The organism is Nocardioides flavescens, from assembly GCF_009823805.1.
GTDB lineage: Bacteria > Actinomycetota > Actinomycetes > Propionibacteriales > Nocardioidaceae > Nocardioides > Nocardioides flavescens.
The window spans coordinates 1-55608 of sequence record NZ_WUEK01000001.1 but is presented as its reverse complement, the minus strand read 5'-3'; the positions used below and the strand labels follow the sequence as shown (position 1 = coordinate 55608).

The 55608-nt window shown below is 72.8% G+C and carries 56 protein-coding genes and 1 pseudogene (1 of these 57 only partly in view); 13 read left to right on the top strand and 44 right to left on the bottom strand.

Annotated features, from left to right (window positions below; genetic code table 11):
- Nucleotides 1-1084: the 5' portion of a sensor domain-containing protein gene (locus GRQ65_RS00285; RefSeq protein WP_202387019.1), read on the bottom strand. 107 nt of this gene lie to the left of the window's left edge; 1084 of the gene's 1191 nt are visible here — the first part of the coding sequence; its start codon is at nt 1082-1084; the stop codon falls past the left edge of the window.
- A gap of 133 nt (nt 1085-1217) precedes the next feature.
- On the opposite strand from GRQ65_RS00285, the gene GRQ65_RS00280 reads away from it, so the two are divergent.
- Nucleotides 1218-3371, top strand: coding sequence for an MMPL family transporter (locus GRQ65_RS00280; protein WP_160874009.1), 2154 nt, complete (start codon nt 1218-1220; stop codon nt 3369-3371).
- Nucleotides 3372-3392: 21 nt separating this feature from the next.
- On the opposite strand, the gene GRQ65_RS00275 is transcribed toward GRQ65_RS00280, so the two are convergent.
- The 3 genes from GRQ65_RS00275 to GRQ65_RS00265 form a co-directional block, all read right to left on the bottom strand.
- Nucleotides 3393-3638 carry an HPr family phosphocarrier protein gene (locus GRQ65_RS00275; protein ID WP_160874007.1) on the bottom strand — a complete coding sequence of 82 codons (246 nt, stop codon included), beginning with the start codon at nt 3636-3638 and terminating at the stop codon, nt 3393-3395.
- A 75-nt stretch (nt 3639-3713) separates the two neighbouring features.
- Nucleotides 3714-4682: a 1-phosphofructokinase family hexose kinase gene (locus GRQ65_RS00270; RefSeq protein WP_160874005.1), complete on the bottom strand. Its 969-nt coding sequence runs from the start codon at nt 4680-4682 to the stop codon at nt 3714-3716.
- 62 nt (nt 4683-4744) lie between these two features.
- Nucleotides 4745-5512 (bottom strand): DeoR/GlpR family DNA-binding transcription regulator, encoded by a 768-nt coding sequence (locus GRQ65_RS00265; protein WP_160874003.1) that lies wholly within the window; start codon nt 5510-5512, stop codon nt 4745-4747.
- Between the two features lie 130 nt (nt 5513-5642).
- On the opposite strand from GRQ65_RS00265, the gene GRQ65_RS00260 reads away from it, so the two are divergent.
- Nucleotides 5643-7346 (top strand): phosphoenolpyruvate--protein phosphotransferase, encoded by a 1704-nt coding sequence (locus GRQ65_RS00260; protein ID WP_160874001.1) that lies wholly within the window; start codon nt 5643-5645, stop codon nt 7344-7346.
- 165 nt (nt 7347-7511) lie between these two features.
- Here GRQ65_RS00260 and GRQ65_RS00255 read toward each other — a convergent pair whose 3' ends face one another.
- On the bottom strand, nt 7512-8570 hold the full coding sequence (locus tag GRQ65_RS00255) for a zinc-dependent dehydrogenase (RefSeq protein ID WP_160873999.1): 1059 nt from the start codon (nt 8568-8570) through the stop codon (nt 7512-7514).
- 208 nt (nt 8571-8778) lie between these two features.
- On the opposite strand from GRQ65_RS00255, the gene GRQ65_RS00250 reads away from it, so the two are divergent.
- Nucleotides 8779-10788, top strand: a complete 2010-nt coding sequence (locus GRQ65_RS00250; RefSeq protein ID WP_160873997.1) for a PTS mannitol transporter subunit IICBA — start codon at nt 8779-8781, stop codon at nt 10786-10788.
- Nucleotides 10789-11173: 385 nt separating this feature from the next.
- Here the strand turns inward: GRQ65_RS00250 and GRQ65_RS23660 are convergent, their stop codons facing one another.
- Nucleotides 11174-13003 carry a VanW family protein gene (locus GRQ65_RS23660; RefSeq protein ID WP_160873995.1) on the bottom strand — a complete coding sequence of 610 codons (1830 nt, stop codon included), beginning with the start codon at nt 13001-13003 and terminating at the stop codon, nt 11174-11176.
- A gap of 91 nt (nt 13004-13094) precedes the next feature.
- Here GRQ65_RS23660 and GRQ65_RS00240 point away from each other — a divergent pair, with 91 nt between their 5' ends.
- The 5 genes from GRQ65_RS00240 (at nt 13095) to GRQ65_RS00220 (ending at nt 19738) form a co-directional block, all read left to right on the top strand.
- Nucleotides 13095-14318, top strand: coding sequence for a molybdopterin-dependent oxidoreductase (locus GRQ65_RS00240; protein ID WP_160873993.1), 1224 nt, complete (start codon nt 13095-13097; stop codon nt 14316-14318).
- A 158-nt stretch (nt 14319-14476) separates the two neighbouring features.
- On the top strand, nt 14477-14752 hold the full coding sequence (gene rpsO / locus GRQ65_RS00235) for a 30S ribosomal protein S15 (RefSeq protein WP_160873991.1): 276 nt from the start codon (nt 14477-14479) through the stop codon (nt 14750-14752).
- Nucleotides 14753-14992: 240 nt separating this feature from the next.
- Complete coding sequence (locus GRQ65_RS00230) at nt 14993-17269, top strand: polyribonucleotide nucleotidyltransferase (protein WP_237447506.1); 2277 nt, start codon at nt 14993-14995, stop codon at nt 17267-17269.
- 77 nt (nt 17270-17346) lie between these two features.
- Complete coding sequence (locus tag GRQ65_RS00225) at nt 17347-18597, top strand: M16 family metallopeptidase (protein ID WP_337191391.1); 1251 nt, start codon at nt 17347-17349, stop codon at nt 18595-18597.
- A 97-nt stretch (nt 18598-18694) separates the two neighbouring features.
- On the top strand, nt 18695-19738 hold the full coding sequence (locus tag GRQ65_RS00220; protein WP_160873987.1) for a sensor histidine kinase: 1044 nt from the start codon (nt 18695-18697) through the stop codon (nt 19736-19738).
- 155 nt (nt 19739-19893) lie between these two features.
- Here the strand turns inward: GRQ65_RS00220 and GRQ65_RS00215 are convergent, their stop codons facing one another.
- The 34 genes from GRQ65_RS00215 to GRQ65_RS00050 form a co-directional block, all read right to left on the bottom strand.
- The gene (locus GRQ65_RS00215; protein WP_160873985.1) at nt 19894-20145 is read right to left on the bottom strand and encodes a hypothetical protein; all 252 of its coding nucleotides are present in this window, start codon (nt 20143-20145) and stop codon (nt 19894-19896) included.
- Nucleotides 20142-22196 (bottom strand): flagellar biosynthesis protein FlhA, encoded by a 2055-nt coding sequence (gene flhA, locus GRQ65_RS00210; RefSeq protein WP_160873983.1) that lies wholly within the window; start codon nt 22194-22196, stop codon nt 20142-20144. Before flhA ends, GRQ65_RS00215 begins: the two co-directional genes overlap by 4 nt.
- 72 nt (nt 22197-22268) lie before the next feature.
- Nucleotides 22269-23480 (bottom strand): EscU/YscU/HrcU family type III secretion system export apparatus switch protein, encoded by a 1212-nt coding sequence (locus GRQ65_RS00205; RefSeq protein WP_160873981.1) that lies wholly within the window; start codon nt 23478-23480, stop codon nt 22269-22271.
- Nucleotides 23481-23487: 7 nt separating this feature from the next.
- Entirely contained in the window at nt 23488-24258 is a 771-nt protein-coding gene (locus tag GRQ65_RS00200) for a flagellar biosynthetic protein FliR (protein ID WP_160873979.1), read from the bottom strand.
- Nucleotides 24259-24295: 37 nt separating this feature from the next.
- Nucleotides 24296-24598: a flagellar biosynthetic protein FliQ gene (locus GRQ65_RS00195; protein WP_202387018.1), complete on the bottom strand. Its 303-nt coding sequence runs from the start codon at nt 24596-24598 to the stop codon at nt 24296-24298.
- Entirely contained in the window at nt 24595-25560 is a 966-nt protein-coding gene (gene fliP, locus GRQ65_RS00190) for a flagellar type III secretion system pore protein FliP (RefSeq protein ID WP_160873977.1), read from the bottom strand. The genes GRQ65_RS00195 and fliP overlap by 4 nt, the downstream gene beginning before the upstream one ends.
- Entirely contained in the window at nt 25557-26168 is a 612-nt protein-coding gene (locus GRQ65_RS00185; protein ID WP_160873975.1) for a flagellar biosynthetic protein FliO, read from the bottom strand. Before GRQ65_RS00185 ends, fliP begins: the two co-directional genes overlap by 4 nt.
- A 4-nt stretch (nt 26169-26172) precedes the next feature.
- Nucleotides 26173-27018, bottom strand: a complete 846-nt coding sequence (fliN, locus tag GRQ65_RS23655; RefSeq protein WP_337191390.1) for a flagellar motor switch protein FliN — start codon at nt 27016-27018, stop codon at nt 26173-26175.
- Nucleotides 27015-27998 carry a flagellar motor switch protein FliM gene (locus GRQ65_RS00175; RefSeq protein ID WP_337191389.1) on the bottom strand — a complete coding sequence of 328 codons (984 nt, stop codon included), beginning with the start codon at nt 27996-27998 and terminating at the stop codon, nt 27015-27017. Before GRQ65_RS00175 ends, fliN begins: the two co-directional genes overlap by 4 nt.
- 217 nt (nt 27999-28215) lie before the next feature.
- Complete coding sequence (locus GRQ65_RS22285) at nt 28216-28656, bottom strand: flagellar basal body-associated FliL family protein (protein WP_160873973.1); 441 nt, start codon at nt 28654-28656, stop codon at nt 28216-28218.
- A 58-nt stretch (nt 28657-28714) separates the two neighbouring features.
- A complete protein-coding gene (locus GRQ65_RS00165) occupies nt 28715-29797 on the bottom strand; it encodes an OmpA/MotB family protein (protein ID WP_160873971.1) in 1083 nt (360 codons plus the stop codon).
- Nucleotides 29797-30567 (bottom strand): motility protein A, encoded by a 771-nt coding sequence (locus GRQ65_RS00160; protein ID WP_160873969.1) that lies wholly within the window; start codon nt 30565-30567, stop codon nt 29797-29799. The genes GRQ65_RS00165 and GRQ65_RS00160 overlap by 1 nt, the downstream gene beginning before the upstream one ends.
- Nucleotides 30567-30863 carry a flagellar FlbD family protein gene (locus tag GRQ65_RS00155; RefSeq protein WP_160873967.1) on the bottom strand — a complete coding sequence of 99 codons (297 nt, stop codon included), beginning with the start codon at nt 30861-30863 and terminating at the stop codon, nt 30567-30569. Before GRQ65_RS00155 ends, GRQ65_RS00160 begins: the two co-directional genes overlap by 1 nt.
- Nucleotides 30864-31370: 507 nt before the next feature.
- Nucleotides 31371-32225, bottom strand: coding sequence for a flagellar hook protein FlgE (locus GRQ65_RS00150; protein ID WP_160873965.1), 855 nt, complete (start codon nt 32223-32225; stop codon nt 31371-31373).
- Between the two features lie 39 nt (nt 32226-32264).
- On the bottom strand, nt 32265-32765 hold the full coding sequence (locus tag GRQ65_RS00145; protein ID WP_160873963.1) for a flagellar hook capping FlgD N-terminal domain-containing protein: 501 nt from the start codon (nt 32763-32765) through the stop codon (nt 32265-32267).
- A 9-nt stretch (nt 32766-32774) separates the two neighbouring features.
- A complete protein-coding gene (locus tag GRQ65_RS00140) occupies nt 32775-34433 on the bottom strand; it encodes a flagellar hook-length control protein FliK (protein WP_160873961.1) in 1659 nt (552 codons plus the stop codon).
- Nucleotides 34433-35488, bottom strand: a complete 1056-nt coding sequence (locus GRQ65_RS00135; protein WP_337191388.1) for a transglycosylase SLT domain-containing protein — start codon at nt 35486-35488, stop codon at nt 34433-34435. The genes GRQ65_RS00140 and GRQ65_RS00135 overlap by 1 nt, the downstream gene beginning before the upstream one ends.
- Nucleotides 35485-35949 (bottom strand): flagellar FliJ family protein, encoded by a 465-nt coding sequence (locus GRQ65_RS00130; RefSeq protein ID WP_160873959.1) that lies wholly within the window; start codon nt 35947-35949, stop codon nt 35485-35487. The genes GRQ65_RS00135 and GRQ65_RS00130 overlap by 4 nt, the downstream gene beginning before the upstream one ends.
- Nucleotides 35946-37268, bottom strand: coding sequence for a FliI/YscN family ATPase (locus tag GRQ65_RS00125; protein WP_337191387.1), 1323 nt, complete (start codon nt 37266-37268; stop codon nt 35946-35948). Before GRQ65_RS00125 ends, GRQ65_RS00130 begins: the two co-directional genes overlap by 4 nt.
- Nucleotides 37265-37939 carry a FliH/SctL family protein gene (locus GRQ65_RS00120; RefSeq protein ID WP_160873957.1) on the bottom strand — a complete coding sequence of 225 codons (675 nt, stop codon included), beginning with the start codon at nt 37937-37939 and terminating at the stop codon, nt 37265-37267. Before GRQ65_RS00120 ends, GRQ65_RS00125 begins: the two co-directional genes overlap by 4 nt.
- Nucleotides 37923-38930 (bottom strand): flagellar motor switch protein FliG, encoded by a 1008-nt coding sequence (gene fliG, locus GRQ65_RS00115; RefSeq protein ID WP_160874856.1) that lies wholly within the window; start codon nt 38928-38930, stop codon nt 37923-37925. The genes GRQ65_RS00120 and fliG overlap by 17 nt, the downstream gene beginning before the upstream one ends.
- 5 nt (nt 38931-38935) lie before the next feature.
- Nucleotides 38936-40540, bottom strand: a complete 1605-nt coding sequence (gene fliF, locus GRQ65_RS00110) for a flagellar basal-body MS-ring/collar protein FliF (RefSeq protein ID WP_160873955.1) — start codon at nt 40538-40540, stop codon at nt 38936-38938.
- Nucleotides 40540-40884 carry a flagellar hook-basal body complex protein FliE gene (gene fliE / locus GRQ65_RS00105; protein ID WP_160873953.1) on the bottom strand — a complete coding sequence of 115 codons (345 nt, stop codon included), beginning with the start codon at nt 40882-40884 and terminating at the stop codon, nt 40540-40542. The genes fliF and fliE overlap by 1 nt, the downstream gene beginning before the upstream one ends.
- Nucleotides 40884-41276, bottom strand: coding sequence for a flagellar basal body rod protein FlgC (locus GRQ65_RS00100; RefSeq protein ID WP_160873951.1), 393 nt, complete (start codon nt 41274-41276; stop codon nt 40884-40886). Before GRQ65_RS00100 ends, fliE begins: the two co-directional genes overlap by 1 nt.
- Nucleotides 41276-41632, bottom strand: a complete 357-nt coding sequence (locus GRQ65_RS00095; RefSeq protein ID WP_337191386.1) for a flagellar basal body rod protein FlgB — start codon at nt 41630-41632, stop codon at nt 41276-41278. Before GRQ65_RS00095 ends, GRQ65_RS00100 begins: the two co-directional genes overlap by 1 nt.
- A 166-nt stretch (nt 41633-41798) precedes the next feature.
- Nucleotides 41799-42314, bottom strand: coding sequence for a hypothetical protein (locus tag GRQ65_RS00090; RefSeq protein WP_160873947.1), 516 nt, complete (start codon nt 42312-42314; stop codon nt 41799-41801).
- A gap of 6 nt (nt 42315-42320) precedes the next feature.
- Entirely contained in the window at nt 42321-42692 is a 372-nt protein-coding gene (locus GRQ65_RS00085; RefSeq protein WP_160873945.1) for a response regulator, read from the bottom strand.
- Nucleotides 42689-43195 carry a chemotaxis protein CheX gene (locus GRQ65_RS00080; RefSeq protein ID WP_160873943.1) on the bottom strand — a complete coding sequence of 169 codons (507 nt, stop codon included), beginning with the start codon at nt 43193-43195 and terminating at the stop codon, nt 42689-42691. Before GRQ65_RS00080 ends, GRQ65_RS00085 begins: the two co-directional genes overlap by 4 nt.
- On the bottom strand, nt 43192-43575 hold the full coding sequence (locus GRQ65_RS00075; protein WP_160873941.1) for a response regulator: 384 nt from the start codon (nt 43573-43575) through the stop codon (nt 43192-43194). Before GRQ65_RS00075 ends, GRQ65_RS00080 begins: the two co-directional genes overlap by 4 nt.
- Before the next feature lie 77 nt (nt 43576-43652).
- Complete coding sequence (locus GRQ65_RS00070) at nt 43653-43997, bottom strand: hypothetical protein (RefSeq protein ID WP_160873939.1); 345 nt, start codon at nt 43995-43997, stop codon at nt 43653-43655.
- Between the two features lie 3 nt (nt 43998-44000).
- On the bottom strand, nt 44001-44396 hold the full coding sequence (fliS, locus tag GRQ65_RS00065; protein WP_160873937.1) for a flagellar export chaperone FliS: 396 nt from the start codon (nt 44394-44396) through the stop codon (nt 44001-44003).
- 71 nt (nt 44397-44467) lie between these two features.
- Entirely contained in the window at nt 44468-45835 is a 1368-nt protein-coding gene (gene fliD / locus GRQ65_RS00060; protein ID WP_160873936.1) for a flagellar filament capping protein FliD, read from the bottom strand.
- Nucleotides 45836-45957: 122 nt separating this feature from the next.
- On the bottom strand, nt 45958-47079 hold the full coding sequence (locus GRQ65_RS00055; protein WP_160873935.1) for a flagellin N-terminal helical domain-containing protein: 1122 nt from the start codon (nt 47077-47079) through the stop codon (nt 45958-45960).
- 153 nt (nt 47080-47232) lie between these two features.
- Nucleotides 47233-48150: a sigma-70 family RNA polymerase sigma factor gene (locus tag GRQ65_RS00050; RefSeq protein WP_337191385.1), complete on the bottom strand. Its 918-nt coding sequence runs from the start codon at nt 48148-48150 to the stop codon at nt 47233-47235.
- A 254-nt stretch (nt 48151-48404) separates the two neighbouring features.
- Here GRQ65_RS00050 and GRQ65_RS00045 point away from each other — a divergent pair, with 254 nt between their 5' ends.
- The 5 genes from GRQ65_RS00045 to csrA all read left to right on the top strand — a co-directional run bounded on the left by GRQ65_RS00045 (nt 48405) and on the right by csrA (nt 51991).
- Nucleotides 48405-48959, top strand: coding sequence for a flagellar protein FlgN (locus GRQ65_RS00045; RefSeq protein ID WP_160873931.1), 555 nt, complete (start codon nt 48405-48407; stop codon nt 48957-48959).
- A gap of 15 nt (nt 48960-48974) precedes the next feature.
- On the top strand, nt 48975-50366 hold the full coding sequence (gene flgK, locus GRQ65_RS00040; protein ID WP_160873929.1) for a flagellar hook-associated protein FlgK: 1392 nt from the start codon (nt 48975-48977) through the stop codon (nt 50364-50366).
- A gap of 1 nt (nt 50367) precedes the next feature.
- On the top strand, nt 50368-51258 hold the full coding sequence (locus tag GRQ65_RS23650; RefSeq protein ID WP_160873927.1) for a flagellin N-terminal helical domain-containing protein: 891 nt from the start codon (nt 50368-50370) through the stop codon (nt 51256-51258).
- A gap of 17 nt (nt 51259-51275) precedes the next feature.
- Entirely contained in the window at nt 51276-51692 is a 417-nt protein-coding gene (gene fliW, locus GRQ65_RS00030) for a flagellar assembly protein FliW (protein WP_160873925.1), read from the top strand.
- 62 nt (nt 51693-51754) lie between these two features.
- Nucleotides 51755-51991 carry a carbon storage regulator CsrA gene (gene csrA / locus GRQ65_RS00025; protein WP_160873923.1) on the top strand — a complete coding sequence of 79 codons (237 nt, stop codon included), beginning with the start codon at nt 51755-51757 and terminating at the stop codon, nt 51989-51991.
- A 266-nt stretch (nt 51992-52257) separates the two neighbouring features.
- Here csrA and GRQ65_RS00020 read toward each other — a convergent pair whose 3' ends face one another.
- From GRQ65_RS00020 to GRQ65_RS00005, 4 genes and pseudogenes are all read right to left on the bottom strand, one after another.
- The gene (locus tag GRQ65_RS00020) at nt 52258-53094 is read right to left on the bottom strand and encodes a CheR family methyltransferase (protein ID WP_160873921.1); all 837 of its coding nucleotides are present in this window, start codon (nt 53092-53094) and stop codon (nt 52258-52260) included.
- Complete coding sequence (locus tag GRQ65_RS00015; RefSeq protein ID WP_160873919.1) at nt 53091-54233, bottom strand: chemotaxis-specific protein-glutamate methyltransferase CheB; 1143 nt, start codon at nt 54231-54233, stop codon at nt 53091-53093. Before GRQ65_RS00015 ends, GRQ65_RS00020 begins: the two co-directional genes overlap by 4 nt.
- Nucleotides 54230-55153, bottom strand: coding sequence for a hypothetical protein (locus GRQ65_RS00010; RefSeq protein ID WP_160873917.1), 924 nt, complete (start codon nt 55151-55153; stop codon nt 54230-54232). Before GRQ65_RS00010 ends, GRQ65_RS00015 begins: the two co-directional genes overlap by 4 nt.
- A 100-nt stretch (nt 55154-55253) precedes the next feature.
- A pseudogene (locus tag GRQ65_RS00005) lies at nt 55254-55608 on the bottom strand (methyl-accepting chemotaxis protein); the annotation flags it as partial.

Here is a 55608-nt window from a genome sequence, read left to right as displayed (position 1 = left end):
GCCCCCCGACGGGGCTCGACACGCTCATCGTCCCGTCGAACGCCGCGAGCCGGCGCGCGACCCCCTGCATGCCGGTGCCGGCGGCGGGACTCGCACCGCCTCGCCCGTCGTCGCCGACCACGACGCGCAGCAGCCGGTCGCCGTGCTCGAGGTCGACCCAGGCGGCGCTCGCAGCGGCGTGGCGTGCGGTGTTGGTGAGGCACTCGGCGACCGCGAAGTAGACGGCCGACTCCACCGGCGCCGGCGCGCGACCCGGCAGCGCGCCGTCGACCTCCACGGGCACCGCCATGTCGAGCGCGAGCGCACGGACGGCACCGTCGAGCCCGCGGTCGGCGAGCACCGGTGGGTGGATGCCGCGGACCACCGAGCGGAGGTCGGCCAGGGCGGCCTGCGTCGCCGTCCGTGCCTCCGCCACCGTGCGGCGCGCCGCTGCAGGGTCGTCGTCGAGCTGGGCCTCGGCCAGCCCCAGGCTGATCGAGACCGCGACCAGGCGGGCCTGGGCGCCGTCGTGCAGGTCGCGCTCGAGACGGCGCAGCTCGGCGGCCGAGTGGTCGACCGCCGCGGCGCGGCTGCGGGTCAGGGCGGCCACGCGCCGCTCGAGCCGCTCGGTGCTGCCCGGCGCGAGCAGGGCCTGGTCGACGCGGGCGCGCATCGTCATGAGGGGGCCGGCGCCGAACCACCAGAACCACCCGGTCACGACGCCGAGCAGCAGCAGCGGCACGAGGAGCGAGAGGGCGAACCCGAGGGTCACCGCCCACAGCGACCACACCAGGTCGCGCCAGGTCATCGGGTCGGAGACCAGCGTCCGCAGCCGCACGAGCAGCCCGTCCGACGGCGGGTGCAGGTACGGCGGGGGGAGGGTGACGCCGAGGACCCGCCCCGCGACCCCGCGCTGACGCGAGGCCACGGCCCGCAACCCACGCACGGCCACGACGGCGCAGGGCACTCCGACCCAGATCGCGGCCAGGACGCCGCCGACGACGATGGCCACGAGCAGCAGCACCAGCGGCGCGACGAGCGCGACCTGCTCGACGGCGTACGCCGTCAGCCGCAGCCGGCCCGGTGGCTCCTGCTCCTCGCTCACCGACCCATCCTCACCCACCGCGTCGGCCCGGGGCAGGGGTCCCGACACCACCGGCGGTGGTGGTGCCAGCACCACCACCGCGGGGGTCCCGGCACCCCTGACGGCGTCGAGCGCCGGACCCAGGGTGGAGCACATGACGAACCCCCTCTCCTCCTCGGCCCAGCGCACGGCCCGATGGTGCGCGCTCCACCCCTGGCGGGCGATCCTCGGCTGGGTCGCCCTCGTCGTCGTCGCGGTCGGGCTCGCCGCCACGGTGCCGACCGTCCCGACGACCGACGCCGACCTGCGCACGGGTGAGTCGGGGCGGGCCGATGCCCTGGTCGCCGGCGCAGGGTTCGTCGAGCCGGACACCGAGCTCGTCCTGGTGCGCGGCGGCGACGAGGGCGAGCGGACGGCCGCAGCCAGCAGCCTCGTCACGGGCCTGACCGACCTGCCGTCGGTGCGCGAGGTCGCCGGGCCGCAGTCCGGCGCCGACGGCTCGATCCTCGTCACGGCGACCGTCGGTGCGCAGGAGGACGACGCCGCGGCACTGCAGGCGGTCACGGACCGGGTGCAGCGCGAGTTCTCGGGCCTCGAGATCCGCGAGACCGGTGACCTCAGCCTGGACGCGGCCGTCGACGAGCGCGTCTCCGAGGACCTGGCGTCGTCGGAGACGCTCAGCGTCCCGATCGCGCTCGTGGTCATGCTGCTGGCCTTCGGGGCGCTCATCGCGGCCGGCATCCCCGTCCTGCTCGCCTCGACGTCCGTCGCCACGACCGTCGGGCTGCTCGCCCCGCTGTCGCACCTGGTCCACCTCGACGACACCGTCGCCTCGATCGTGGTCCTCATCGGGATGGCGGTCGGCGTGGACTACTCGCTGTTCTACCTCAAGCGCGAGCGCGAGGAGCGGGCCCGAGGCCTCGCCACCGTCGACGCCGTCGAGGTGGCCGCCCGCACCTCGGGCCACTCGATCCTGGTCTCGGCGGCCGCCGTGGCCTGCTCGATGGCGGGGCTCCTGGTCATGGGCCAGGCGACGTTCACCTCGATGGCGGTCGGCTCCATCCTCGTGGTGGCCGTCGCGGCGCTGGGGTCGGTCACCGTGCTCCCGGCGGTGCTCGTCGCCCTCGGCCGCTGGATCGACCGGCCGCGGGTCCCCCTGCTGCACCGTCTCACCGGCCGGGTGCGGCGCGGCGCGGTCAGCGACCGTCTCGTCGGACCCGTCGTACGGCATCCGCTCGCCGCTCTGCTGTCGGCCGGTGCGGTCGTGGCGCTGCTCTGCGTGCCTGCGCTGGGGATGAGGACCCACTCCGCGGATCTCGAGACGCTGCCCACCTCTATCCCCGAGGTGCAGACCATGCGGGCGGTCTCGGCGGCGTTCCCGTCCGAGGGCGTCACCGCGGAGCTCGTCGTGCGGGCGCCGGCCTCCGAGCGCTCCGCCGTCGCCTCCGCCCTGGCCGACGTCGAGACCGCGGCCGAGGGCACGGCGCTCCTGAGGGCCTCGGGGCTGCCGGTGGAGACCTCGGCCGATGGCCGGACCTCGGTCCTGACCCTGGCGGCGCCGTTCGAGGCGTCCGACGACCGGGTCGAGGCCGCCCTCGACCGGCTGCGCGGCACGATCGCGCCGCAGGCGCTCGACCGCATCCCGGGCGCGGAGTACGCCGTGGGCGGGGACGCTGCCGAGTCGCTCGACTTCGCGCACCGACAGCAGCAGCGCCTGCCGCTCGTGATCGGGCTGGTGCTGCTCCTGACCCTGCTCGTCATGGGTACGACGTTCCGCAGCGTGCCCCTCGCGCTGCTCTCGGCGGCGCTCAACCTCGGCTCGGTCGGTGCGGCGTTCGGCGTGATGACCCTGGTCTTCCAGCACGGCTGGGGAGCCGGGCTGCTCGACGCGCAGGGTCCGGGCTTCCTCATCGACTGGGTGCCGCTCGTGGTGCTGGTGCTGCTCGTCGGCCTGTCGATGGACTACCACGTCTTCGTGGTGAGCCGGATCCACGAGCACGTCCGAAGCGGGGTGCCGACCCGGATCGCCGTGCGGCGCGGGGTCACCGAGACCGCGGGGGTCGTGACGAGCGCTGCCGCCGTGATGGTCGCGGTGTTCGCGATCTTCGCGACCCTGTCGATGCTCGAGATGAAGATGATGGGTGTGGCGCTGTCGGCCGCGGTGCTCCTCGACGCCACGCTCGTGCGGCTGGTGCTGCTGCCGGCCGTCCTGTGCCTGCTGGGCGACCGGGCGTGGTGGCCGGCCCCACGCCCCACGCCCCGCGGCGAGCGGGTCGTGGAGCGCGAGCCGGCGTACGCCCAGGGGTGACTCGCCCCGTCCGGCCTCGTGCTACTCGGCGTCGAGGTCGCGCTCGACGAGGGCCACGATCGCGTCGACGTCGCTCTGCTCGTCGCCGGCCACCTCGACGGTGTCGCCCTTCTTCGCGCCCAGGGTCATGATCATGAGCGAGGACGAGGCGTCGACGCCGTTGATGGTGACCGAGCCGGACAGGCCCTCGGCGGCCTCGGCGATGATCGCGGCGGGGCGGGCGTGCAGGCCGACGGCCGAGCCGACGGTGGCGGACGTGCTGGGCATGGGTGCTCCTGTCTCGGTGGTGGTCTCGGTGAGGCGAGGCTCGATGGCGAACCTACGCGACCGGCGGGTGCGTGGTCAGGAGTGCGCGAGCGCGGCGACGGAGACGCGCTCGGGGTGGACGTCGGCGGGCGTGGGGATCGTGGTCCCGGGCAGGCCTGCGGCCGCGCTGCCGTAGGCGACCGCGAGGGCCAGCCGCTCCGCGGGCGGCAGCCCGCGCAGGTCGCCCAGGAGGTAGCCGAACAGGCTCGAGTCACCGGCGCCCACGGTGCTCACCACGGTGGTCGGCGGGGGAGTGGCGAGCCAGGCGCCGTCGCGGGTCACGAGCAGGGCGCCCTTGCCGCCGAGCGTCGCGAGGACCGCGCCGACCCCGCGCTCCACCAGCGTGCGGGCGGCGTCGGCCGCACGGACCGGGTCGGCCTCGAGCGCGTCGGCGTCCGCACCGGTGATCTGCGCGAGCTCCTCGGCGTTGGGCTTGAGCAGGTCGGGCGCGTCGGCCGGGAGCCCCGCCACGAGGGCGGCCAGCGGCGCGTCGCTCGTGTCGATGGCGACCTTGGCCGACGCCCGCAGCGCGGGCACGAGCTCGGCGTAGAAGGTCGCCGGGGCCGCGGGAGGCAGCGAGCCCGCCAGCACCACCCACGAGCCGTCGCGGGCCGCCTCGACCAGTCGGGACGCCAGCGCGTCGAGGTGCTCGGCCGAGACCGCGGCGCCGGGGCTGTTGAGCTTGGTGGTCGTCCCGTCGGGCTCGGTGAGCGTGAGGTTGACCCGGATCTCGCCGGCAGGCGGGGCCGGTCGGCACTCGATGCCGGCGGCCTCGAGCTCGTGGACGAACGGGTCGTGCGGCTCGGCCGGCAGCACGGCGAGCGTGGCCAGCCCCGCGCTCACCGCGGCCCGAGAGATGTTGACCCCCTTGCCGCCCGCCTGCGACGTGGTCGAGGCGACGCGGTGCACCGCGCCCCGCTCCAGCCGCCCCGGCAGGGAGACCGTGCGGTCGTGGCTGGGGTTGGCGGTGAGCGTGACGATCGGACCGGGCCGGTCGTCGGTCATCGGTGCCTCCAGGGGGTTCGGGGTGGTGGGACTCGGGGTCAGGGTCGGGCTCGGGCGGGTGCTCAGACGCAGATGACGTCGAGGCCGGCGGCCTCGAGACCGCGGGCGTCGGCCGGGTCGATCGCGTCGTCGGTGATCAGCACGTCGACGTCCTCCGCGGCCGCGAAGCGGATGGTCCGCTCCTGGCCGACCTTGCTGGCGTCGGCGAGCGTGATGACGCGCTGGGCGCTGGCGACCACCGCTCGCTTGACCGCCGCCTCCTCCGGGTCGGGGGTGGAGAGGCCGTGCTCGACGGTGATGCCGTTGGTGCCGACGAAGGCGAGGTCGGCCCGGAACTGGCGGATCGCGTCGACCGTCGCCGTGCCGACAGCGGCCTGGGTGGCCGGGCGCACGCGCCCCGGGAGCAGGTGCAGCTCGACGTGGGGGAGCGGCGCGAGGAGGGCGGCGACCGGGACGGCGTGGGTGATGACCGTCCAGCGCTCGGTGGTCGGCAGCAGCCCGGCCAGGCGCACCGTCGTGCTGCCGGCGTCGAGCAGCAGCGTCGCACCGCCCTCGGGGAGCAGGGCGACCGCGGCGCGCGCGATCCGGTCCTTCTCGTCGGAGGCCTCCACGACGCGGTCGGCGAGCTGGGCCTCCACGACGGTGACCGAGCGCATGGAGACCGCGCCACCGTGCACGCGGCGAAGCAGCTTGAGGCGCTCGAGCTGGGACAGGTCGCGGCGCACGGTCTCGGTCGTCACGTCGAACTGCGAGGCCAGCTCGGTCACCGCGACCCGGCCGCGGTGGGCGACCAGCTCCGCGATCGCCTGGTGACGCTCCTCGGCGTACATGGCAGGCTCCTGTCTCGCAGCACCGCCGTCCGCAGCACCGTCGTCGGCGGCGTGGGCCGCGATCTGTGATTCTGTTGTTTTAGCCCCGGATGTGTTGACTGTCAAGGCCCTGGTGGTCTTTCATGTGGTCATGGTCACCTCGCAGTCGCCCGCCGTCAGCGCCGTCCTGCAGGGCACGCCCGTCGTCCCCGGGCTGGCCTTCGGGCCGGTCGTGCGGGTGACACAGGAGATCGCGCCGGCTGCCATCGAGGCCTACGGCGACGGTGGCCACGCCGACACCGACGCCGCGCTGGCGGCGTACGACGCGGCGGTGGACAAGGTCGCGACCGGCTTCGCCGCGAAGGCGGAGCGGGCGAGCGGTGCGGCCACCCAGGTGCTGACCGCGAGCGCGGGCCTGACCCGCGACAAGGGGCTGCGCGGTGCCGTGTCGACCCGGCTGTCGGCCGGTGAGCCGCTGCTCGACGCCGTCGGGGGTGCGGTCGCGCAGTTCGTCGACGTGTTCAGCGCGATGGGCGGGCTGATGGCCGAGCGCGCCACCGACCTGCGCGACATCGAGCGGCGCCTGGTCGCGCGTCTCGTCGGCGAGCCAGAGCCGGGCGTCGAGGTGCCGAGCGAGGCCTCCGTGCTCGTCGCCACCGACCTCGCGCCGGCCGACACCGCCGGACTCGACCCGGCGCTCGTCGTCGGCCTCGTCACCGAGCGCGGCGGGCCGACCAGCCACACCGCGATCATCGCCCGCCAGCTCGGCATCCCGTGCGTGGTCGGGGTCGCCGGCGCGCTCACCCTGACCACCGGCACGCCAGTGCTCGTCGACGGAGCCACCGGCACCGTCGACGCCGAGGTCGACGCCGACGACGCGACGTCCCGCGTCGAGGCCGACCGCGCCTCGCGGGCGCTCGCCGACGCCTGGACCGGGCCCGCACAGACCGCCGACGGCACCCGGGTCACCGTGATGGCCAACGTCGCCGACGCCGAGTCGGCCCGCAACGCTGCCACGGCCCCGGTCGAGGGCGTCGGACTGTTCCGCACCGAGCTGTGCTTCCTGGACCGCAAGGAGGAGCCGTCGGCGCAGGAGCAGGGCGACATCTACGCCGGCGTGCTGGAGCCGTTCAAGGCGCAGGGGCCCGACGTCCACGTCGTCGTGCGCACCCTCGACGCCGGCTCCGACAAGCCGGTCGCCTTCGCGACGCTCGAGGACGAGGAGAACCCCGCTCTCGGCGTGCGCGGCCTGCGCCTGGCCATCAGCAATCCCGAGCTGCTCGAGCGCCAGCTCGACGGCATCGCGATCGCCGCCGAGCGCACCGGCGTCGACACCTGGGTGATGGCACCCATGGTCGCCACTGTCGCCGAGGCGGCCGACTTCGCCGAGCGCGTGCGCAGCCGCGGCCTCAAGCCCGGGGTCATGATCGAGGTGCCGAGCGCGGCGCTCCTGGCCAGCCGGATGCTCGAGGTCGTCGACTTCCTCAGCATCGGCACCAACGACCTCACGCAGTACGTCATGGCCGCCGACCGGCTCGCCACCGACCTCGCCCACCTCACCGACCCCTGGCAGCCGGCCGTGCTGCACATGGTCGCCATCACCGCCGAGGCGGGCCGCCGCGCCCGCAAGCCCGTCGGCGTCTGCGGCGAGGCCGCTGCCGACCCGCTGCTCGCCGTCGCCCTCGTCGGCATGGGTGTGACGTCGCTGTCGATGGCCCCGGCCGCCGTGCGAGCCGTCGGTGCCCAGCTGTCCCAGGTCAACATGACCACCGCCGAGAAGGCCGCGGAGGCCGCGCTCTCCGCCTCCGACCCGATGGCCGGGCGCGACGCCGTCCGCGCGGTGCTCGAGGGCTGACGTACGCCGACCCGGCGCGAAGTGCTGTCGGGAATGCGCCGACCCGGCGCGGGCTGCTGTCGGGAATGCGCCGACCCGGCGCGGGCTGCTGTCGGAAATGCGCCGACCCGGCGCGAACTGCTGTTCGCGCCGGGTCGGCGTCGTGTCGTACGGCGGGGGAGCCGGTCAGGGCTCGACGGTCACCTTGATCGCCTCGCCGTTCTTGACGATGGAGAAGGCGTCCATGACGTCGTCGAGGGGGATGTGGCGGGTGATCAGGTCCTTGACCGGCACCTGCCCGGTGGAGATGTACTCCAGGGCGCGCTTGTTGTGCTCCGGCGCCGAGCCGTTGGCGCCGTGGATGTGCAGCTGGCGGTAGTGCACGACGTTGGAGTCGCAGGTGATGGTCGGGTCGTTCTTGGGCAGGCCGCCGAAGAACGAGATGCGGCCGTTGCGCGCGGCCATCGCGATGGCCTGCTCCTGGGTGACGTTGGCGGCGGTCGCGGTGATGATGACGTCGGCGCCGCGGCCGTCGGTCAGCTCCATGACCCGCTCGACGACGTCGACCTGCGAGCCGTCGATGGTCTCGTCGGGCTGCACGGCGTCGGCCGACATCTTGAGGCGCTCGGCGTTGACGTCGACGAGGTAGACGGGGCCGGCCTCGTGCACGCCGCGGGCGATGCGGATGTGCATGCAGCCGATCGGGCCGGCGCCGAAGACGACGACGGTGTCGCCGGGCTCGATGCCGAGCAGCTCCTGTGCGTTGATCGCGCACGCGAACGGCTCGGCGGCGCTCGCCTCGTCGTAGCCGACGTTGTCGGGGATGCGGTTGAGGCCGTCGACCTTCAGCACCTGCTGCGGCACGATCATGTACTCGGCGAAGCCGCCGTCGTACTGGTAGCCGACCGAGGTCTGGTTCTGGCAGACCGCCATCCAGCCCTTGCGGCACTCGTGGCACTCACCGCACGGGACGGCGGCGATGACCTGGGCCCGGTCGCCGACCTTCCACTCGCTGCCGTACGTCGCGTTGACGTCGGCGCCGACCTCGACGACCTCGCCGGCGATCTCGTGGCCGATGGTCCGCGGCGGCGTGAGGTTCTGGTGACCGTTGTGGAAGATCTTGACGTCCGTGCCGCAGGTCGAGCAGTTCTTGACGCGCAGCTTGACCTCGCCGGGCCCGCACGTCGGCTCCTCCACCTCCTCGAGTCGTACGTCCTCGGGGGCGTAGAAGCGCAGTGCCTTCATGGGGAGGTTCCTCTCGAGCGATGTGACGAGCGATGCGACCCGCGATGTGACCAGGGTCTCTGCGACCGACGCTATCGATGCGTTCCAGAAAAAGCCACATCATCGGGCAGAAAAACAACTCCGGATGCTTGGCAACGTGCCCGATTCGTTGCAGACTGACCGACACGGACCGTGACGGGGGTCACGTCCCGAGACCGAGAGGAACCTCATGGCAACCACTGCCACCACGCCGGGCGCCGCTCCGGGTGCGTCCACGGGCGGGGCCCGGCTGCGCGTGCAGCAGTTCGGCACCTTCCTGTCCAACATGGTGCTGCCCAACATCGGCGCCTTCATCGCCTGGGGCCTGATCACGGCGCTGTTCATCCAGACCGGGTGGATCGCGACCATCGGCAAGGCCTTCGGCTACGACCCGGCCGACGGCTACATGTACGGCTTCGTCGGCAAGCTCGGTGACTGGGACGGCTCCGGCGACGGGATCGTCGGGCCGATGATCACCTACCTGCTGCCGCTGCTCATCGGCTACACCGGCGGCCGGATGATGTACAACGACAACATCCGCGGCGGCGTCGTCGGCGCGATCGCGACCATGGGCGCCATCGCCGGCGCCAGCGTCCCGATGTTCCTCGGCGCGATGATCATGGGCCCGCTCGGCGGCTGGACCATGAAGAAGCTCGACGCCGTCTGGTCGCACAAGATCCGCCCGGGCTTCGAGATGCTCGTCAACAACTTCTCCGCTGGCATCTGGGGCGGGATCCTGGCCGTCTTCGGCTTCGTGCTCGCCGGCCCGTTCGTCAGCGGGTTCAGCCGGATCGCCGGCGACGTCGTCGACACCCTCGTCAACAACAACCTGCTGCCGCTGACCTCGATCTTCATCGAGCCGGCGAAGATCCTCTTCCTGAACAACGCCATCAACCAGGGCATCCTGACCCCGCTCGGCACCACCGAGGCGACCGAGAAGGGTCAGTCGATCCTGTTCCTCCTCGAGGCCAACCCCGGCCCCGGCCTCGGTCTGCTGCTGGCCTTCATGCTGTTCGGCAAGGGTGTCGCCAAGGCCTCCGCGCCCGGCGCGATCCTGATCCAGTTCATCGGCGGCATCCACGAGATCTACTTCCCGTACGTCCTGATGAAGCCCAAGCTCGTCATCGCCGTGATCCTCGGCGGCATGACCGGCGTGGCCACCAACGTCGCCTTCGGCTCGGGCCTCCGTTCCCCGGCCTCGCCCGGCTCGATCATCGCCGTCTGGGCGGCCGTGCCCGGCAGCAGTTTCGTCGGCGTCACGCTGTCGGTGATCTTCTCCGCGGCGGTCTCGTGCGCCGTGGCGTCGTTCCTGCTGAAGATCGACAAGACCCCCGAGGGCGACCTCGCGTCCGCCACCGCCGGCATGGAGGCCATGAAGGGCAAGCGCTCCTCGGTCGCCTCGGCGCTGACCGGTGGCTCGAACGGCGCCGCCCCCCAGCAGATCCGCTCGATCGTCTTCGCCTGCGACGCCGGCATGGGCTCCTCCGCGATGGGCGCCTCGGTGCTGCGCAAGAAGATCCAGGCCGCCGGCCACGGCGACGTCACGGTGGTCAACAAGGCCATCTCCAACCTCGGTGACGACTACGACCTCGTGGTCACCCACCAGGACCTCACCGCCCGCGCCCAGCAGCGCACGCCGTCGGCCCTGCACGTCTCGGTCGACAACTTCATGGCGAGCCCGCGCTACGACGAGATCGTCGAGATGCTCGACCAGACCTCGGCGCCGTCCGGGGCCGCGGGCGCCGCCGCGGACGACGCGGTCGTCTCCGGCGACGTGCTGAGCACCCGCTCGATCCGCCTCGGGGGCGCCTCGCGCACCCGTGACCAGGCGATCGACGAGGCCGGCCAGTTGCTCGTCGAGGCCGGCGCCGTCGACGCGTCGTACGTCGCCGCGATGCACGAGCGGGAGCGCTCGGTCTCGACCCACATGGGCAACGGCCTCGCCATCCCGCACGGCACCAACGAGGCGAAGCCGTCGATCCGTCGTACGGCGATCTCGTTCGTCCGCTACGACGAGCCGGTCGACTGGAACGGCAAGCCCGCGGAGTTCGTCATCGGCATCGCCGGTGCCGGCAGCGACCACCTCGCCCTGCTGGCCAAGATCGCCGAGACGTTCACCGACCCGGCGAGCGTCGAGCGGCTGCGCACCGCGCAGAGCGCCGACGAGGTCCTCCGGGTCCTCGACGGGGTGCGCGTCTAGTCAGCGCACGGAGACAGGGGACGGCACGAGCCGGGGCGACCAGCCCCGGCTCGTGCCGTTCGCGCGACCCGTCTCTTCGTGCACGCCGCAGGACGCCGACCCGTCTCTTCGTGCACGCCGCAGGACGCCGACCCGTCTCTTCGTGCACGCCGCAGGACGCCGACCCGTCTCTTCGTGCACGCCGAGTGCCCGCCCATCGTGCACGAAGAGACGGGTCGGCGTACGTCCAGGAGCACTGTGCGCCGGGTCGGCGTACGGACAGCAGCACTGTGCGCCGGGTCGGCGTACGGACAGCAGCACTGTGCGCCGGGTCGGCGTACGGACAGCAGCACTGTGCGCCGGGTCGGCGTACGGACAGCAGCACTGTGCGCCGGGTCGGCGTACGTCAGTCCTCGGCGTTGCCGCCGGTGCCGCCGCTTCCGTTGCCGCCCTCGCCGTTGCCGCTGTCGTCGAGGGAGCCTGGTGGGCGGCAGATGACCGTGTCGGAGGGGGTGTAGGTCGTCTTCATCGTCTCGGTGCGCTCGAGGACGTCGGAGTCGGCCTTGCGCCAGTAGCGCACGACGTCGATGTCGAAGCCGCCGTAGCCGGTGTTGGGGTAGCAGTCGGGGGTGTCGAGGATGCGGGTCGCCGGCGAGGTGAGGTTGTAGCGCGGGCCGGTGTCGGAGGTGATGTCCCAGTACTTCGTGGAGTAGAGCGAGACGGTCGCCTCGCCCTGCGAGCTCGGGGTGCTGGGCTCGACGACGGCCTGCACCAGGACGCCGTACGGCGTGTCGTTGCGCCACTGGAGGTCGACGACCGGCCAGGCGACGGTGGCCTCGCGGCCGACGGGGTAGCGGTCGATGTAGAAGGAGTGCGGCTTGTGCTCGACGTCGGTCATGCCGCCGAAGAAGGCGGCGTTGAAGACGGTGGTGGCCATCTGCGAGACCCCGCCGCCGAGGTCCTCCTTGAAGATGCCGTCGCTGATGATGAACCCCTCGGTGAAGCCGTTCTCGGCGGTGCGCTCGCCGACGGTCCCGTTGAGGGAGAAGGTCTCGCCGGGGGCGACGAGGGTGCCGTCGACGAGCTCGCCGGCGCGGCCGATGTTGACGTTGCGGTACTCCGCGTAGGGGAAGTACGTCGTGAACGACGAGATCCGCTCGGTGATGCCGAGCGCCTCGGCCTCGGCGGTGGTGAACTCCGGCTCGACGACCGCGGCGGCGACGTCGAGGGTGCGCTCGCCCTCGGGGGCGACGACGAGGTCGAGGAACGCCTCGTCCACCTGCTGGCGGTCGTAGCTGACCCCGGGCTTGCCGGGCACGACCTGCGGCTTGCCGCGCACGAGCGTCACCGAGGCGTCCACGGGTGCCTCGCCGTCGGAGGCGACCAGCGTGTCGAGCAGTGAGTGCAGGGCGCGGGGCCGCAGCTGCGGGACGAGGTCGCCGCCCTCGGGCTCGAGCACGAGGGCGCGGGCGTACTCCGTGGGCTCGAGGGTGACCTCCGAGCCCTGGAAGCTGATGGTCACCGGCCCCGAGAGGGCCGGGTCGGCGAACTCCTCGACCGCCCGGTCGACCGCGTCCTGGTCGATCGCGGGGGCGACGTCGACGAGGGGCAGCCGGACCTCCGTCTCAGCGGGGTACGCCGCCACGAGGGCCTCGCGCGCACCGTCGGCGTCGAGGCCGGTGCCGGGCTCGGCGTCGGTCGCGCGCACGCCCTTGCGGGTCAGGCGGACCGCGCCCTCGACGGGCTCGGTCGCGACCTCGTCGTCGATCCGGGACAGCAGGCCGTCGAGGGTCTCGTCGTCGACGTCGACCACCGCGTCGACGTCGGCGCCGCCGGTGAGCCGGCCCCACAGGCCGGCGGGCGACCAGCGGGAGCCGCCGGCGACCTGGGCGACGGATGCGCCGGGGTCGAGGGAGAGCCCGGCGTCGGCGGGGGCGACCTGCCGCTCGAACGCCGCGGACCCGGCACCGGCGACGACGTCGAGCGGCCGGTCGGCACGCTCGGCGAGCCGGTCCTCCAGCCGCTCCTCGGCCTCGTCGCGGGTCAGCCCGCCCACGGCGACCCCGGCGACCGACGAGCCGCGGGGCAGCGTGTCGCCGACGAGGAGGACCGCGGCGGCGTACCCGGCGAGCAGCAGCACCCCGGTGCCACCGAGCAGGCCCCACCACAGGCGTCGACGCGGCCGGGCCGCGGGCGCCTCGGGGGTCGACGGCGTGTCGCTGGACTCCTCGCTCACGCGTGCAGCGTACGGTGCCCCACCCCCGGTGGGCCGATCTCGGGAGCCGTTACCGACAATCACGAGCGACTTACTGGTCTATGCTGGCCCGATGCCCCACGTCTCGCGCCGTGCCGCCGTCACCGCCCTCCCCGCCGGAGCCGCCACCCTCGCGGGCGCCGGCCTCCTCGGTGCGGGGTCGCCCGCCGCGGCGGCGTACCCCGCCATCCTGAAGCCGACCCCGGCGGACCGCTTCGTCGACTTCGGCACCAACGCCGAGATGCGCTGGGACTCGGTCGACCCGCGCCGCTACCTCACCCGGCAGGGCCGCCTCTTCGTGCGCAACCACACCTCCACCCCGGTCATCGACCGGGGCAGCTGGCGGCTGCGGGTCTTCGGCGACGGTCTCGCGACCGCCCGCCCGGCCACCGACCCGCTGACCCTGAGCTGGCGCGACCTGCGCCGGCTGCCCCGCACCACCGTGCTGAGCGTGCACGAGTGCACCGGCAACGGGCGCAGCTTCTTCGGCACCCAGCAGGCCACGCCGGCGCCCGGCACGCAGTGGACCCTCGGCGCCGTCGGCACCGTCGCGTGGGAGGGCGTGCGGCTGCGCGACCTGTTCGCCGAGCTCGGGATCGCCGAGGACGCCGTCTCGGTGCAGGCGACCGGCCTCGACCCCTCCTACGTCAGCGGGGGAGTCGACTACGGCCCGGTCCGCCGCCCGTTCCCGGTGAGCAAGGCGCTGCGCGACGCGGTCCTCGCGTGGGGCGCCAACGGCGACGACCTGCTGCCCGACCACGGCTACCCGCTGCGGCTCGTGCTGCCCGGCTGGGTCGGCATCGCCTCGATCAAGTGGCTCGGCTCGCTGGAGGTCTCGCGCAGCGTGCTGACCTCGCCGTGGAACACGAAGTGGTACCGCATGACCGGGCCGTCGTACGCCGCGGACGAGGCGCCGCTGACGGTCAACCCGGTGCGCTCGGCGTGGGAGCTCTCCGCGGGCGCCCGGCTGCGTGCCGGGCGGTCGCACACCCTGACCGGTCGCGCGTGGAGCGGCGCGGCACCGATCGCGAAGGTGCAGGTCAGCACGGACGGCGGCGAGACCTGGGAGCGCGCCGAGCTGCGCGACGAGACGCGGGCCGTCGCGGCCACCGGTGCGGTGCGCGGGCACGGCTGGACGCGCTTCTCCCACACCTGGGACCGTCCGCGCCGCGGCGCGCACGTGCTGATGGCGCGCGCGACCGACGCCGACGGGCGACGCCAGCCGCTCACCTCGCCGTACAACGACCAGGGATACTTCTTCGACGCCGTCGTGAGGCACCCGGTCACCGTCCGCTGAGGCCGACCGGTCAGCAGCGGTCAGCAGCAGCGTCGTTTGGGTGCTCCCGCGCCTCGCTGATAACCTCCACAGGTTGCCGTCCAACGGCCGCGGATCGTAGAGCCCGGGTGAACAGGCCCCGGCGCGCCGCGCAACGAGCGAAACCAGAGGGAGCCCGCATGTCCGTCGGAACCGACGCGGAGACCAAGAAGAAGATCATCGCCGAGTACGCCACGACTGAGGGCGACACCGGTTCGCCCGAGGTGCAGATCGCGCTGCTCAGCCACCGCATCGCCCACCTCACCGAGCACCTGAAGACGCACAAGCACGACCACCACAGCCGGCGCGGCCTGCTGCTGCTGGTCGGCCAGCGCCGCCGGCTGCTCAACTACCTGAGCAAGACCGAGATCGAGCGCTACCGCTCGATCATCGAGCGACTCGGCCTGCGCCGATAGCACCCCGCGAGGACCCGCCCCGGCGGGTCCTCGCTTCATTTCTGGCTTCATTTCGGCGCTGGGGACTCCAGCGCTAGATTGCACCCGTACCACCCCACAGGAGCGACCCGCCGTTCCGGCTCGGTCCTCGGTAGTGGCTCTCAGGAGCGCCGGACCCCGGCGCGGCTGCGGGCCTCGATCGAAGACCGGCACTCATCTCGCGGGACGCTGCGGTTCGCTCCGCGACAGATGAGGAAATCTTTGACCGACAACTCCTTCGAGCCCGTCATCTCCGCTGTGGAGACCGTGCTCGACAACGGCACCTTCGGCACGCGCACCGTCAAGTTCGAGACCGGCCTCCTGGCCCGTCAGGCCGCCGGCTCCGTCACGGCCTACCTCGACGACGACACGATGCTGCTCTCGGCCACCACGGCCGGCAAGCACCCCAAGGACCACTTCGACTTCTTCCCGCTGACGATCGACGTCGAGGAGCGGATGTACGCCGCGGGCAAGATCCCCGGCTCGTTCTTCCGCTCCGAGGGCCGCCCGGGCGAGGACGCGATCCTCACCTGCCGCCTGATCGACCGCCCGCTGCGCCCGACCTTCAAGAAGGGCCTGCGCAACGAGGTCCAGGTCGTAATCACCGTCCTCGCGCTCAACCCCGACGCGCCCTACGACGTGCTGGCGATCAACGCCGCGTCGATGTCGACCCAGCTCTCCGGCCTGCCGTTCTCCGGCCCGGTCGGCGGCGTGCGCGTCGCCCTCATCGAGGGCCAGTGGGTGGCGTTCCCGACCCACACCCAGCTCGAGGACGCCGTCTTCGACATGGTCGTGGCCGGCCGCGTCACCGAGACCGGCGACGTCGCGATCATGATGGTCGAGGCGGAGGCCACCGAGCAGTCGTTCGGCCTGATCCGCGGCGGACAGAAGGCGCCGACCGAGGAGATCGTCGCCAGCGGCCTCGACGCCGCCAAGCCGTTCATCAAGCAGCTGTGCGAGGCGCAGGCCGAGCTGGCCGAGGCCGCCGCCAAGCCGGTGCAGGACTTCCCGGTCTTCCTCGACTTCGAGGACGACGTCTACGAGGCCGTCCAGGCCGCCGTCGGCCAGGCCGTCTCCGACCTCTACAGCGTCGGCGGCGACCGCGAGCGCGTGCTGTCCAAGCTCGAGCGCGAGGAGGAGGGCGACCGCATCAAGGCCTCGCTCCTCGACGAGCTCGCCGACCGCTTCGAGGGTCGCGAGAAGGAGATCGGCGCGGCGTACAAGGCCGTCACCAAGCAGGCCATCCGCACCCAGGTGCTGCGCGACAAGGTCCGCATCGACGGTCGCGGCCTCGCCGACATCCGCCCGCTGCACGCCGAGGTCGACGTGATCCCGCGCGTGCACGGCTCGGCGCTGTTCGAGCGCGGCGAGACCCAGATCCTGGGCGTCACCACCCTCGACATGCTCAAGATGGAGCAGCAGCTCGACACGCTGTCGCCCGAGAAGCACCGCCGCTACATGCACAAGTACGTCTTCCCGCCGTTCTCCACCGGCGAGACCGGCCGCGTCGGCTCGCCGAAGCGCCGCGAGGTCGGCCACGGTGCGCTCGCGCGCCGGGCGCTGCTGCCTGTGCTGCCGGACCGCGAGGAGTTCCCCTACGCCATCCGCCAGCTCTCCGAGGCGATGGGCTCCAACGGCTCGACCTCGATGGGCTCGGTCTGCGCCTCGACCCTGTCGCTGCTGCAGGCCGGTGTGCCGCTCAAGGCGCCCGTCGCGGGCATCGCGATGGGTCTGATCTCCGGTGAGGTCGACGGCGAGACGCAGTACGTCGCGCTCACCGACATCCTCGGCGCCGAGGACGCCTTCGGGGACATGGACTTCAAGGTCGCCGGCACCCGTGAGTTCGTCACCGCGCTGCAGCTCGACACCAAGCTCGACGGCATCCCGGCCGAGGTCCTCGCCCAGGCGCTGACCCAGGCCCGCGACGCCCGCGTCGCGATCCTCGACGTCATGGCCGAGGCCATCGACGCGCCCGAGGAGATGGCCGCCACCGCGCCGCGGATCATCACCGTCAAGGTGCCCGTCGACAAGATCGGCGAGGTCATCGGCCCCAAGGGCAAGGTCATCAACCAGATCCAGGACGACACCGGCGCGTCGGTGTCGATCGAGGACGACGGCACGGTCTACATCGGTGCGACCAACGGTGAGGCGGCCGAGGCCGCGCGCGCCGCGGTCAACGCGATCGCCAACCCGACCATGCCCGAGGTCGGCGAGCGCTACCTCGGCACCGTCGTCAAGACGACCAACTTCGGCGCCTTCGTCTCGCTGATGCCCGGCAAGGACGGCCTGCTGCACATCAGCAAGCTCCGCCCGCTCGCCGGCGGCAAGCGCGTCGAGAACGTCGAGGACGTCGTCTCCGTCGGTCAGAAGATCCAGGTCTCGATCGCCGAGATCGACGACCGCGGCAAGCTCTCGCTCGTCCCCGTGGTCGAGGAGGGCGAGGCCGGCGAGGGCGTCGAGCCCGAGGCCGCCGAGGCTTCCGAGACCACCGAGGCCTGATCCTGACCTCACGGCGCACCCTGCAGCGTCCGGGCTCGACCCGGACGCTGCAGACCCAGACCGACGACGCCGGGCGCGTGCTCTCACGCGTCCGGCGTTCGGTCCTGCCCGGCGGGCTCCGGGTCATCACCGAGGAGCTCGCCGGGGCCCGCTCGGCCAGCATCGGCGTGTGGGTCGGCGTCGGCTCGCGCGACGAGACGGCCAGCCTGCACGGCTGCTCGCACTTCCTCGAGCACCTGCTCTTCAAGGGCACCCGCGAGCGCTCCGCGCTCGACATCTCGATCGCGCTCGACGCGGTCGGCGGTGAGTTCAACGCCTTCACCGCCAAGGAGTACACCTGCTTCCACGCCCGGGTCCTCGACGAGGACCTCGGCCTGGCCATCGACGTGCTCGGCGACATGATCACCTCCTCGGTGATGAGCGCCGCCGACGTCGACGCCGAGCGCGACGTCATCCTCGACGAGATCGCGATGCACGACGACGATCCGGACGACGTCGTCCACAACCTCTTCGCCGAGCAGGCCTACGGCGCGGACACCGCGCTCGGCCGCCCCATCGCCGGCACCACCGAGTCGATCGAGGCGATGACCCGCGCCCAGATCGTCCGCTTCCACAAGCGCCACTACCGCCCGGCCAACACCGTCGTCTCGGTCGCCGGCAACCTCGACCACGCGGCCGTCGTACGCGCGGTGGAGGCGGCGTTCGCCCGCCGCGACTGGCTCAGCGGCGACGAGGAGCCCGTGCCCCCGCGTCGCGGTGCCCGCCGGGTGCGGGTGCACCCCGGGAAGGTCGAGGCCACCCGCCCGTTCGAGCAGGTCAACGTCGTGCTCGGGATGGAGGGGCTGCGCCGCGACGACCCGCGCCGGTTCGCCCTCGGTGTCCTCAACACCGCGCTGGGCGGCGGCACGTCGTCGCGGCTGTTCCAGGAGGTGCGCGAGGTCCGCGGTCTGGCCTACTCCGTCTACTCCTTCGCCGGCTCCCACGCGGAGTCCGGCCTCGTCGGGGTCTCGGTCGGCTGCCTGCCGGCCAAGCTCGACGACGTGCTCACGGTGGTGCGCGCCGAGCTGGCCCGCGTCGCCGCCGACGGCATCACCGACGAGGAGCTGCGCCGGGGTCAGGGTCAGCTGCGTGGCGGCCTCGTGCTGGGGCTCGAGGACTCCGCGTCCCGGATGTCGCGGATCGGCAAGGCCGAACTGGTGCACGACGAGCTGCTGAGCATCGACGAGGTGCTCGACAGCATCGCCGCCGTCACCCTCGACGAGGTGCGCGACGTGGCCGCCACCGTCTTCTCGCGGCCCGAGATCATGGCCGTCGTCGGGCCTGCCTGACACCTGTCCAGCCCACCTGTCCAGCCCACCAGCACGCCTTGACGGGGCTTGCCTGGTTCGGCCTCCGGCCCCGGCGGGCGCGCCCTACCCTGTGCGCATGGGCGAGACGCAGTGGGGAGCGACGACGCTCGAGCGTCTGCTCGCCGCCGCGCCGCTGGCCTCGCTCGTCGTCGACCGCAGCGGTCTGATCCGCTTCGCGGGCGGACCGTCCGCCGGACTGCTCGGCTACCCGTCCGGTGTGCTCACGGGTGTTCCCGTGACCCGGGTGCTGCCGCAGTGGAGCGAGGGACGCCCGGTCACGGGTCGCCAGCTGGCGCGGCGCCACGACGGCGTCAGCGTGCCGGTCGAGGTCACCCTCGTCGACCTCGGCGCCGACGACCCCTCGGGGGCGGGCGCGCTCACCGGCCTGCACCTCACCGACCTGAGCGGCCAGGTCCTGCTCGAGCAGGAGAACGACGACCTGCGCGACGAGCTCGTCGGCAACATCTCGCACGAGCTGCGCACCCCGCTCACCTCGGTGGTGGGCTACCTCGAGCTCGCCCTCGAGCTGGGTGACGACCAGCTCGGGCCCGAGGCGCGCCGGCTGCTGGAGATCGTCGAGCGCAACGCGCGCCGCGAGCTGCGCCTCGTCGACGACCTGCTCACCGTGACCTTCGAGGTCGAGCAGCTCTCCCGGATGCGCCGCGAGCCGGTCGACCTCGGCGAGGTGGCCGCCCGGGTCGTGGGCGAGCACCAGCCCTTCGCCCACGGCGGTGGGCTCGAGGTCACCGCCCGTGCCGACGGTCCTGCCGTCGTACGCGGTGACGACGGGCGGCTCGGGCGGGCGCTGGAGCACCTGCTCACCAACGCGTGCAAGTTCAGCCCGCCCGGGGGACAGGTGCGCGTGGACGTCACCGCCGACGAGGCCACCGTGACCCTGACCGTCGCCGACACCGGCATCGGTCTCAGCCGCGCCGAGCGCGACCGGCTCTTCGAGCGCTTCTACCGCGCTCCGGGCACCATGGCCCGCAACGTCGAGGGCACGGGTGTCGGCCTCTGCGTCGTCAAGGCCATCGTCGAGGCCCACGCCGGCACCATCGCGGTCGACAGCGAGGTCGGCCGTGGCACGACCGTCCGGGTCGCGCTTCCACGCGCTCGTTGAGCGTCCTCCTGCCTGGCTCGTCAGGGTTGGCCTTGCGAGCGGTAGTCACCGACGTTCGGGGGGTCTGAGAGGTGTCTCAGGCCCCCAGAACGTCGGTGACTACCGGCCGAACGTCGGTGACTACCGCCCCCGAGAGCGTCAAGACAAGCCTGGCGTCAGGCCGGACCGGGGGACTCGGGGCCGGGCGGGTCGACGGGGGCGGGCGGGTCGAGACGGGTGGTGGTCGAGGGGGACGGCTGGACGAGCATGGCCATGACCGAGAGGCCGGCCCAGACGACGACGACCGCGACGAGGTAGCGGATCAGGGTCGTGTCGAGGGGCAGGGCACCGGTGACGAAGCCCTGGTAGAGCGCGGGGGAGGCGGCGACGGCCGCGAGGCCGAGGACGGGGGCGGAGGCGAGGTTCACGAGACCACCTGCGCGACCTGCTCACCGCTGACGACACCGACGGAGCGCACCTGGGCGCTCCCCGTGAGCTCGCTGTAGGACAGCACGGGCAGCCTCTCGATCGCCGGGCGCACCATCCGGCGCACCGCGAGACGGATCTGCGGCGCGCAGACGAGCACGGGCCGCAGGTTGGAGTTCTCGGCCTCCAGCAGCAGGTGGGCCAGGGTGCCCACCACGCGCTGGGCGAGCACGGGGTCCATGACGAGCACGGGGCCCTGCTCCGTGGGTCGCACCGCCTCGAGCATCCGCTGCTCCAGCGTCGGCTCGAAGCTGATGACGTGCACCGCCCCGTCGCGCACGTGCGGGGCGACGATCGCGGGGCCGAGCGAGGCGCGCGCCGACTCGACGAGCGCGTCGTGGTCCTTGGTGACCGCGGCGGTGAGCGACAGCGCCTCGAAGATGCGCACGAGGTCGCGGATCGAGACGCCCTCCTCGAGCAGGTCCTGCAGCACGCGCTGGATCTGACCGAGGCTGAGCTGGGTCGGCGTGAGCTCCTCGACCACGACGGGGTGGGTGCGCTTGACGACGTCGGTGAGCAGGCGGACCTCCTCGCGCCCGAGCAGCCGGGCGGCGTACCTCGTGACGACATCCGCGAGGTGGGTCGCGATGACCGCCGTGCGGTCGACGACCGTGGCGCCGCCGAGCTCGGCCTGGCTGGAGAGCTCGCGGGGGATCCACTTCGCCTCGAGGCCGTAGACCGGCTCGACGGTCGGCTCGCCCGGCAGGGAGCCGAGGTAGTCGCCGATGGCCAGGGCGGTGCCGGCCGGCGCCTCGCCGCGGGCGACCTCGATGTCGAAGAGCTTGATGACGTAGGTGCGCGGCGGCAGCTCGACGTTGTCGCGGGTGCGCACCGGCGGGATGAGGACGCCGATCTCCATCGCGACCTTGCGGCGCAGCGCCTGCACACGGTCGAGGAGGTCGCCGCCCGAGCCTTGGTCGACGAGGTCGACGATGTCCACCGACAGCTCGAGGCCCAGCGGGTCGACCTGCATCTCGTGGGCGAGGTTCTCCGGGGTGTCGGGCACGACCGCGCCGGTGGTGGTGCTCGCCGCCTCGAGCGCCTTCACCTCCGTGGAGTCCTCGCGGATGCGGGAGGAGACGAGCAGCAGCGCGCCGCCCGTGAGGAGGAACGGGATCTTGGGCAGCGCGGGGATCAGGCACAGCGACAGGGCGGCGAACCCGGCGATGCGCAGCGGCATCTTGTTCTGGGTCAGCTGGCGCACGATGTCGGAGCCCATGTCGTCCTGGCTGACGCTGCGCGTCACGACCAGGCCGGTGGCGACCGAGAGGAGCAGCGCGGGGATCTGGGAGACCAGGCCGTCACCCACCGACAGCAGGCTGTACGTCGTCACGGCGTCGCCGGCGCTCATGTCGCGCTGCAGCATGCCGATGGCGAAGCCGCCGATCAGGTTGACCAGCGTGATGATGATGGCGGCGATCGCGTCGCCCTTGACGAACTTCGAGGCACCGTCCATCGCGCCGTAGAAGTCGGCCTCGCCGTGCACCTCGGCGCGCCGGCGCCGGGCCTCCGCCTCGTCGATGAGGCCGGAGTTGAGGTCGGCGTCGATGGCCATCTGCTTGCCGGGCATCGCGTCGAGGGTGAAGCGCGCCCCCACCTCGGCGACGCGGCCGGCACCGTTGGTGATGACCACGAACTGGATGACCAGGAGGATCACGAAGATGACGAGGCCGACGATGAGCGAGCCACCGACCACGAAGTGGCCGAACGTGTCGATCACCTTGCCGGCGTAGCCGTCGAGCAGCACCAGCCGGGTCGCGCTGACGTTGAGCGCCAGGCGGAACAGCGTCATCACCAGCAGCAGGGCCGGGAACGACGCGAAGTCGAGCGGACGGTTGACGAACATCGCGACCAGCAGGACCAGGAGCGCACCGGTGATGTTGAAGGCGATGAGCAGGTCGAGCACGACCGTCGGCAGCGGGATCACCAGCATCACGACGATGCCGACGATGCCGATGGGCACGCCGAGCTGGGTCAGGCGCTTGATGGACATCCGCCTCCTTCGAGGCACGTCGCCGTCCTGGCCGTTGCCCGGACCCGTCCTGGGACCGAGGTGTACACGTTCCTATCGGCCGGTGAGGGCCGGGGCTGAGGAGTTCTTCGCCCGCTTTCCCGGTACGGCGGCCGGCAGGTCGGCCTCGGACCGCGCCGCCCGCCGGGCGCCGGCGGCGCGGCGGCTGGCGGGGGAGGTATCGGGCACGTCGGTCTCGCGTCGGGGGCTGCGGTGCTCGCCGCCGTGCTGTCCGCGGGTGCGGCGGCTGATGACGAAGGCGAGGACCTGCGCGACGGCGGCGAACAGCTCGGCGGGGATCTCCTGGCCGACGTGGGTGGAGGAGTAGAGGGCGCGGGCCAGCGGCACGTCGCGCACGAGCGGCACCCGGGCCTCGGTGGCCTTCTCGCGGATCCTGGTGGCGATCGCACCGGCGCCCCGGGCGACGACCTTGGGGGCGCCCTTGGCGGGGTCGTATCGCAGCGCCACCGCGACGTGGGTCGGGTTGACGAGCACCACGTCGGCCTCGGGCACGTCGGCCATCATCCGGTTGCGGGCGGCGGCGAGCTGGCGCGAGCGGATGGCGCTCTTGACGAGGGGGTCGCCCTCGCTGTTCTTGTGCTCCTGCTTGACGTCCTCTTTCGACATCTTGGCCTGCTTGCCGACCCGGTGGCGCTGGTAGAGGTAGTCGAGCACCGCCATGAGCAGACCCGTGATCGCGATGACGCGGATCAGCCCCAGGGCCTGGTCAGCGGTGTGGGCGAGGAGCCGGTCGGGGTCGGCGGGGGCTCCGAGCAGCGGCACCATCGCCGCGACCGCCTTCCAGACCAGCAGGAAGACCGCGGCGCTCTTCAGCAGCGTCTTGGCGCCCTCCCAGAGCGCCTGGGGGCCGAAGAGCCTCTTCATGCCGGAGACCGGGTTGAGCTTCTTGGCGCTCGGCTTGACGAGCTTGGTGGCGAGGTAGAAGCCGCCCTGGGCCAGCGCGCCCGCGACGCCGACCAGCATGATGACGCTGCCGAGCACGAGGATCGAGACGAACGCGTGGGCGCCGCCGTCGGCCAGCAGCTGGAGCGCCCGTTCGGTGGTGGGCTCGCGCAGGGCGAGCAGGCACCGGCGGAACAGGTCCTGCAGCGCCGCGAACTCGTGGCGCACCATCCACGGAAGGCCCATGCTCGCCAGGAGCAGGGCCGACCACGCGCCGAGGTCCGGCGTCCGCGGGACCTGGCCCTCCTTGCGGTTCTCCTTCTGCTTCTTCGGAGTGGCCTTCTCGGTCTTCTCCCCGGTCATCGGTCGCTCACCCCGCACTCCCCGCGATCGCGGACATCGCGTCGAGGACGTGCTCCACGATGTTGTCGAGCACCCCCGGCAGCAGCGGGAAGGAGAGGCCGACGACGAGCAGGGTGAGGCCGATCTTGGCCGGGAACATCACGTTGAGGGCGTTCAGCTGGGGTGCGACCTTGGTCAGCAGCGCGAGGCCGAGGTCGGCGACGAAGAGCACCGCGACGAGCGGCAGCGCGATCTGCACGGCCGTGACGAGGAACAGCGTGAACGCCGTGGTCACGATCTCGGTGCTGCGCGACAGGTCGGGGGTCGCCCCGACGGGCAGCACGGAGAAGGTCTTCAGCAGGCCGCCGATCACGATGAGGTAGCCACCGCTGACGAAGAGCAGGACCGTCGCGAGCATCTGGTGGAAGGTGCCGAAGACGGTGCTGGAGTTCTGCCCGAGGGGGTCGAAGCCCTGGGCGAGGGAGAAGCCGCCGAAGACGTCGACGAGGCTGCCCGCCGCGGCGATCGAGCCGAGCAGCAGCATCGTCACGAAGCCCATCGCCAGGCCGATGGCGATCTGGGTCAGCACGGTCAGCAGGAACGCGAAGCCGCCGAGGTCGATCCCGGCCCCGGTCGCGCCGGGCGCCGCGCAGAACGACAGCGCCACGGCGAGCACGACCTTGACCATCGTCGGCACCGCGCGCGAGGAGAACGGCGGCACGACGACGAGCCAGGCGACGATGCGCAGCGAGACCAGCAGGAAGCCCACGGCGGGCTCGCCGGCGATGCTCACCTCCACGGCGTGGTCCTCAGCCTCGTCTGCTCTGCTCGGCCGCTCAGAGCAGGCTCGGGATCGAGGCCCAGAGGGACTCGGTGTAGTTGACCAGCGTGTGCAGCATCCAGTTGCCGCTGATGAGCAGGGCGATGCCGACGCCGATGACCTTGGGGACGAAGGCGAGGGTGAACTCCTGGATCTGCGTCATCGACTGGAACAGCGAGATGACGAAGCCGATGACCAGCGAGGTCACCAGGATCGGCGCGGACAGCTTGACCGAGACGACCATCGCCTGGACGGCGAGCTCGATGATCGAGCCGTCCGAGATGAGCGGTGCGAGCAGGGGTGCGAGCTGGGGCGTCATCCGTAGCTCCCCACGAGGGCGGTGATGACCAGCCCCCAGCCGTTGACCAGGACGAAGAGCAGGAGCTTGAACGGCAGCGACACCATCACCGGCGGCATCATCATCATGCCGAGCGCCATCAGCGCCCCACTGACCACGATGTCGATGATCAGGAACGGGATGAAGATGATGAAGCCGATGATGAAGGCGTCCTTGAGCTCGCTCAGGACGAACGCCGGCACGAGGGTCGACATCGGGGTGTCCTCGCGGGTCTCCGGCAGGTCACGGTCGGCGACGTTGGTGAGCAGCTCGATCTCGTCGTCGTCGGCGTTGGCCAGCATGAAGGTGCGCAGCGGCTCGATCCCGGAGTCCCAGGCCTGCGACGCCGTGGCCTCGCCGTCCAGGTAGGGCTGCACGCCGGCGTCGTTGATCTGCGACAGGACCGGGCCCATGATGAACAGGCTCAGGAACAGCGCGAGCCCGGCGAGCACCTGGTTGGGCGGGGTCTGCTGGAGGCCGAGCGCGTTGCGGGTCAGGCCCAGCACCACCAGGATCTTGGCGAAGCTGGTGCAGGTCAGCACGATCGCCGGCAGCAGCGAGAGCAGCGTCAGCGTGAGGAGCAGGACGACCGAGTTGCTCGGCTTGTCGGTGAGCCCGCCGAGGTCGACCGTCACCGAGCCGGTGTCGGTCTGGGGACCGCGGGGGCCGCGCGGCCCGTTCGGGGTGGCGTCCTCGGTCGGGTCGTCGAGGAGGTCGGCCGCGGGCTGGGCGAACGCCGGGGCGGACACCGGGCCGAACGCCGCAGCGGGTGCCGAGGCGGAGGTCGACGGGGCCGCGCTCGCGCTGCCCGCGCCGAGGAGGACCAGGCCCGCCGTCGCGACGAGCAGCGCCAGCAGCACCAGCGGTCGGCCGAGAGCCCCGGCGACGGTGCGCCGCACGGGCGCGAGCCAGCGGACCACGAGGTCCGTCAAGAGGTCGGTCATGAGGCCCGTCGCGACACGACGGCCCACGCCTGGAGCCACGTCTGCGGCGACAGGAGCGAGCCGGTCAGGGCGCCGGGGGCGCCTGCGGCCGCGGCCGGGGTGGTCGGCCCGCTCGCCCGACGGGCCCCGGCGCGGCGCCCGCGGGCCGGCGTACGCGCGGCCCGGTGGGAGTGGCGGCCGGCTCGCGGGGCGGGCCCGGCGGGGGTGCCCGTGCTGGTCCAGGCGTCGAGGAGCGACTCCTCGAGGCGGGCCTGCGAGGTCTCGGCGGGGCCCTCGCCCGAGGCGGGCGCCAGGGTCGGCACCAGGCTCAGCCCGGGTCCGCTGTCGGGGCCGTCCCCGTCGTCGTCGCGACCCTCACCCGGCAGCGTCGCGGCGTCGAGCTCGGTGAGCAGACGCACCCCCTGGTCCGTGGTGCCGAGCACCAGCACGCGACCGCCGACGTCGACGACGCTCACCGCGGCGTTGCGCGAGATGGGCTGGCGGTGCAGGACCTTGACGAGCGAGGAGTGCTTGCCGGTGAAGCGGCGCGAGGCCACCCGGGCGCAGAGCAGCAGCAGCCCGACCACGACGGCCAGGGAGAAGACGAGACGGACGACGAGCTCGACCACCGGTTCAGCGCTCCGCGCTCTCGTCGACGATCTCGGTGACGCGCAGGCCGAAGTCCTCGTCGACCACGACGACCTCGCCGCGCGCGATGAGACGTCCGTTGACGAGCAGGTCGGCGGGGCTGCCCGCGGCCCGGTCGAGCTCGAGCACCTGGCCGGGGGAGAGCGAGAGCAGCTCGCGCACGGTCATCCGCGTGCGGCCCAGCTCGACGGTGACCTCCATGTCGACGCCGTGGAGCATCTCGATGCCCCGCGAGGGTCCGGCGGGGCGGGCCACGGCCGCCGACGGCGAGGGGAGCGGCGGCACCGGAGCCGCGACGGCCGCGGGCTCGGGTGCGGCGGCCAGCGGCGTGGCGCCCTGGCCGGTGGGCTGGCCGGCGGGAGCGGCGGGCTGGCCCGGGGCCGCGGCGGGCACCGGGAGGGCGGCGTCGGAGATGAGCAGCGCCGCGGTCAGGGTCTGGCCGACCAGCGTGACGGTGGTGAACGGCATCCCGAGCAGGTCGGGGGCCTCGCCGGCGAGCAGCTCGCGGCCGACCTGGGCGCTGCCGCCGAGGGCGGAGGCCGCGGCGTCGAGGGCCGGCTGCACGGCGTCGACGAGGCTGAGCCCCTCGATCGGGCTCTCCGCGATCGCCCGCACGAGCTCCTCGTCGACGAGGACCGCGACGTTGCCCTGCAGCCCGCCGCCGAGGTCGGCGACCACGGCCGCACCGAAGAGCTCGGCGATCGACGGGTCGCCCGGGGCGACGCCGCCCGCGGTGAGCACCTCGGAGGCGGGCAGCGAGCCGGCCGCCGCCTCGCCCGCGGCGATCGCGCGGTCCTGGTGGGTCTGGGGGTCGAGCGGGGCGGCGGTCACCGGGTCTCCTGGGGCGTTGCGACGATCAGGGCTGCGAGGCGGTGCGCGGTGGCGCCCGCCGTGGCGTGGGCGAACACGGTCTCGTCGACGACGACGTCGAGCGGGGCCGAGGCCGGGTGCGCGAGGCGCACGACCTCGCCCGGCGCGAGCGAGGCGAAGTCGGTCGTGTCGAGCCGCGTGGTGCGCAGGCGCACCGCGACCTCGACCGGCACCTCCCGGAAGCGGCGGTCGAGGAGCTCGGCCGACGCGGCGCGCTCGGCGCGCTCGCGGTTGGAGACCGGCGCCGGGGCCACCGCGGCGGTGAGGTGGGGGAGCAGGGCGTTGAAGGGCAGGCAGATGGTCATCGAGTGCGGCCGCTCGTTGATGCGCACCTCGATCGTGGCCACGATCATCACGTCGCTGGCCCCGGCGACCTGGACGAACTGCGGGCTGTACTCCACCCCCGTGGGCACCAGGTCGACCGCGACGAGCTCGGACACGGCGTAGCGCAGGCCGTCGAGCAGCCGCTCCAGCAGCTCGGTCACGACCGAGGACTCGATGTCGCTCAGCATCCGCTCCGGCTGCTCCTCGCTGCCGAAGCCGCCGAGCATGTGGTCGATGCACGCCATCACGGCCCGCAGGGGCAGCTCGAGCACTCCCTGGCCGGGCATCGGCTCGGCCGAGAACGACGTCAGGTAGGTCATGGAGTCGAGCGAGTCGACGTACTCGGCGTAGCTGCGCTGGTCGACCGAGACGAGCGAGACCTGGCAGATGGTGCGCAGGGTCGAGGTGAAGACCGTCGTCGCCTGACGGGCGAACGCGTCGAAGGCGACCTGCAGCACCCGCTGGTGCTCGCGCGAGAGCTGGATGGGCCGGCGGAAGTCGTAGGCCTCCACCGACGGCGCGACACCGAGACCGTGGCGGCGCCAGCGCCCGCTCGGGCGCCCGCTCGACCGCGTCGTGGCGGAGCGGGTCGTCGGGTCCGGGGCAGGGGCACTCACGAGGGGCCCGATCGGCCCCGTCCGCGCGCACCTGAGCAGAACTCGCGTCGCGAGGGTCGTCGCGTCGACGAATCACCCGCCCGGCCACGCGAGGTGGCCCGGCCGGGTGGGGCGCGACCACCCCCGTGTGCGGTCGCGGACTGTCCGAACGGCTGATGCGTGGTGGGGCCGGGTGTGTCTCCTCCTCGGCGGGTGTGCGGTGGGGCCCGGGCGGGCGCTACTGGGTGACGAACGACGTGAGGTACACGTCCATGACCTCGTGGTGGTAGAGGTGGTCGATCTCCTTCTTGAGCTCCTTCTTGAGCTCCTCGCGCACCTCGGGCTTGACCAGCTCGTTGACGTCGCGGCCGCTGTAGAGGCCGATGACGGCGTCGAGGGCCTTGCTGCCGTCGGCCCCGTGGCCGCCCTCGACCTCCTGCAGGGCGATGCCGATGCTGAGGTAGTGGCCGTCGGCCAGGTTGACCTGGATCGGCTCGAGCGCGATGACCTCGCCGGGCTTCGGCTCGGCCTTGGCGTCGGCGGGGGTGCGCAGCAGGAACCACCACGCGGCCGCCGCGACCAGCACGACCACCAGCACGATGATGATCAGCTTCTTCTTGCCGCCGGCGGGAGCCTCGTCCTCCTCGTCGGCCTTGGCCTTCGCCTTGGTCTTGCTCACGGTCGTGCTCCTCTCGGTCTCGGGTGGTGGATGGACTCGGTGGGGTGGGACAGGTCGGTCAGCGGGGGTCGAGCGCCGTCGCCGCCGCGGCTGCGCCGACGGTCGGGATGGGGTTCTCGGCCGGCGCTCCTGCCGGTGCCTCTGCGGGTGTCTCCGCGGGTGTCTCCGCCGGTGCCTCAGCGGGTGCCTCTGCGGGTGCCTCTGCGGGTGCCTCTGCGGGTGCCTCTGCGGGTGCCCCGGCGGTGGCGGCGTCGGTGCCGACCTCGCCGGCCGGCCCGGTGCCCTGCTGCTCGAACAGGTCGGCGTAGTCGTCGACCAGGGCCTTGGCGTCGTCGCTGACCGAGGTGCGCACCACGATGTCGACGCGCTTGTTGACCTTCTGCGAGCCCGGCTCGGAGGGATCGACGAGCGGCTGCATCGCGCCGTACGCCGCGACGGAGAGCCGCTCGGCGGGCACGCCGAAGTCCTCGTTCAGCCGCCGCAGCACCGTGACGGCGCGGGCGGAGGAGAGGTCCCAGTCGGAGGCGTAGTACTTCGGCTTCCCCGCGGCCTGGTTGGTGTGACCGCTGACCTCGATGTCCTCGGGCAGCTCGAGCAGCACGGGCGCGAGGGTGTTGACGACCTCCATCCCGCGGTCGGTGAGGGTGGCGGAGTCGGCCTCGAACACCACGTGCTTGGAGACCAGGCTGAGCACCAGGCCGCGCTCGTCGATGGTCGTCTTCACGTCGCCGAGCAGCTTCTTGTCCTTGAGCGCCTGCCGGATGCGCGCCGCGGCGTTCGACAGCCGCTCCGCCTCGTCGCGGGCCTCGATGCGCGAGGCGCGGTCCGCCGCGGCCATCACGTTGCCCGCGCCGCTGCCGTCGGCCTGCGGGTTGATCGGCCCGATCGGCGCGATGGGGGAGACACCGGACTGCTCGAGCAGGCTGTTGGAGCCCGGCAGCACCGAGGAGGAGTTGGCGAACCCGGCGGCGAGGCCGTTCTTCAGCGCCATGAACTTCTTCTGGTCGACCTGGCTGATCGCGAACATGACGATGAAGAGCACCATCAGGAGCGTCACCATGTCGGCGTACGTCACGAGCCAGCGCTCGTGGTTGACGTGCTCCTCCTCCTCGTCGTGGAGCCCCGAACCACCGCCGCTCATCAGGCGGCCTCGGCGGCTTCCTGCTCGCTGGCCGGGAGCAGCGAGACGAGCCGGCTGCGCACGACGCGGGGGTTGGCGCCGGCCTGGATCGCGGCGACGCCCTCGATGACGACCATCATCCGGGCGACCTCGAGCTCGCTGAGGCGCTTGAGCTTGCTCGAGACGGGCAGCCAGATGACGTTGGCCGACAGCACGCCCCACAGGGTCGCGAGGAACGCCGCGGCGATGAGGTGGCCGAGCTTCTCGGGCTCGGCGAGGTTCTCGAGCACGTGCACGAGACCCATGACGGTGCCGATGATGCCGATGGTCGGGGCGTAGGCGCCGGCGTCACCGAAGAACTTCGCGTCTTGCTTGTCCGTGCGCTTCTTCGAGACGACCTCGCTCTCGAGGATGTGGCGCACCTCGTCGGGGTCGGTGCCGTCGACCGCGAGCGTCACCCCCTTGACGAGGAACTCGTCGTCGACCTCCTTGACGGCGTCCTCGAGGGCGAGCAGGCCCTCGCGGCGGGCCTTGTCGGCGAGGTCGACGATGACCGGGACGACGTCGCCGGCCGGGGCCGCGCCGCCGAGGAAGGCCCGCTTGAGCGCCTTGAGCGAGGAGATGCCGTCGGCGAGCGTGCCGCCGGCGAGCGAGATGAGCAGCGTGCCGCCGAAGACGAGCAGCAGGGGCGGCAGCAGGAACATCGCCATCGGGTTGCCGCCCTCGAGGATGTTGGCGGTGAAGATGACGCCGAAGGCGCCGCCGACGCCGATGAGGGTCGCCTTGTCCATCAGCGCTCGCCCCCCTGGTCGGCGTACGCCGCGTGCGCGGGGAGGTCGGTGACACTGGCCAGCGGGGGCGGCGGGGGCTGGCGGTCGTGGCTCGAGACGCGGAGCTGCTCGCTCATCGCGATGATCTCTGCGCGGTGGTGGCGGATCGCTCGGACCACCGTGTCGATGTCCTCGACCACGACGTACTTCGTGCCGTCGACGAGCGTGACGACGCTGTCGGGCGTCTGGTCGATGCGCTCGATCAGGTCGGAGTTCACGACGAACTCGTCGCCCGAGAGGCGAGTCAGCCGGATCATGGTCACCGTCCTTGGTGTCGCGTGGGTGGTGCGTGACGAGCCGTCCGTGGCCGGTCGAGGATCAGTTCGGCCTCACGGTGGGGGACCTGAGCGGTCCTGGCCGATCCGCCCGACCGGTCTCGACCACCTGGTCTGGACCGGTTTCGGGGTGCTGGCGGCCGGGGATCGCGGGGCGCTCTGGCGGACGAGGAACGACGAGGTCGTGTCGGTCTCGGTGGTCAGGATGTACGCGGTCCGGTCGGCCTCGGTGGTTGAGGAAGACGCGGTCCGGTCGGCCTCGGTGGTTGAGGAAGACGCGGTCCGGTCGGCCTCGGTGGTTGAGGAAGGACGAAGTCCTGTCTCGAAACCACTCACCCTCAGCAGTGGTTCCGAGACGGTCGCTGGCGCGACCTCCTCAACCACCGGGGACGACGCTCGCTGGCGCTCGCTGCTCGACCAGCGGCGCGGACGCCGGGGCGCGCGCGAGCGCCGCCGGACCCGCAGGGCCCGACGGCGCTCGTGGCGGCGTCAGCGCTTGATGTTGACGAGGTCCTCGAGGACCTGGTCGGAGGTGGTGATGACGCGCGAGCTGGCCTGGAACCCGCGCTGGGCGAGGATCAGGTTGGTGAACTCGGCCGCGAGGTCGACGTTCGACATCTCCACCGAGCCGACGGTGAAGGTGCCGCGGCGGCCCTCGCCGGAGACGCCCAGGTCCGGTGCTCCGGAGTTGGCGCCGGCTCGGAACGACGTCTCGCCGACGCGCTCGAGACCCATCGGGTTGGTGAAGTCGGCGAGGGCGACCTGACCGAGCTGGCGCTGGATGCCGTCGCTGTAGCTGGCGTTGATCTTGCCGTCGCTGCTGATGTTGTAGGAGCGCAGCTCGACGCCGGCCGGGACCGCGGGGACGGCGTTGGCGTCGGCGAGGCTGAGGTCCGCCATGCCGCCGGTCGGGTCGCCGTTCGCGTCGAGCTTGTAACCCTGGACCCGGGCGCCCGAGGGGGTCACCAGCAGGCCGTCGTTGTCGAAGGTGAAGGCGCCGGCGCGGGTGTAGAGCTGCTCGCCGCTGGCCTCGACGACGAAGAAGCCGTCGCCGGAGATCATCAGGTCGGTCGGGCTGCCGGTGTACTGCGGGGCGCCCTGGCCGAAGTTGAGCGCGGTCGCGGCGAGCTGCACGCCGAGGCCGATCTGCATGGCGTTGCGACCGCCGCGGGCGTCGTTGGGGGCCGTCGAGCCGGTGAGCATCTGGCTCAGGGTGTCCTGGAAGACGGTCTTGGAGCCCTTGAAGCCGACGGTGTTGGCGTTGGCGATGTTGTTGCCGGTGACGTCGAGCGCGAGCTGGTTGACGCGCAGGCCGCTGATGCCGGAGAAGAGCGAACGGAGCATGAGGGGGATTCCTCTCGGGAGGGTGGGACGCGGAAGGGATCAGGGGGTGGTGGTGCCGGTCGAGGTGCCGGTCGAGGTGCCGGTGCCGGTGGTGACGGACTGGACGTTGGAGATCGGGACCTCCACGCCGCCGATGTCGAGCACCGGTCCGGTCTGGCCGAACTGGACGCCCGAGACGAGCCCCGTGCCGGAGCGGCCGTCGTCGAGCTTGTACTGCACCGACTTGCCGACCAGCCCGCTCGCACCGAACGCGAGCTGCGCACCGAGCAGGAGCCCGGTCTGGTCGGCGACCGACTGCATCTTCTCCAGCGCGGTGAACTGCGCCGACTGGGCCAGGAACTCCCCGGAGTCGGTGGGGTTGGTCGGGTCCTGGTACTTCATCTGGGCCACCAGGAGCTGCAGGAACACGTCCTTGTCCTTGGACTTCGTGGTGGTGGCCGTGCCGGACAGGCCGTTGCCGGTGGGGGTGGTGCCGGTCGTCCCGGTGGTGCCGGAGGCGACCGGGTAGCCGGTGGGTCCTTCGATGGCGCCGATGCTCACGGCGTCTCCTCACATGCGCACGTCCAGCCCGCGCACGGGTCCGGACCTGCCTGGCTCGGCGGACAGGGGTCGCACGACCCCGCCCTCGTCGCCGTCCGTGGCGGTGGAGGCGCTCCGCGTCCCTGCGGAGGCGCTCTGTCGACCGGTGTCAGCACCGGTCCACCCCGATCCCGACTGGGATCCGAGGAGGTCGTGGGTCGGCCCGTCTGCGGACGGGCCGGACTGCGGCGCGGGCGGCTGCGGAGCCTGCTGGCCCTGCTGCGCCTGCTGGCCGGACGGGCCGGACTGGCCGGCGTGCTGCTGCGCGGTGTGGCCCGCGGGCGCGCCGGCCGTGACGGGCAGGCCGGTCGTCGGGTCGAGCGCGCCGACCTCGACGCGGACGGCGCCGGAGGTGCGCTCGCCCAGCAGCTGCTGCAGCGCGGCGGCGCCGTCGCCGAGGGCGGCCCGGGCCTCGGTGCCCGCCCCGAGCTGCACGCGTACGGCGCCGTCACGCACGGTCAGGCGCACCGCGACCTCGCCGAGGGTGCCCGGGTCGAGGCGCAGCGTGAGGCGGGTGACGCCGTTGCCGGTGCGCACGTGCGGTGTCAGGGCGTCGAGGAGCTGGGTGCTGACGGGAGCCGGGCGGGTGCCGGGGTCGGCGGTCGCGGCCTGGGCGACGGGAGCCACGGTCTGCACCGGTGCGACCGATGGCAGTGACGACGCCGGTGCGGTCGGTGTGGAGGACGGTGCGGGAGTCGCCGCCGAGGACGGCGTGGAGGTCGACGTGGAGGTCGACGTGGACGTCGACGAGCCGGCCGGGCCGGTGGGCGCCGTGCTCGCCGCGGGCTCGAAGGCGCTGTCGGAGGCGTCGTCGGAAGCGCCGTCGGAGGCGTTGTCGGAGGACCTGACCGCGGAGGTCGGAGCGGTCGGGACCTCGTCGCGGTCCTGGGGCCTAGTGCCGGTCTCTCCGCCCGCGGACGCAGAGGCCGCGAGAGGGCCGGTGGGACCGAGCCCCGCGGAGTCGGCCGGTGCCGGCGCCGTGCCCGGACCGGTGGCCGGAGCAGCGTCGGTCGCGGGTGCTGCCGCCGCTGGGAACGCGGCGGTCACCTCGGCCGGGACGACCGCGCCCGCGGGTACGGCCGGCGCGGCAGGGACGGTCGGGTCCGCGGCGCGCGGAGGCGTCGTCGCAGGGGCGTCGGCGACCGGCGCGACGCCGGCGGGGACGGCGGAGCCGGGAGCCGCGAGTGCGCCCGTCGCGGCGGTCACGGACGGTGCGGCGTCCAGGGCCTGCGGCCGCGCGACCACGGTGGCCGGGAGCGGCGGCACGAGGACCGCGGCGAGGGGGCTGCCCGCCACCGCGACCGCGGCCGGGTCGCTCGGGTCCACCGTGGCGACGGCCGGCTCGGTGGCCTCGGCGTCGTCCGCCTCTTCCTGGGTGGGCGAGCCGACGGGGGCCACGGCGGTGGGGTCACCGGTCGCCGCCGGGCCGCTCGCGACCCCGACCGGCGAGACGGCCGCCCGCGCGGTGGGGAGCATCGCGGCGAGCAGCGCACCGAACCCGCTCAACGTGCCCGCCTCGGCGGTCACCGCAGCGCCGGCGGGGGTGTCCGACGTGGTAGCGCCGGGGGCCAGGTCGGCGAGCCCGGCACCGGGACCGGCGCCCGGGACGAGGGTGGAGGTGAGCTTCATCAGTTGGCTCCCAGCATCGACATGATGGAGGTGACGTAGCGCTGCGTCTCGGGGTACGGCGGCACGCCGTCGTAGCGCAGCACCGCACCCGGGCCGGCGTTGTAGGCCGCGAGCGCGAGCGGGGTGCTGCCGAAGCGGCCCATGAGGTCGTTGAGCAGGCGGGCGGCCCCGTCGACGGCCTGCGCCGGGTCGAAGCTGTCGCTGACGCCGAGCCCCGAGGCGGTGGCCGGCATCAGCTGCATGAGGCCCTGGGCGCCGGCGGGGCTGACGGCGGTGGGGTCGAAGCCGGACTCCTGCCGGGCGACGGCGGCGAGCAGCCGGGCGTCGACGCCGTGCGCGGCGGCGGCCTCGTTGAACAGCGCGGCGTAGGGTACGCCGCTGACCGGACCCGACGAGACGGCGGACGTCGCGCCGACCGCGGCGGCCGACGGTGCGGCGTCGGCGGAGCCGAGCACGCGCCGGATGGCGGTCGGGGTGTCGTAGACCGGGCTCACCTGGACGTCCTTGCCGGGGCGCGGGGCCTCGATCATCTGGCCGTCGCCGATGTAGATCGCGATGTGCGAGACGGGGGAGTTGAAGGCGAGCAGGTCGCCGGGCTGCGCCTCGGCGAGGCTCGGCACGGCGTCGCCGACGCGCGCCTGGTCGCGCGAGACGCGCGGCAGCTCGATGCCGAGGTCGCGGTAGACGCGTTGCACGAGCCCTGAGCAGTCCAGGCCCTTCGCGGGGTCGGTGCCGCCCCAGACGTAGGGGATCCCGAGGTACTTCCGGGCATCCTCGACGACGTCCTGGCCGGTCGGGCCGCCGGCCGCGCCGACCGTGCCGGTGCCGGTCACGGCCCCGTCGGCGCTCTGGGCGACCCCGACGGTGTCGTCGAGCAGGCTGCTCTGGGTGATGCCGCCGCTGCTGTCGCTGCCGCCGAGCGCGCTCGCGTCGCCCAGGGCGGCGGCGAAGGTGCGGCCGCTCGCGGCCGCGGTGCTGCTCGCCAGCTGCGGCGAGAGCTGGGCGAGCTGGGCCTGGATCTGGCTGATGCGGGCCGTGACGTCGCTGACGCTCACCGGTCCACCTCCTCGTCGCGGTGGGCGCGCAGCCAGCGCTGGGCGCCGAGGTCGTCCAGCTCGCGGGCGAGCAGCCGCTCGCGCTCGGCGCGGCGGGCCTCGGCCCGGCGCTCGAGCAGCGTCTCGACGGCCCGCAGCCGGCTGCGGTCGTGCTGCCAGTGCTCGGTGGCGGCGGTGCGCACGGTGGACGCGGCGTCGGCGTCGGAGCGGGCGCTCGACTCGCCGGCGGCCAGGGCCATCAGGGCCGTGCGACGCGCGGCCCAGTCGCCGCTGGTGACGCCGGAGGCGCCGCCCTGCAGCTGGTCGGCGTGGGTGCGGACCAGCTCGCCGAGCCGCTCGGCGCGCTCGAGCGCGGCCTCGTGCTCCGCGCGCGCCCGGTGCAGGCCGAGCAGGCTGTCGCGCTCGCGCACCTCGCGCACCCGCGCCACGGCGTGCAGCCCCGGGTCGTGGCGCGCGCTCATGCGGCCACCAGCCCGGCCAGGCGCTGCCAGGTCTCCTGGCGCGGGGTGCTGTCGTCCATCGACTGCTGCAGGAACGCCTCGATGGCGCCCATCCGCGCGAGCGCGGCGTCGGCGTACGGGTCGCTGCCACCGACGTAGGCGCCGATCTCGACGAGCTCGCGCACGTCGCGGTGGGCCGCGAGCATCCGCCGCAGCCGGGTGGCGTCACCGCGCTGCTCCGGGGAGGTGACCGCGCCGGTGACGCGCGAGATCGACTCGAGGACGTCGATGGAGGGGAAGTGGCCCGAGGTCGCGAGCCGGCGGCTCAGCACGACGTGGCCGTCGAGGATCGAGCGGGCGGTGTCGCCGATCGGGTCCTGCATGTCGTCGCCCTCGACGAGCACGGTGTAGAGCCCGGTGATCGAGCCGTGCGGCGAGGTGCCGGCCCGCTCCAGCAGCCGCGGCATCAGCGCGAAGACGCTCGGCGGGTAGCCGCGGGTGGCGGGCGGCTCGCCGGCCGACAGGCCGATCTCGCGCTGCGCCATCGAGACGCGGGTCAGGCTGTCCATCATCAGCACGACGTCGCGACCGGCGTCGCGGAACCACTCGGCGATCCGGGTGGCGACGAACGCCGCCCGCAGCCGCTCGACCGGGGGAGCGTCGGAGGTGGCGACGACGACGACGGAGCGGGCGAGGCCCTCGGGGCCGAGGTCGTTCTCGAGGAACTCGCGGACCTCGCGACCGCGCTCGCCGACGAGCGCGATGACCGAGATCTCAGCGTCGGTGCCCCGGGCGATCATCGAGAGCAGGCTCGACTTGCCGACACCGGAGCCGGCCATGATGCCGATGCGCTGACCACGGCCGCACGGCACGAGCGAGTCGAGGGCGCGCACGCCGAGGCCGAGGGGGTGCACGATCCGCGGGCGGCTCAGCGCGGGCGGGGGCTCCTGCTCGACGCCGACGAGCGGGAGCGCGTCGAGCGACGGGCCGCCGTCGACCGGACGGCCGAGACCGTCGAGCACGCGTCCGCGCAGCGCCTCGCCGACCCGGATCTGCAGCGGGCCGCCAGTGGCGCGCACGGTGGCGCCCACCTGCAGGCCGCGGGTGTGGCCGAGCGGCAGGCACACCAGGCCGCGGGAGTCGCTCGCGGCGACCTCGGCGAGCAGGGGGGTGCCGGGGGTCTCGACCTCGACGATGTCGCCGAGGGCGGCGCGCACGCCGCCGACGCGCAGGTGCAGGCCCATGGTCTCGGTGACGCGGCCGCGGTGGGCGGTCCGGGCGGCGACGACGGCGTGCTCACGCCGTGCGGCCAGGTCGGCGAGTCCGGTCGGCCTGCTCACGACAGCACCTCCCGCACCCGCTCGAGCGCAGCGGTGACCCGCAGGTCGAGCACGCGGTCGTCGATCTCGACGACCGCGTCGGCGAAGGCGAGCGTGGGGTCGGGGACGACGCGAACGCCGGTGTCGGTGAACGCCGCGGACAGCTCGGGGCCGGTCAGTGCGGCGGCGGTCACGGGGTGCACCCGCAGCTCGTACGCCGCTCCGGCGGGCGCCTCGGCCAGCACCCGGGCCGCGACGTCGGCGGCGGTGTCCGGGGCCGAGCGCAGCTCGTGGCCCACCATCGTCTCGGTGAGCTCGCGGGCCAGGTCGACCGCCTGGTCCTCGACACGGGCCCGCGCCTCGTCGGCGGCGCCGGCCAGGGCGTGGGCGGCGGCGGCGACGGAGCGCAGCAGCTCGAGGTGCTCGCGCTCGGCGCGGGCGCGCCGCTCCGCCTCCTGCGCCTCGCGCTCGGCGGCCTCCTGCGCGGCCTGGGCCGCGGCGGCGCGGCGCCCCTCGCCCCAGCCCACGGCGTACCCCTGGGCCCGGGCGGCCTGGCGGGCCTCGGCGACGAGGTTGCCGAGCACGTGCTCGGTGACGGCGTCGCCGAGGGCGCTGGCGTCGCCGAAGCGGGTGAGGTCGCCGGAGCGGAGCTCGGGGGTGGCCAGCGGCGCGAAGCTACTCGACGAAGTCATCGTCGCCTCCTCGGCGGACCATGATGTGGCCCTCCTCCTCGAGCTGGCGGATGACCCGGATGACGTTCTGCTGGGCCTCCTCGACCTGGGTCAGGCGCACCTGGCCGAGCAGCTCGACCTCCTCCTGCAGGGCCTCGGCGGCGCGGCCGCTGAGGTTGCCGAGGATCTTGGCCCGCACCGGCTCGGCGACGCCCTTGAGCGCGTAGGCGAGCTGCGAGGCCTCGACCTGGCGCAGCACCTGCTGCACCGAGCGGTCGTCGAGGCTGACGATGTCCTCGAACATGAACATCTGGCTGCGCACCAGGTCGGCGAGCTCGGGGTCGAGGGCGTCGAGGCCCTCCACGATCTGGCGCTCGGTGGCACGGTCGGCGCGGTTGATGATGTTGACCAGCGGCGCGACGCCGCCGACGCGCGAGACGCCCTGCGGCTGCAGCATCGTCGACAGCTTGCGCTCCAGGGTCGCCTCGACGGCGCGCACGACGTCGGGGGAGGTGCGCTCCATGACGGCGATCCGGTGGGCGACCTTGGCCTGCTTCTCGGGGTCGAGCCCGCCGAGCAGGAGCGAGGCCTTGTCGGGGGTCATGTGGGCCAGCACCAGCGCGATCACCTGGGGGTGCTCGTCGGCGATGAAGGAGCGCAGCTGCACGGGCTCGGCCGCGTGCAGGAAGTGGAACGGCGAGCGCACGGCGGCCGCGGTCAGCCGGGCCACGATCTCCTCGGCCCGCTCGGCTCCGAGCGACTGCTCGAGCAGCTGGCGCGCGAGGCCGATGCCGCCCTGGGCGACGTGCTGGCGCGCGATCATCTCGTCGCGGAACTCCTCGAGCACGGCCTCGCCCTCGGCGCTGCCGATCGAGTCGAGCCTCGCGATCTCGGCGGTCACCGCCTCGACCTCCGGCTCGGAGAGCTGGGCCAGGACCGCGGAGGCCTGCTCCCGGCCGAGCTGCACCAGCAGCACCGCCGCCTTGTGGACCCCCTCGGCCGAGAGGCTCATGGTCGTCACGGGCGCTCCGCGAGCCAGCCGCGCAGCAGCGTGGCGACGTCGTCGGGCTGGCGCGAGATGAGGTCGTCGACCTCACCGCGCAGGTGCTTGCTGCGCGCGGCGTCAGCCTCGGCGAGGGCGAGCTCGGCCGGTGCGACGGGCTCCAGCATCTGCGTCGCGGTGACCCGGCTCTCCTGGTCGGCGCGGATCTGCTCGACGAGCATCGCGGCGGTCCGGTCGCGCTTCTTGGCGCGGCGCCGCGCGGCGAGGAGCGCGCCGAGCACGAGCAGCGCGACGAGGACGGCGAGGCCGATGTCGCGGAACTGCTGCTGGCGGGCGGCGGCGGCCGCCTCGCTCTCGGCGGCCGCGAGCTCCTTCGCGGCCTCCTTCTCGGCGGTGCGGTCGAAGGTGAACTCGCTGACGGCGATCGTGTCGCCGCGGGCCCGGTCGAGCCCCGCGGTCGCGGTGACGAGCTGGCGGATGTCGTTGGCGTTGACGTTGGCCAGGGTGGTGGCGGAGAGGTCCAGCGCGACGCCGACGTTGAGCTTCTCGATCGAGCCCGGCGCGGTGACGCGGCGCTCGCGCACCTCGTCGACGGCGTTGTCGCGGGTCGTCGACTCCTTGGAGTAGTTGGAGTCACCGCCGCCGGCGTTGGGGTCGGTCTCCATCTGGCCGTCGGGGCCGACCACGCCGCCCGCGACCGCGGTGCCGGCCGCGCCGGTGTAGGTCTCGGTGTTGGTGGACTCCGAGAGCGGCGGGACGCCGTCGGCGGCCGTGTAGGTCTTGGTGTCGACCGTGGCGTCGTCGAAGTCGAGGTCGGCGGTCACCTGGACGGTGGAGTTGCCCGGGCCGAGGACGCGGTCGAGCATCGTCTGCAGCTTGGACTGGTACTGGTCCTGGACGTCCTGCACCATCTGCGCGCGGGTGCCGCCGCCGTCCGCGCCGCCACCGCCGGGCGAGGTCAGCACCTTGCCGGTCGAGTCGGCGACGCTCACGTTGTCGGGGTTCAGCCCGTCGATGCTGGAGGCGACGAGGTTGACGATCGCCTGCACCTGCTCGGGGTCGAGCGAGACGCCCGGACGGGTCTTGACGAGCACGGAGGCGGTGACCGGGTTCTGCTCCTCGGCGAAGACCTCCTTCTCGGGGATCGCCAGGTGCACCACCGCGGTGTCCACGCCGTCGATCGCCTCGACGGTCTTGGCGAGCTCGCCCTCCATCGCGCGCTTGAAGTTCGTGTCCTGCTGGTCCTCCGAGAGCGACATGCCCTGGTCGTCGAGGATGGAGTAGCCACCCTCCTCCGAGTTCGCCGGCAGCCCCTCGCCGCTCAGCGCGATCCGCGTGGAGTAGACCTGGTTGCGCGGCACCATGACGGTCGTGCCGCCGTCCGCGAGCTCGTACGGCGTGCCGTCGGCGTCGAGCTGGTCGACGACCGCCGACGCGTCGCTGGCCGACATGTCGGAGAACAGCGGCGCGTAGTCGGGGGCCGAGGCCCAGCGGAAGACCATGAAGCCACCGAGCAGCAGGGCCAGCGTGCCGAGCACGCTGACGACCTTCTGGCCGGCCGTGAAGCCGCCGAAGGTGCTGCGCCCGCTGTCGAAGACCCGGACCAACGAGTCCTTCATCAGACCGGCATCCTCATCATCTCGGTGAACGCCTCGAGCGCCTTGTTGCGCACGGCGACGGTGACCTGGGTCATGACCTGGGCCTGCGTCGCGGCGATCGTGTAGTCGTGGATGTTGGACAGGTCACCGGTCGCGGCCTGCACGGCCAGCGCGTCGCTCTGCTGCTGGGTCGCGCTGAGCCGCTCGATGCCGTCGATGACCATGTCGCCGAAGTCCTTGTTGGGCCCCTCGGGACCCTGCGGGCCGCTGGTGCGCGCGGCGCCGTTCAGCGCGTCCGCGCCGGCGACCTGCGGGGCGGCGTACGGCGTGAAGCCGGCGACGCTCTCGATGCCCGAGACGCTCATCAGGCACCACCGATCTGGATCGCGCTGCTGTAGGAGTCCTGGGCGTACTTCGTGACCTGGACCGCGGCCTGGTAGCCGCGCTGGGCCATGACGAGCTGCGTCATCTGGCTGGCCATGTCCATCGCCGGCGCGCGCACGTTGCCGTCCTCGTCGGCCAGCGGGTGGGTCGGGTCGTACTCGATGACGCCCTCGGGGTCGCTCAGCGCGATGCCGGCGACGTCGACACCGCGGCCCGGGTCGGCCTCCGCGATGACCATCTGCGCTTGGAAGGCGTCCTGGTCGGTGCTGCGGATCGTGTTGGCGTTGGCGATGTTGTAGGCCAGCGCGTCGAGCCAGGTCTGGTGCATGCCCAGGCTGGAGCTCGCGATGTTGAGCGTGTCGAAGGCGCCCATCACATGCTGCCTGCGACGGTCTTGACGAGGGAGTACTGGTCGGTGACCGCGCGCGTCATCAGCTGGTACTGGAACTGGGTCTGCGTCGCGGCCATCGTCTCCTTGCGCAGGTCGACGTTGTTGCCGTTGGCGCCGACCGGGGTGACGGTCGGGACGAGCTGGGCCGCGATCTGCGGGTCGTCTCCGTCGGCGATGGCCTCGCGCAGGGACGACTCGAACTCGACACCGGTCGCGCGGAAGTCGGGGGTGTCGACGTTCGCGATGTTGTCGGCGATGACTTGCTGGCGCAGCGACAGGCCGTCGAGGGCCGAGGACAGCACGGCCAGCACGGAGCCACCGCCGGTGAGGGCAGGCACGGACAACGCAGGGCCTCCGAGGTCGGGTGCGGTGCGCCGGTCCGTCGGCGGAGGGGGTGAGCGATCCGTGCTCAGAGTGCCCATCGGTCACCGCGCGGGCGACCTGAGGGGTTGGTGCGGATTTCTCGTCAGGTGGTCTGGATCAGCTGGTCCGGCTCGGGCGCGCTCAGGCGCAGACGACGACCGAGAACAGCCCGGTGCCGTAGCCCGCGATGTCGACGGTGAAGTCCTCGCGGCGCCCCAGCGGCACCAGCCGGATGTGCACGGCGGGCGGGATCCTGGTGCCCGAGGGGTGCACGTCCCTCAGCTTGACGTGCACCGCGCCCTCGGCGTTGAAGACGGCGGCCATGACGTTGAGGACCTCGTAGAGGTTCTCCGAGAGCGTCTCGTCCAGCGCCTTCGCCTCGATCGCGGCCGCGGCGCCGCTCGGCGGCACCAGGCCGATCGCCGCGCCGGCGTACGCCGAGAAGGCGAGGTCGCACGCGATGACCGCGCGTACGCCGAGCCGGTCGTCGACGTAGACCGCGACGGTCTTGGCCTCGGCCGAGCCCGGCGACATCGGGGTGGTGGGGGAGAGGGACACGTCTCGCCCGAGCAGCCCGGCGAGCTGCTCCTTCACGTCTTTCGGGGTGGGGAGGTACGTCGTGGCGACGGTGCCTGCCGAGGGTCCGGCGATGCTCACGGCGCGTCAGCCCATCGAGGCGAACACACCGGTGAGCGCCTCGTCGAAGGCCTCCGGGGTGAACGGCTTGGCGATCAGGAACGCCGCGCCCGACGCGGCCGCGCGGGCTCGCATCTCGTCGGAGCCCTCGGAGGTCACGAAGCCGAAGGCGACGGTGCTGCCGGAGGCGCGGAGGGTGTCGAGGGCGTCGATGCCGGTCATCTCGGGCATGTTCCAGTCCGAGAGCACGAGGTCGGGGGACTCGCTGCGGACCTTCTCGACCGCCTCGCGGCCGTTCTCGGCCTCGATGAGCTCGTGGCCGGCGTGGCCGGCCTGGCGCAGGGTGCGGATCACGATCTGACGCATGACCCGGCTGTCGTCGGCGATCAGGATCTTCACGGGAGCATCTCCTGGGGTGGTGCGGTGGGGGACTCGCCTCGTGACCCTGCCGTCAGCACGCGGACCCGCAGCGGGGTGCCGCGCCAGGTCAGGTCGAGGGTCAGGGTGGGGGCGAGCTCGGAGGGGGCGGCGAGCGGGCTGTGCCCGACGACGGGCAGGGAGAGTCCGCTGGGGCCGGGCACGAGGGCCTTGACGTTGCCGCCGATCATGTTGGCGAGCTCGCCGACGGCGTCGACGAGGTCCTCGGAGGCGGGCTCCTCGTCGTCGTCCATCGCGAGCATCGCGCGGGTGAGGGCGACGGCCGCGCTCTCAGCGAGGTCGACGGCGATCATGCCGTGCCACGCGCCGGTCACGCTGACGGCCGAGGACCAGCACGGGCTCGCGTCGTTCCACGGCGCCGGCGGTGCCGGGAGGGGACCCTCGTCGAGGACGTAGGTCGACCACACCTGGGCGACCAGGGTCTCGAGGTCCTGCTGGGCGAGCTCGGGGGCGAGTGCGGTCATGCCGACACCTCCTGGGACTGGAAGCCGAGCAGCGCCAGCTTGTCGAGAATGGCCTCGGGCGGGAACGGCTTGATGACGTACTCGTGGGCGCCCGCGGCGAGGGCGCGGACGATCTGGCTGTGCTCGCCCTCGGTCGTCACCATCATCAAGGTGACGTCGCGCCACTCGGGCCGCTTGCGGACCTCGCAGACGAACTGGTAGCCGTCCATGACCGGCATGTTCCAGTCGATCATGCAGACGTCGGGGACCAGCCCGGCCTCCATGTGGTCGAGGGCCTCACGTCCGTGGGCAGCCTCGGTGGTCTGCCAGCCGACGGGTGCGATGATGCGGCGCAGGATCGCCCGCATCGCCCGTGAGTCGTCGATGATCAGTGCGTGCACGAGGGGTCTCCTGCGGTCGTCGGTGGGCGGTCGGGGTGGGCGGTCGGGGTGAGGTTTCTTGGGTGGGTCGTGGGGTCTCAGGCCGAGACGTCGACGTAGACGGCACCGGGCTGGGCCCCGGCCGAGATGGCGGTGACGCCGTCGACGACGGCCTGGCGCTGCGCCGTACGACCGAGCCGCTCGCCGAGCGTGCGCAGCACCTGCTGCTGGCGGGCGAGGATGTCCTCGGCGCGGGGGCGCAGCGACGAGGGGATGGGTCCGTAGTCCTCCGGCTGGTGCCAGGTGGTGAGCTCGCCCAGCAGCGCGGGGGAGTCCACCGAGCGCTCCGCGCGGATCAGGTCGAGCTCGATGCGGTCCAGCGCGGTCTCCCACGCCTGGTGGCGGTCCGCGAAGCGCTGGTCGAGGTCGGCGAGCGTGGACACGGCTCAGACCGCCTGCGCGGTCGTCGTCTGCGCGACGGTCTGCATCGCGGCCTGGCGCCAGGTGGCGGCGAGGTCGGTGACCAGACCGAGGCACCCCTCGGTGACGCCGGCGTCCTTGGTGACGTTGGCCCGCACGAGCTCGAGGTGCAGGAAGTCGTAGAGCGAGGCGAGCCCCGGGCCGCCCTCCCAGTCGTCGGTGCGCAGGCTGGAGCGGAGCTCGAGCACGATCTCCTGGGCGTGGAGGAGCTCGCGGTGCGCCGTACCGAGGTCGCCGCGGCGCTGCGCGTCGAGGCCGCGGGTCAGGTCGAGCACGAGCCGGTCGCACAGCATCACGAGCAGCCGCGCCGGCGACGCGGTCAGGACCGAGGCGTCGAGGTAGGCGTTGTGCTGCTGGTTCATGGTGAGCCTCCCGGTCGGGTGGTCGTGGGTGCGGAGTCAGGGGGGTGCGGGGGACGTGCGGGAACCGTGGGTCAGGAGTAGGACGGCAGGCTCGAGATCTGGCCGGAGAGCCAGCTCGACTGCTGGTTCATCTGGTTGAGCGCGGTCTCGAGGGCCGTGAACTGCCGCTCGAGCGTCTCCTTGCGCTGGGCCAGTCGCACGTCCCAGGCGTCGATGCTGTCCTGGAGACGGTCGACGCCCGACCGACGGCTGGCTATCGAGGTGGTGATGGTGCCGGTCGTCGAGTCGCTCGCGGCCTTGGCGACCTTCTCGAGCCGAGCAGCGAACCCGTTCTGCTCGGCGGTCGCCCCGGCGGTGAACAGCGCCTCGGTGCCGGCCGGGTCCTTGGCGTAGGCCGTGGCGAAGGCGTTGGTGTCGAAGGTGATCTTGCCGGTGCGGTCGCTCTGGATGCCGACCTTGGCGAGGGTGGTGCTGCCCACCGCGGAGAAGAGCGTGCTGAGCACCGAGGTGCGCAGGTTGCGCGACATCGCGTCGCCCGCCAGGACCCCGGAGGCGCCGGCGGTCGCGCTGTTGGCCGTCTGGGTGTCGATCTCGGAGATGAGGCTGTTGGCCGAGGCGACCAGGTCGGCGATCGCCGCGCTGATCTTGGACACGTCCTGCTTGACCGTGACGGTGGAGGTCGAGCCGACCACGGCGTCGTCGGACAGGGTGACGGTGACGCCGGGGGTGAGGTCGGCGAAGGTGTTGGTGGTCGAGGTGGCGACGATGCCGGAGCCGAGGTCGATCCGGGCGTCCGCGCCGGCGCGGACGGTGGCCCCGCCGAGCAGTGCGGAGCCGTCCTCGGCCGTGATGGTGAAGTCGCTGGCCGCACCTGTGGCGACCGACTCGACGATGAGCCGGTAGCCGTCGGCGGACTTGACCGGCGTGGCGCGCAGCCCGGTGTTGTTGGCCGAGTCGTTGATCGCCGCGACCAGCCCCTTGAGGGTGCCGTCGCCGGTGTCGATCTGCACGGGCGTGCCGTCGAAGCGGTCGATGGTGACCTTGGTCGAGCCGCCCGTGACGGTGTCGGTGAGGGCGGCCGCGGAGGTGAAGCCGAGCTGGTGGGTCTGGGCCACGGCCGTGACGGTCACGGAGAAGCGGCCCGGGCCGGCCGTCGTGCTGTCGGCGCTCACGCTGACCCCGCTGGGGGTCGTGCCGGTGGTCGAGACCGACGCGGTCACGGCGTCCCAGGTGGCCGGCTTCGCGAGCGAGGCGGCCTTGCTCCCGACGAGGGCGGCCTTGGTGTTGAGCGTCTGCAGGGCCGTGACGACCTTCTGCTCGGTCGTGACGCGCGCCTTGAGCCGGGTCTGGGGGACCGCCTCCAGCTGCATGAACTGGCTGACGAGGCTCGCGGTGTCGAGCCCGGACGAGAGTCCGCTGATGCTGGCGCTGCTGGCCATGAGGGGTGCCTCCTCCCCGGTGTCGTCGTCCTGCGCCGTGTCGACGTGCGCAGGTCAGGCCGAGACCGACCGGCCGACTGCCCGTGGTGCCACGGGCAGCCGGCCGACGGTCATGGTGTGGATCAGCCGCGGAGGAGGCTGAGCACGCCCTGCGGGGCGGAGTTCGCCTGGGCGAGCATCGCGGTGCCGGCCTGGGAGAGGATCTGCGACCGGGTGAAGCTCATCATCTCCTGCGCCATGTCCGTGTCACGGATGCGGCTCTCGGACGCCGACAGGTTCTCGGCCGTCACGTTCAGGTTGTTGATGGTGTGCTCGAACCGGTTCTGCAGAGCACCGAGCTGCGCACGCGAGGTCGAGACCGCCTTGATGGCGTCGTCGATCTTGCTGATCGCCGCGTTGGCGCCGGCCTTGCTCGACAGGTCGACCGAGGTGAGGCCCAGGTCGGCCGAGGAGAAGCCCGCGTTGGCGCCGGCCGCGGCGGTGTTGTCGGCAGTGGACAGCGTGCCGGTGACGGCGATCGAGCCCGTCTGGCCGGTCTTCGAGGTGACCTCGAGACCGCCCTTGTCATTGACCTTCGCCGTGTAGCTCGCGGCGAAGCCGGTGTCGGCGTTCAGCTGGCTGGCGATGTCGTTGGCGTCGCTCGAGGCGGTGACGGCGACGGTGGTGGCGACACCGCCCTGGGTGAAGACCGCGTTGCCGGCGGTCGTCACGGCCGAGCCGTTGTCCCACGAGGACTTGGCGCCGCCAGTGCCGGTGGAGGTCACGCTGACGTTGATGGTGTCGTTCGCGGCGTAGCCGACCTGGAACTGCTTGTTGTTGTAGTTGCCGTCGAGGACCTTGATGTTGTTGAAGGTCGTCTTGTCGGCGATCCGGTCGAGCTCCGCCTTGAGGGCCGTGGACTCCTCGTTGATCGCGGCCCGCGAGGTGGTGTCGTTGGAGTCGTTGGCCGACTGCACGGCCAGGTCGCGCACGCGCTGCAGGATCGAGTGCGTCTCGGTGAGCGCGCCCTCAGCGGTCTGGACGACGCTGACGCCGTCCTGGGCGTTGCGCACGGCCACCTTGATGCCGCCGACCTGCGAGCGCAGGCCCTCGGAGATCGCCAGACCGGCCGCGTCGTCCGCCGCACGGTTGATGCGGTAGCCGCTGGACAGCTTCTCCAGCGACTTCGACATCTGCCCCTGCGTGACCGACAGGTTGCGGTAGGAGTTGAAGGCGTCGATGTTCTGGTTGATGCGGAGACCCATGGTGGTTCCTTCCTCGTGGGTGTCTCTGGATGTGTGGTGCAGGAGCCCGTCCGTGGGCTTCCTTCTCCCGCCTCTTCGGCGGTCGTGTGGGGGACCTGAGGAGAATCCGTGCTCGGCTCGTGAATCTCCTGTGGTCGGTCCAGACCGGGTGGCTCAGGCGATGCTGTCGAGCTGCCCGGCCGGCTGCTGCCAGGCCGCGCGGCGCGCGACGTACCGCGACGCGTGACGGTCGGCCACCGCGCTGAAGTAGGCCTCGCGGCGACGGGCCGCGGCGCCGCCGGGGCGGGCGGCCGGACGCACCAGCTCGGGCTCCAGGGCGGAGTTGAGGGCGTCGCGCAGCAGCACGAGGGCCTCGGCGCGGATCTGCGAGACCCGCGACTCGGTGATGCCGAGCTCGACCGCGATCTCGGTCATCGGGCGCTCGTCGAGGAAGTAGCCCTGGACGACCGCGCGCAGGCGCTCGGGGAGCTCGGCGACGGCCTCGACGAGGTACTGCAGCCGCTCGCGGTGCTCGACCAGCGCGTCGGGCGACGGCTCGGTCGCCGCGAGGCCGTCGGAGGCGGTGCCGTGCTCGTCGGCCGCGTCGAGCGAGAGCACCGAGGCGCGGGCGACGTCCTCGTCGGACTGCTCGACCTCGGCCACGGAGATCCCCAGCGACGCCGCCACCTGGGCGTCGTCCGGTGCGGTCCGCAGCGTCGCCGCGAGCGTGGCGCGGGCGGACTCGATCTCGCGGCCCTTGCGGCGCACCGAGCGCGAGGCCCAGTCGACCGTGCGGAGCTCGTCGAGCATGGCGCCACGGATGCGACGCGAGGCGTAGCGGGAGAACGGGATGCCCCGCTCCTCCTCCCAGGTCTGTGCGGCGCGGAACAGCGCGCTGCAGCCGGCCGAGTGCAGGTCGTCGCGGTCGACGTGGGACGGCACGCGGGCGAGCGTCTCGCGGACGATGTAACCGACCAGGGGGAGGTGCTCGCGGACGAGCTGCTCGACCACCAGGTCGTCGTTCGACGGCGCCAGGTGCAAGGAGCGCTCACCGGCGGGGTGGACCGGCGACGGGGTGGGCTGGGGGATCACGAGAGCCATTCCAGTGGCGGACGGCTTGCCGGGTCCTGACAACCGCCACGCTCTGACCGAAGCGATTTCGGGCATGGCCCGAACGGGCTACTCGAACCTTCTGAAGAGTTCTTCAAGTGCCAAGGTCGTCCTGCTATTGCGGTCTACGATCCACAGGTCGGTAACGAAATGACCCGGTATCGCTCATGTGGCGGACAGGTGTGCCGAAGGGGACCACGTGGACCGCATCTGCGATCCGGAGAGGCGGGTGTCGGATGGACACCTCAGGGCTGGGGGGCCAGACCCCCGTGCCGCCGCGCGACGACGCGGCGCAGCACGTCGCCCGTGAGGCGGTGCAGCAGCTGTCGCAGGTGCTGTGGCGCGAGCGCGAGCTGCTCGACGAGCTGGCCTACGCGCTCGAGGTCGAGCAGCTGATCCTCGCCAGTGGTCGCACCCGGTGGCTCGTGCGCGCCGCCGGCTCGGTCGAGACGGTCCTGGGGGATCTTCGCTCGACCGAGCTGCTGCGCGCCGTCGCTGCCGACGCCGTCGCTGCGGCGTTCGGCCTCGACACCAACCCCTCGCTGCGCCAGCTTGCGACCGAGCTGCCGGAGCCGTGGACCGAGATCTTCGGCGAGCACCGCGAGGCGCTCGTCAAGGTCACCCAGGAGATCACGACGCTGGCCGACAGCAACCGCGAGCTCATCACCAGCGGCTTCCGCTCCGCGCGCGAGACCCTGCTCTCCCTGGGGGAGAGCACCGACGGCTACGCCGCCGACGGCAGCGCGGTCTCGGCCAGCGCGGGCACCGCCCGCGTGGACTTCTCGATCTAGACGGGGCGCGACGACATGACCGGCACCTTCGCCTCCTTCAACACGGCGCTGAGCGCGATCCGCCACCAGCGAACCGTGATGGACACCGCGAGCACCAACATCGCGAACGTCGACACCCCCGGCTACGTCCGCCGCCGCGCCGAGGCCGCCTCGCTCGGCGGCGCGACCGAGGTCGCCATGTGGTCGCGCGACACCAGCGCCGGTCACGGCGTCGTCACGGCCGGCATCACGCGGATGAGCGAGCCGCTGCTCGACGCCCGGTCGCGGCGCGAGCACGGCCGCTCGGCGTACCTCGACACCCGCCTCGAGGTGCTCAAGCGGGTCGAGAGCGGCACGGGCGAGCCCGGCGACGACGGCGTCGCCGCGGCGATGAGCGAGTTCAACAAGGCCTGGCAGGACCTCGAGAACCACCCGCAGGTCGGGGGTGCCTCCCGGGAGCAGGTCCTGGCCGTCGGCCAGGGGCTCGCGGACGCGATCCGCGCGCAGGCCACCAACATCACCTCCGAGCAGAGCGACCAGCGCGGTCGGATGATCGACCTCGTCACCGAGGTCAACGCGACCGCCAAAGACCTCGCCGCGGTCAACCAGCGCCTCGCCCAGGCCGCGTCGTTCGGTCTCGCCGACAACGACCTCCAAGACCAGCGCGACGTGCTCGCGCTCCGTCTCTCGGAGCTGACCGGCGGCGTGACCACCCCGAGGTCCGACGGCGGGCTCGACGTCACGGTCGGCGGCGAGCCGCTCGTCAGCGGCCTCACGGCCAACCAGCTGACCATCACCGGCGGCATCGCGGCCGACGGCTCGGCCGACGGCAACCCGCTGACCTTCGCCGTCGCCGGCAACGCCGTGACCCCCGGCTCCTTCGGAGGCGAGGTCGGGGCCGTGGGCGAGCTGCTCACCACGTCGCTGCCCGGGCTCCTCGGGCAGCTGGACGCCGTCGCGAAGACGCTCGCCGACGCGGTCAACGCCCAGCACGCCGCGGGCTACGACGCCAACGGGGTCGCCGGCACGCCGTTCTTCTCCTACGACCCCGCGGTGGGGGCGGCGAGCTCGCTGCAGGTCGCGATCACCGACCCCAAGCTCATCGCCGCCTCGTCGATCGCCAGCCCTACCGGTAATGAGCAGGGCAGCAACGCCGGCAAGCTCGGCGAGCTCGTGGGCGCCAAGGAGGCCTACGGCCGCCTCATCAACGGTCTGGCCACGGAGATCAGCTCCGCCACGCGGCTCTCGACGACCCAGAACCTCCTCACCTCGCAGGTCGACGGCTCTCGTGAGGCGCTGACGGGCGTCAACTTCGACGAGGAGACGGTCAACCTCGTGGCCGCGCAGCGCGCCTACGAGGCCGCCGCCCGCGTGATGTCGACGATGGACGACGTCCTCGACACCCTCATCAACAGGATGGCGATCTGACGTGACCACGTTCCGCGTGACCCAGCGCACCATCGTCGACCGCTCGCTCAGCGGCATCCAGCTCGGCCTCGGCCGGCTCAGCCAGGTGCAGGAGCAGCTGTCGACCGGCCGGCAGATCAACCGCGGGTCCGACTCGCCGACCGGCACCTCGAGTGCCATGCGGCTGCGCGACTCGCTGTCGTCGGTCGAGCAGTTCTCCCGCAACGCCCAGGACGGCATGGGCCGGCTCAAGGTGGTCGACGACATGATGACCGACGTCACCGAGACCGTCATCAGCGCGCGCGGCCTCGCCCTGCAGGGCGCCAACTCCGGCTCGATGTCGCCGGCCTCGCGCGAGGCTCTCGCGGTCGAGGTCGACCAGCTGCGCGAGGCGATGCTCGACCAGGCCAACGCGACCTACCTCTCCCGCCCCGTCTTCGGCGGCACCGTCAGCGGCGAGAAGGCCTACGACGCCACCGGCACCTTCCTCGGCGACGGGGGCGAGATGAGCCGCCGGGTCGGCGAGGGCACCCGCGTGCGCGTCGACGTCGACGGCCGGACCGTCTTCGGCGACGGCGCGACCTCGGTCTTCTCCGAGCTCGAGGCCCTCTCGACCGCCCTGCGCGCCGGCGACGACGCCGGCGTGCAGACCGCGATCGCCGCCCTCGACACCCGGCAGAAGACGGTCTCCGACGCCCACGCCAAGGTCGGTGCGACGTACAAGCGCATCGAGCAGGCGCAGACCAACCTCGTCGACGCCGAGCTCAACCTGAAGTCCGAGCTCGCGGAGGTCGAGAACGTCGACCTGCCCAAGGCGACGATGGAGCTCAGCATGGCCGAGTTCGGCTACAAGACCGCCCTGGCCGCCTCGGCTCGCGTGATGCAGCCCAGCCTGATGGAGTTCCTGCGGTGACTACCTACGCTGTGCCCATGGTTGAACCCCGCTCCGCCGAGTCTGCCGACGCCGACGTCCCTGTCATCGACCTGGTGCACCCGATGCCCGGGTTCCCGGACGACCGCCGCTTCGCGCTCGTCGACCTCGACGGGACCGGCCAGCTCTGCTCGCTCACCTCGTTGGACCACGCCGACCTGCGCTTCCTGGTCGCCCCGCCGGCGACGTTCTTCCCCGACTACGCCCCCGAGATCGACGACGCCACCATCGCCGACCTGGACATCCGCTCGGCCGACGACGTCATGGTCCTGCTCGTGGTCAACCCCGGCTCGTCGATCGTCACCTCGACGGCCAACCTGCGCGCCCCGGTCGTGCTCAACACCGTCAACCGCCGCGCCTGCCAGGTCGTCGTCGACGACGCCGACCTCTCGGTCAGCACCCCGCTCGTCGCGTGACCCGGCTCTCGCCGGGTCGGTCGGTGACGGGCGCGCGGCCGACCGCCGGGTAGCGTGACCCCATGCTGGTCCTGAGCCGCCGCGTCGGCGAGAGCATCGTGATCGGCGACGACGTCACCGTGACCGTCCTCGAGGTCCGCAGCGACGTCATCCGCATCGGCATCGACGCCCCGCGCTCGGTCGCCGTCCACCGCGCCGAGCTCCTCGTCGAGCTCGAGGCCAGCAACCGCGACGCCGCCTCCCCGAGCCCCGACGCCGTCTCGAGCCTCGCCCAGGAGCTCCGCCGCCGCCGCACCTGACGCCCACCCGGCGCAGCGTGCTGCTGGATTTCCGCCGACCCGGCGCTTCGTGCACATTCAGAGGCGCCGACCCGTCTCTTCGTGCACGGTCAGGGGTGCCGACCCGTCTCTTCGTGCACGCACCCAGGCCCGGCCGGTTGGCCGGCCGTGCACGAAGCGCCGGGTCGGCGTCCTACGGCGTGCACGAAGCGCCGGGTCGGCGTACATGGAACAGCACTCTGCGCCGGGTCGGCGTACATGGAGCAGCAGTTCGAGCCGGGTCGGGGTCAGGCGGCGCCGCTGGTGGCGGCGGTGCGGAGCTGGTAGATCGAGGAGCGGCCGCCGGGGACGCGCTCCCAGGCGTCGTCGATCCCCATGGTCATCTCGGCGGCACCGAGGAAGAGGTAGCCGTCGGGGGCGAGGACCTGGCGCACGCGCTTGAGGATGTCGCGCTTGGTGGGGGTGTCGAAGTAGATCAGCACGTTGCGCAGGAAGACGACGTCGAAGCGGCCCATCGGGGGGAACGGGCGGATCAGGTTGAGCGGTCGGAACGACACGTGTCGCTGGACCTCCGGGCTCACCTTCCACGCGACGCCCGCGCGCTGGAAGTGCTTGACCAAGGTCGTGGCGGGCAGGCCGCGGTTGACCTCGAGCTGGGAGAACTCGCCGCTGCGTGCCTTGGTCAGCATCTCCTCGGACAGGTCGGTGGCCACGATCTCGAAGCTGCGACCCGCCATGACCGGTGTCTCCAGCGCCGTCATGGCGACGCTGTAGGGCTCCTGACCGCTCGAGCAGGCTCCGCACCAGATGCGGATCGGCCTCGTGCCGCGGGTGCCGGCGAGGGCGGGCAGCACCGTGGTGCGCAGGACGGCGAAGGGCTCCGCATCGCGGAACCACGACGTCTCGTTGGTCGTGAGCGCCTCGACGATCTGGCGCATGACTGCCGGCGTACGGCGACGCGACACGTCGGCGACGTAGGCGTCGACGTCGGCGAGCCCGGCCTGGCGGGCGAGGGGGAGCAGTCGCGACTCGACGAGGTACTCCTTGCCGGTGTCGAGGACGATCGCGCTCTCGGCGCGCACGAGCTCGCGGACGAAGCCGAAGGTGCTGGCGCTGATGCTCATCGTGCGGCTCCGTGGGCGAGGGCGGCGACGCGGGCGCGGGGGCCGGCGTCGGAGGTGAGGCGTCGCACGATCTCCTGGGCGAGCGCCGGGACGGGGAGGAGCTGTTCGGCTAGACCGGCCCGGGCGACGGCGCCGGGCATGCCCCACACCACCGAGCTGGCCTCGTCCTGGGCGAGCACGCTGGCGCCGGCGCTGACCAGCGCCCGCGAGCCGTCGCGACCGTCGTGGCCCATGCCGGTGAGCACGAGGCCGAGCGTCTGGGCTCCGAGGAGCGACGCCGCGCTGCGGAACAGCACGTCGACCGCGGGGCGGCAGAAGTTCTCGGCCGGACCCTGGTCGAGCTTGGTCATCAGGTCGGTCCCGCGCGCGACCACCGTCAGGTGGAAGTCGCCGGGTGCGATGGTCACGGTGCCGGGTGCCATCACCTGCCCGGCCTCGGCCTCGCGGACCGGGAACGGACACATCCGGTCCAGCCGGGAGGCGAACTGGCGTGTGAACAGCGGGGGCATGTGCTGCACGATCGCCACCGGGACCGGCAGCGGCGGCAGCGCGCCGAGCAGGGTGGTGAGCGCCTCGGGGCCGCCGGTGGAGCTGCCGATGACGAGCAGCCGGTGGCCCGCGGGCGGCGGCGTCGCCGGCTCGCGCAGCCGGACGGGTGCGGCGGGCGCGGCGGCCGCCGGCAGGTGGCGTCCCGCCTCGGGGGTCGTACGACGGCCCGCGGGTCCGGCGGGCCGGGGGACCAGCGACTTGATCCGGGGGATGAGCGCCTCGCGCACCTGCTCCATCGAGCGGCCGACGCTGCCGACGTTGGCGGGCTTGGTGACGTAGTCGGACGCACCGGCGGAGAGCGCGTCGAGGGTCGCCGCGGCGCCGCGCTCGGTGAGCGTGCTGAACATGATGATGGGCACCCGCGACCCCGAGGCGCGCAGCGCGCGCACGGCCTCGATGCCGTTCATCTCGGGCATCTCGATGTCCATGGTGATGAGGTCGGGGCGCAGCTGCTGCGCCTTCGCCTGGGCGGCCCGGCCGTTGACCGCCGTGCCCACGACCTCGATGGCCGGGTCGGCGGCCAGCACATCGCTGACGAGCCGGCGGATCACCACCGAGTCGTCGACGACCAGCACACGGATGGTGCTCACAGGGCCTCTTCTCCGGACGGCGGGGGCGCCGCGTCCTCTTCGTAGACGGATCGCCACGGGCGGGTGAGCACCTGCTCGACCGCTGCGGGCAGCAGGTCGGCGACGACGCCGGCCTGGAGGGAGCCGGCGACGGCGTTCCACACGCCGTACGCCGCGTCCTGGGCCGAGAACCCGCCGCGGCGGAAGGCCTGGACCCCGGCCAGCTGGGTGTCGGTCGCGAGGCGCAGCCGCTCGCTGGTGACGAGGGCCCACGCGGCCTGGTGCATGGCCGGCGCCCACTCGCCGGTGGTGAGGCGGAGCCGGTCGACGGTGACGCGCCAGCGCTGGCGGGCGCTGTCGTCGGCACCGGCGAGCACCTCGAGGCGCTCGTCGACGACGGGGACGCCGGTGCCCCCGGGGGCGGAGGCCAGCTCGACCCCCGAGCGCAGCAGGGGCGCCGCCATCGCCCGGCGCACCTCGGGCTCCAGGTGCTCCTGCAGGTACGCCGCGACGGCTGCGTCGCTCAGGACGTCGGCGGCCGGTGTGGCACCGGGGTCCTGCACGGCCGTCGAGCCGCTGGTGACCCACGTCCAGTCGAGCACCTCGCGCCGGACGAACCGCTCGAGCGCGGGGGAGTCGCCCACGAGCGACAGCTCCAGTCGGCGCAGCAACCGGGTGTCGCCCTCGGCCGCTCCGCTGATGGCCTCCCCGGCGAGGGGGAGGACGTCGCGCAGGGCGCGGCCGTGGGCCGGGTCGAGCTGCTGCCAGCTCCGGGCCCAGGTCTCCCGGGTGGCCGGGCCCGGGTGCGCATCGGCCAGCCGCCGGAGCTCGTCCGCCCCGGCCGCGAGACCCGACCGCAGCACCGTCGCCACCCGCTCGCCCGCCGCGAGGCGCACGAGGTCGAACCCCAGGGCGGGGGCGCCGAGGTGGCTGTAGGGCATGGTCGGGTCCTCCCTGGTCGGGTCGTCGTCGACGCGGCCGATCGGTGGTGCGTGGGTCGTGCGGGCGGGGCAGGGGCGGTCCGTACGCCGCCGGGGCGGGTCAGGTGGTGAACTGGTTGACGCTCTGGCGCAGGTCGGCGGCCATGCGGGCGAGTTCGTCGACGGCGGACTGGGTCTGGGCGAGGGCTTGGGTGGTGGAGTCGGCTGCTGAGCTGACGCCGGAGATGTTGGTGGCGATCTCGCTGGAGCTGGTGGAGGCTTCGGCGACGTTGCGCGACATCTCGTTGGTGGTGGCGGTCTGCTCCTCGACGGCGGAGGCGATGGTGAGCTGGTAGTCGTTGATCGAGGTGATGATGGTGGAGATCTCACCGATGGCCTCGACCGCACCGGTGGTGTCGCCCTGGATGGCTTCGACGCGGGCGGCGATGTCCTTGGTGGCCTGGGCGGTCTCTTGT

What these genes read in the sequence shown, in the direction of transcription:
- rpsO (WP_160873991.1), top strand. Translation starts at nt 14,477, where the DNA reads ATGTCCGTCGGAACCGACGCGGAGACCAAGAAGAAGATCATCGCCGAG.
- fliF (WP_160873955.1), bottom strand. Translation starts at nt 40,540, where the DNA reads ATGAAGGACTCGTTGGTCCGGGTCTTCGACAGCGGGCGCAGCACCTTC.
- GRQ65_RS00130 (WP_160873959.1), bottom strand. Translation starts at nt 35,949, where the DNA reads ATGAGCGCGCGCCACGACCCGGGGCTGCACGCCGTGGCGCGGGTGCGC.
- GRQ65_RS00155 (WP_160873967.1), bottom strand. Translation starts at nt 30,863, where the DNA reads ATGATCCGGCTGACTCGCCTCTCGGGCGACGAGTTCGTCGTGAACTCC.
- GRQ65_RS00250 (WP_160873997.1), top strand. Translation starts at nt 8,779, where the DNA reads ATGGCAACCACTGCCACCACGCCGGGCGCCGCTCCGGGTGCGTCCACG.
- GRQ65_RS00240 (WP_160873993.1), top strand. Translation starts at nt 13,095, where the DNA reads ATGCCCCACGTCTCGCGCCGTGCCGCCGTCACCGCCCTCCCCGCCGGA.
- fliS (WP_160873937.1), bottom strand. Translation starts at nt 44,396, where the DNA reads ATGAACCAGCAGCACAACGCCTACCTCGACGCCTCGGTCCTGACCGCG.
- csrA (WP_160873923.1), top strand. Translation starts at nt 51,755, where the DNA reads ATGCTGGTCCTGAGCCGCCGCGTCGGCGAGAGCATCGTGATCGGCGAC.
- GRQ65_RS00120 (WP_160873957.1), bottom strand. Translation starts at nt 37,939, where the DNA reads ATGACTTCGTCGAGTAGCTTCGCGCCGCTGGCCACCCCCGAGCTCCGC.
- fliD (WP_160873936.1), bottom strand. Translation starts at nt 45,835, where the DNA reads ATGGCCAGCAGCGCCAGCATCAGCGGACTCTCGTCCGGGCTCGACACC.
- GRQ65_RS00280 (WP_160874009.1), top strand. Translation starts at nt 1,218, where the DNA reads ATGACGAACCCCCTCTCCTCCTCGGCCCAGCGCACGGCCCGATGGTGC.
- GRQ65_RS00220 (WP_160873987.1), top strand. Translation starts at nt 18,695, where the DNA reads ATGGGCGAGACGCAGTGGGGAGCGACGACGCTCGAGCGTCTGCTCGCC.
- GRQ65_RS00160 (WP_160873969.1), bottom strand. Translation starts at nt 30,567, where the DNA reads ATGGACAAGGCGACCCTCATCGGCGTCGGCGGCGCCTTCGGCGTCATC.
- GRQ65_RS00045 (WP_160873931.1), top strand. Translation starts at nt 48,405, where the DNA reads ATGGACACCTCAGGGCTGGGGGGCCAGACCCCCGTGCCGCCGCGCGAC.
- GRQ65_RS00055 (WP_160873935.1), bottom strand. Translation starts at nt 47,079, where the DNA reads ATGGGTCTCCGCATCAACCAGAACATCGACGCCTTCAACTCCTACCGC.
- GRQ65_RS00150 (WP_160873965.1), bottom strand. Translation starts at nt 32,225, where the DNA reads ATGCTCCGTTCGCTCTTCTCCGGCATCAGCGGCCTGCGCGTCAACCAG.
- GRQ65_RS00195 (WP_202387018.1), bottom strand. Translation starts at nt 24,598, where the DNA reads ATGACGCCCCAGCTCGCACCCCTGCTCGCACCGCTCATCTCGGACGGC.
- GRQ65_RS00275 (WP_160874007.1), bottom strand. Translation starts at nt 3,638, where the DNA reads ATGCCCAGCACGTCCGCCACCGTCGGCTCGGCCGTCGGCCTGCACGCC.
- fliG (WP_160874856.1), bottom strand. Translation starts at nt 38,930, where the DNA reads ATGAGCCTCTCGGCCGAGGGGGTCCACAAGGCGGCGGTGCTGCTGGTG.
- GRQ65_RS00140 (WP_160873961.1), bottom strand. Translation starts at nt 34,433, where the DNA reads ATGAAGCTCACCTCCACCCTCGTCCCGGGCGCCGGTCCCGGTGCCGGG.
- fliE (WP_160873953.1), bottom strand. Translation starts at nt 40,884, where the DNA reads ATGAGCGTCTCGGGCATCGAGAGCGTCGCCGGCTTCACGCCGTACGCC.
- GRQ65_RS00255 (WP_160873999.1), bottom strand. Translation starts at nt 8,570, where the DNA reads ATGAAGGCACTGCGCTTCTACGCCCCCGAGGACGTACGACTCGAGGAG.
- GRQ65_RS00265 (WP_160874003.1), bottom strand. Translation starts at nt 5,512, where the DNA reads ATGTACGCCGAGGAGCGTCACCAGGCGATCGCGGAGCTGGTCGCCCAC.
- GRQ65_RS00270 (WP_160874005.1), bottom strand. Translation starts at nt 4,682, where the DNA reads ATGACCGACGACCGGCCCGGTCCGATCGTCACGCTCACCGCCAACCCC.
- GRQ65_RS00010 (WP_160873917.1), bottom strand. Translation starts at nt 55,153, where the DNA reads ATGCCCTACAGCCACCTCGGCGCCCCCGCCCTGGGGTTCGACCTCGTG.
- GRQ65_RS00080 (WP_160873943.1), bottom strand. Translation starts at nt 43,195, where the DNA reads ATGACCGCACTCGCCCCCGAGCTCGCCCAGCAGGACCTCGAGACCCTG.
- GRQ65_RS00020 (WP_160873921.1), bottom strand. Translation starts at nt 53,094, where the DNA reads ATGAGCATCAGCGCCAGCACCTTCGGCTTCGTCCGCGAGCTCGTGCGC.
- GRQ65_RS00205 (WP_160873981.1), bottom strand. Translation starts at nt 23,480, where the DNA reads ATGACCGGGGAGAAGACCGAGAAGGCCACTCCGAAGAAGCAGAAGGAG.
- GRQ65_RS00260 (WP_160874001.1), top strand. Translation starts at nt 5,643, where the DNA reads ATGGTCACCTCGCAGTCGCCCGCCGTCAGCGCCGTCCTGCAGGGCACG.
- flhA (WP_160873983.1), bottom strand. Translation starts at nt 22,196, where the DNA reads ATGTCCATCAAGCGCCTGACCCAGCTCGGCGTGCCCATCGGCATCGTC.
- flgK (WP_160873929.1), top strand. Translation starts at nt 48,975, where the DNA reads ATGACCGGCACCTTCGCCTCCTTCAACACGGCGCTGAGCGCGATCCGC.
- GRQ65_RS00100 (WP_160873951.1), bottom strand. Translation starts at nt 41,276, where the DNA reads ATGGGCGCCTTCGACACGCTCAACATCGCGAGCTCCAGCCTGGGCATG.
- fliW (WP_160873925.1), top strand. Translation starts at nt 51,276, where the DNA reads ATGGTTGAACCCCGCTCCGCCGAGTCTGCCGACGCCGACGTCCCTGTC.
- fliP (WP_160873977.1), bottom strand. Translation starts at nt 25,560, where the DNA reads ATGACCGACCTCTTGACGGACCTCGTGGTCCGCTGGCTCGCGCCCGTG.
- GRQ65_RS00165 (WP_160873971.1), bottom strand. Translation starts at nt 29,797, where the DNA reads ATGAGCGGCGGTGGTTCGGGGCTCCACGACGAGGAGGAGGAGCACGTC.